The sequence below is a fragment of the Knoellia koreensis genome (genome assembly GCF_013041615.1).
GTDB classification, from domain to species: Bacteria; Actinomycetota; Actinomycetes; order Actinomycetales; family Dermatophilaceae; genus Pedococcus; species Pedococcus koreensis.
In genome coordinates, this window is the sequence record NZ_JABEPQ010000002.1 from 912,237 (window position 1) to 967,471 (window position 55,235).

General features: G+C 71.3%; 59 protein-coding genes, 1 tRNA gene and 1 riboswitch (1 of these 61 only partly in view). Of the genes, 31 read left to right on the forward strand and 29 right to left on the reverse strand.

The window, feature by feature from the left end:
- The 4 genes in view from HJG52_RS12560 to HJG52_RS12575 are tightly spaced (at most 5 nt apart) and all read left to right on the forward strand, a layout consistent with a single transcriptional unit that may run on beyond the window.
- On the forward strand, positions 1-292 hold the 3' portion of the coding sequence (locus HJG52_RS12560; protein WP_171243887.1) for a DUF6069 family protein. 188 nt of this gene lie to the left of the window's left edge; only the last 292 of its 480 coding nucleotides appear in the window; the start codon falls outside the window, past its left edge; it ends in the stop codon at positions 290-292.
- On the forward strand, positions 289-888 hold the full coding sequence (locus HJG52_RS12565) for a methyltransferase domain-containing protein (protein WP_171243888.1): 600 nt from the start codon (positions 289-291) through the stop codon (positions 886-888). Before HJG52_RS12560 ends, HJG52_RS12565 begins: the two co-directional genes overlap by 4 nt.
- A gap of 5 nt (positions 889-893) precedes the next feature.
- Positions 894-2,045 (forward strand): sensor histidine kinase, encoded by a 1,152-nt coding sequence (locus tag HJG52_RS12570; protein WP_171243889.1) that lies wholly within the window; start codon positions 894-896, stop codon positions 2,043-2,045.
- A complete protein-coding gene (locus tag HJG52_RS12575; RefSeq protein ID WP_171243890.1) occupies positions 2,042-2,647 on the forward strand; it encodes a response regulator transcription factor in 606 nt (201 codons plus the stop codon). The genes HJG52_RS12570 and HJG52_RS12575 overlap by 4 nt, the downstream gene beginning before the upstream one ends.
- Positions 2,648-2,845: 198 nt before the next feature.
- Here HJG52_RS12575 and groL read toward each other — a convergent pair whose 3' ends face one another.
- Both groL and HJG52_RS12585 read right to left on the reverse strand, forming a co-directional pair.
- Positions 2,846-4,471 (reverse strand): chaperonin GroEL, encoded by a 1,626-nt coding sequence (gene groL, locus HJG52_RS12580; RefSeq protein ID WP_171243891.1) that lies wholly within the window; start codon positions 4,469-4,471, stop codon positions 2,846-2,848.
- A gap of 360 nt (positions 4,472-4,831) precedes the next feature.
- A complete protein-coding gene (locus HJG52_RS12585; RefSeq protein ID WP_171243892.1) occupies positions 4,832-5,569 on the reverse strand; it encodes a hypothetical protein in 738 nt (245 codons plus the stop codon).
- A 148-nt stretch (positions 5,570-5,717) separates the two neighbouring features.
- Between HJG52_RS12585 and HJG52_RS12590 the strand changes: the two genes are divergently transcribed.
- Complete coding sequence (locus tag HJG52_RS12590; protein WP_171243893.1) at positions 5,718-6,365, forward strand: DUF6226 family protein; 648 nt, start codon at positions 5,718-5,720, stop codon at positions 6,363-6,365.
- A 7-nt stretch (positions 6,366-6,372) separates the two neighbouring features.
- On the opposite strand, the gene HJG52_RS12595 is transcribed toward HJG52_RS12590, so the two are convergent.
- From HJG52_RS12595 to HJG52_RS12610, 4 genes are read right to left on the reverse strand one after another with little or no spacing between them, the layout of a single operon-like run.
- Positions 6,373-6,834, reverse strand: a complete 462-nt coding sequence (locus HJG52_RS12595) for a hypothetical protein (protein ID WP_171243894.1) — start codon at positions 6,832-6,834, stop codon at positions 6,373-6,375.
- Positions 6,831-7,886, reverse strand: a complete 1,056-nt coding sequence (locus tag HJG52_RS12600; protein ID WP_430413343.1) for a P1 family peptidase — start codon at positions 7,884-7,886, stop codon at positions 6,831-6,833. The genes HJG52_RS12595 and HJG52_RS12600 overlap by 4 nt, the downstream gene beginning before the upstream one ends.
- Entirely contained in the window at positions 7,883-8,311 is a 429-nt protein-coding gene (locus HJG52_RS12605; RefSeq protein ID WP_171243895.1) for a VOC family protein, read from the reverse strand. Before HJG52_RS12605 ends, HJG52_RS12600 begins: the two co-directional genes overlap by 4 nt.
- Positions 8,308-8,760, reverse strand: a complete 453-nt coding sequence (locus tag HJG52_RS12610; RefSeq protein WP_171243896.1) for a GNAT family N-acetyltransferase — start codon at positions 8,758-8,760, stop codon at positions 8,308-8,310. Before HJG52_RS12610 ends, HJG52_RS12605 begins: the two co-directional genes overlap by 4 nt.
- A 79-nt stretch (positions 8,761-8,839) precedes the next feature.
- Here HJG52_RS12610 and HJG52_RS12615 point away from each other — a divergent pair, with 79 nt between their 5' ends.
- Complete coding sequence (locus tag HJG52_RS12615; protein WP_171243897.1) at positions 8,840-9,796, forward strand: hypothetical protein; 957 nt, start codon at positions 8,840-8,842, stop codon at positions 9,794-9,796.
- Between the two features lie 95 nt (positions 9,797-9,891).
- Here HJG52_RS12615 and HJG52_RS21680 read toward each other — a convergent pair whose 3' ends face one another.
- From HJG52_RS21680 to HJG52_RS12635, 4 genes are all read right to left on the reverse strand, one after another.
- Positions 9,892-12,279, reverse strand: coding sequence for a PxKF domain-containing protein (locus HJG52_RS21680; RefSeq protein ID WP_171243898.1), 2,388 nt, complete (start codon positions 12,277-12,279; stop codon positions 9,892-9,894).
- Between the two features lie 288 nt (positions 12,280-12,567).
- Positions 12,568-12,876: a nucleoid-associated protein NapA gene (gene napA / locus HJG52_RS12625; protein WP_488153911.1), complete on the reverse strand. Its 309-nt coding sequence runs from the start codon at positions 12,874-12,876 to the stop codon at positions 12,568-12,570.
- A gap of 134 nt (positions 12,877-13,010) precedes the next feature.
- The gene (locus tag HJG52_RS12630) at positions 13,011-14,381 is read right to left on the reverse strand and encodes a pyridoxal-dependent decarboxylase (protein ID WP_171243900.1); all 1,371 of its coding nucleotides are present in this window, start codon (positions 14,379-14,381) and stop codon (positions 13,011-13,013) included.
- Between the two features lie 10 nt (positions 14,382-14,391).
- Entirely contained in the window at positions 14,392-15,105 is a 714-nt protein-coding gene (locus tag HJG52_RS12635; RefSeq protein WP_346767723.1) for an HAD family hydrolase, read from the reverse strand.
- A gap of 15 nt (positions 15,106-15,120) precedes the next feature.
- Between HJG52_RS12635 and HJG52_RS12640 the strand changes: the two genes are divergently transcribed.
- The gene (locus tag HJG52_RS12640) at positions 15,121-16,101 is read left to right on the forward strand and encodes a DUF389 domain-containing protein (RefSeq protein WP_171243901.1); all 981 of its coding nucleotides are present in this window, start codon (positions 15,121-15,123) and stop codon (positions 16,099-16,101) included.
- An 88-nt stretch (positions 16,102-16,189) separates the two neighbouring features.
- Here HJG52_RS12640 and HJG52_RS12645 read toward each other — a convergent pair whose 3' ends face one another.
- From HJG52_RS12645 to HJG52_RS12655, 3 genes are read right to left on the reverse strand one after another with little or no spacing between them, the layout of a single operon-like run.
- Complete coding sequence (locus HJG52_RS12645; protein WP_346767724.1) at positions 16,190-16,606, reverse strand: arsenate reductase ArsC; 417 nt, start codon at positions 16,604-16,606, stop codon at positions 16,190-16,192.
- Positions 16,596-17,297, reverse strand: coding sequence for an aquaporin (locus tag HJG52_RS12650; protein WP_171243170.1), 702 nt, complete (start codon positions 17,295-17,297; stop codon positions 16,596-16,598). The genes HJG52_RS12645 and HJG52_RS12650 overlap by 11 nt, the downstream gene beginning before the upstream one ends.
- Positions 17,285-17,737, reverse strand: a complete 453-nt coding sequence (locus HJG52_RS12655) for an ArsI/CadI family heavy metal resistance metalloenzyme (RefSeq protein ID WP_171243902.1) — start codon at positions 17,735-17,737, stop codon at positions 17,285-17,287. Before HJG52_RS12655 ends, HJG52_RS12650 begins: the two co-directional genes overlap by 13 nt.
- A 76-nt stretch (positions 17,738-17,813) precedes the next feature.
- Here HJG52_RS12655 and HJG52_RS12660 point away from each other — a divergent pair, with 76 nt between their 5' ends.
- Genes HJG52_RS12660 through HJG52_RS12670 form a run of 3 tightly spaced genes read left to right on the forward strand, consistent with a single transcriptional unit; the run spans position 17,814 to position 19,566 of the window.
- Positions 17,814-18,164 (forward strand): ArsR/SmtB family transcription factor, encoded by a 351-nt coding sequence (locus HJG52_RS12660; RefSeq protein WP_171243903.1) that lies wholly within the window; start codon positions 17,814-17,816, stop codon positions 18,162-18,164.
- Between the two features lie 20 nt (positions 18,165-18,184).
- Entirely contained in the window at positions 18,185-18,544 is a 360-nt protein-coding gene (locus tag HJG52_RS12665) for an ArsR/SmtB family transcription factor (RefSeq protein ID WP_171243904.1), read from the forward strand.
- Positions 18,541-19,566, forward strand: a complete 1,026-nt coding sequence (locus HJG52_RS12670) for a cation diffusion facilitator family transporter (RefSeq protein WP_171243905.1) — start codon at positions 18,541-18,543, stop codon at positions 19,564-19,566. Before HJG52_RS12665 ends, HJG52_RS12670 begins: the two co-directional genes overlap by 4 nt.
- Positions 19,567-19,571: 5 nt before the next feature.
- Here the strand turns inward: HJG52_RS12670 and HJG52_RS12675 are convergent, their stop codons facing one another.
- Positions 19,572-20,198: an HNH endonuclease family protein gene (locus tag HJG52_RS12675; protein WP_171243906.1), complete on the reverse strand. Its 627-nt coding sequence runs from the start codon at positions 20,196-20,198 to the stop codon at positions 19,572-19,574.
- Between the two features lie 131 nt (positions 20,199-20,329).
- On the opposite strand from HJG52_RS12675, the gene HJG52_RS12680 reads away from it, so the two are divergent.
- From HJG52_RS12680 to HJG52_RS12705, 6 genes are all read left to right on the forward strand, one after another.
- Positions 20,330-21,007 (forward strand): uracil-DNA glycosylase, encoded by a 678-nt coding sequence (locus tag HJG52_RS12680; RefSeq protein ID WP_171243907.1) that lies wholly within the window; start codon positions 20,330-20,332, stop codon positions 21,005-21,007.
- Positions 21,004-21,834: a GDSL-type esterase/lipase family protein gene (locus tag HJG52_RS12685; protein WP_171243908.1), complete on the forward strand. Its 831-nt coding sequence runs from the start codon at positions 21,004-21,006 to the stop codon at positions 21,832-21,834. Before HJG52_RS12680 ends, HJG52_RS12685 begins: the two co-directional genes overlap by 4 nt.
- Positions 21,827-23,686 carry an arginine--tRNA ligase gene (argS, locus tag HJG52_RS12690; RefSeq protein ID WP_171243909.1) on the forward strand — a complete coding sequence of 620 codons (1,860 nt, stop codon included), beginning with the start codon at positions 21,827-21,829 and terminating at the stop codon, positions 23,684-23,686. Before HJG52_RS12685 ends, argS begins: the two co-directional genes overlap by 8 nt.
- 94 nt (positions 23,687-23,780) lie before the next feature.
- A complete protein-coding gene (locus HJG52_RS12695; protein WP_171243910.1) occupies positions 23,781-24,950 on the forward strand; it encodes an acyl-CoA dehydrogenase family protein in 1,170 nt (389 codons plus the stop codon).
- Positions 24,951-24,956: 6 nt separating this feature from the next.
- Positions 24,957-25,721: a 3-hydroxyacyl-CoA dehydrogenase gene (locus HJG52_RS12700; protein ID WP_171243911.1), complete on the forward strand. Its 765-nt coding sequence runs from the start codon at positions 24,957-24,959 to the stop codon at positions 25,719-25,721.
- Positions 25,722-25,802: 81 nt separating this feature from the next.
- Complete coding sequence (locus HJG52_RS12705; protein ID WP_171243912.1) at positions 25,803-26,666, forward strand: siderophore-interacting protein; 864 nt, start codon at positions 25,803-25,805, stop codon at positions 26,664-26,666.
- A gap of 25 nt (positions 26,667-26,691) precedes the next feature.
- On the opposite strand, the gene HJG52_RS12710 is transcribed toward HJG52_RS12705, so the two are convergent.
- The 3 genes from HJG52_RS12710 to gabT form a co-directional block, all read right to left on the reverse strand.
- Complete coding sequence (locus HJG52_RS12710; protein WP_171243913.1) at positions 26,692-27,408, reverse strand: helix-turn-helix domain-containing protein; 717 nt, start codon at positions 27,406-27,408, stop codon at positions 26,692-26,694.
- Between the two features lie 433 nt (positions 27,409-27,841).
- A complete protein-coding gene (locus HJG52_RS12715) occupies positions 27,842-28,393 on the reverse strand; it encodes a GNAT family N-acetyltransferase (RefSeq protein WP_171243914.1) in 552 nt (183 codons plus the stop codon).
- Between the two features lie 104 nt (positions 28,394-28,497).
- The gene (gene gabT, locus HJG52_RS12720; RefSeq protein WP_171243915.1) at positions 28,498-29,829 is read right to left on the reverse strand and encodes a 4-aminobutyrate--2-oxoglutarate transaminase; all 1,332 of its coding nucleotides are present in this window, start codon (positions 29,827-29,829) and stop codon (positions 28,498-28,500) included.
- A gap of 47 nt (positions 29,830-29,876) precedes the next feature.
- On the opposite strand from gabT, the gene ligD reads away from it, so the two are divergent.
- The 7 genes from ligD (at position 29,877) to HJG52_RS12755 (ending at position 35,661) form a co-directional block, all read left to right on the forward strand.
- On the forward strand, positions 29,877-30,848 hold the full coding sequence (gene ligD / locus HJG52_RS12725; protein WP_171243916.1) for a non-homologous end-joining DNA ligase: 972 nt from the start codon (positions 29,877-29,879) through the stop codon (positions 30,846-30,848).
- Positions 30,849-30,917: 69 nt separating this feature from the next.
- Complete coding sequence (locus HJG52_RS12730; RefSeq protein WP_171243917.1) at positions 30,918-31,322, forward strand: TOBE domain-containing protein; 405 nt, start codon at positions 30,918-30,920, stop codon at positions 31,320-31,322.
- A complete protein-coding gene (gene modA, locus HJG52_RS12735; protein ID WP_171243918.1) occupies positions 31,319-32,137 on the forward strand; it encodes a molybdate ABC transporter substrate-binding protein in 819 nt (272 codons plus the stop codon). The genes HJG52_RS12730 and modA overlap by 4 nt, the downstream gene beginning before the upstream one ends.
- Before the next feature lie 58 nt (positions 32,138-32,195).
- Complete coding sequence (locus HJG52_RS12740; protein WP_240978025.1) at positions 32,196-32,960, forward strand: ABC transporter permease; 765 nt, start codon at positions 32,196-32,198, stop codon at positions 32,958-32,960.
- 20 nt (positions 32,961-32,980) lie between these two features.
- Positions 32,981-34,003 (forward strand): sulfate/molybdate ABC transporter ATP-binding protein, encoded by a 1,023-nt coding sequence (locus HJG52_RS12745; RefSeq protein ID WP_346767726.1) that lies wholly within the window; start codon positions 32,981-32,983, stop codon positions 34,001-34,003.
- Positions 34,004-34,164: 161 nt separating this feature from the next.
- Positions 34,165-34,782, forward strand: a complete 618-nt coding sequence (locus HJG52_RS12750) for a phosphotransferase (protein WP_171243920.1) — start codon at positions 34,165-34,167, stop codon at positions 34,780-34,782.
- 54 nt (positions 34,783-34,836) lie between these two features.
- Positions 34,837-35,661: a fumarylacetoacetate hydrolase family protein gene (locus HJG52_RS12755; protein WP_171243921.1), complete on the forward strand. Its 825-nt coding sequence runs from the start codon at positions 34,837-34,839 to the stop codon at positions 35,659-35,661.
- Between the two features lie 78 nt (positions 35,662-35,739).
- On the opposite strand, the gene HJG52_RS12760 is transcribed toward HJG52_RS12755, so the two are convergent.
- Both HJG52_RS12760 and HJG52_RS12765 read right to left on the reverse strand, forming a co-directional pair.
- Entirely contained in the window at positions 35,740-36,111 is a 372-nt protein-coding gene (locus HJG52_RS12760) for a VOC family protein (RefSeq protein ID WP_171244165.1), read from the reverse strand.
- Positions 36,112-36,218: 107 nt separating this feature from the next.
- Positions 36,219-36,398: a hypothetical protein gene (locus tag HJG52_RS12765; protein ID WP_171243922.1), complete on the reverse strand. Its 180-nt coding sequence runs from the start codon at positions 36,396-36,398 to the stop codon at positions 36,219-36,221.
- A gap of 116 nt (positions 36,399-36,514) precedes the next feature.
- On the opposite strand from HJG52_RS12765, the gene HJG52_RS12770 reads away from it, so the two are divergent.
- Positions 36,515-37,303, forward strand: a complete 789-nt coding sequence (locus tag HJG52_RS12770; protein WP_171243923.1) for a class I SAM-dependent methyltransferase — start codon at positions 36,515-36,517, stop codon at positions 37,301-37,303.
- Positions 37,304-37,310: 7 nt separating this feature from the next.
- On the opposite strand, the gene HJG52_RS12775 is transcribed toward HJG52_RS12770, so the two are convergent.
- The 5 genes from HJG52_RS12775 to HJG52_RS12795 form a co-directional block, all read right to left on the reverse strand.
- A tRNA-Thr gene (locus HJG52_RS12775) sits at positions 37,311-37,383 on the reverse strand.
- A 188-nt stretch (positions 37,384-37,571) separates the two neighbouring features.
- On the reverse strand, positions 37,572-38,309 hold the full coding sequence (locus HJG52_RS12780) for a transglycosylase family protein (RefSeq protein ID WP_171243924.1): 738 nt from the start codon (positions 38,307-38,309) through the stop codon (positions 37,572-37,574).
- A gap of 9 nt (positions 38,310-38,318) precedes the next feature.
- Positions 38,319-38,477, reverse strand: a riboswitch (cyclic di-AMP (ydaO/yuaA leader).
- Positions 38,478-38,724: 247 nt separating this feature from the next.
- Positions 38,725-40,200, reverse strand: coding sequence for a threonine/serine exporter family protein (locus HJG52_RS12785; RefSeq protein WP_171243925.1), 1,476 nt, complete (start codon positions 40,198-40,200; stop codon positions 38,725-38,727).
- Positions 40,200-41,933: a serine/threonine-protein kinase gene (locus tag HJG52_RS12790; RefSeq protein ID WP_346767727.1), complete on the reverse strand. Its 1,734-nt coding sequence runs from the start codon at positions 41,931-41,933 to the stop codon at positions 40,200-40,202. The genes HJG52_RS12785 and HJG52_RS12790 overlap by 1 nt, the downstream gene beginning before the upstream one ends.
- Before the next feature lie 87 nt (positions 41,934-42,020).
- Positions 42,021-42,449 carry a CBS domain-containing protein gene (locus HJG52_RS12795; protein ID WP_171243926.1) on the reverse strand — a complete coding sequence of 143 codons (429 nt, stop codon included), beginning with the start codon at positions 42,447-42,449 and terminating at the stop codon, positions 42,021-42,023.
- Between the two features lie 112 nt (positions 42,450-42,561).
- Here HJG52_RS12795 and HJG52_RS12800 point away from each other — a divergent pair, with 112 nt between their 5' ends.
- On the forward strand, positions 42,562-44,019 hold the full coding sequence (locus HJG52_RS12800; RefSeq protein WP_171243927.1) for a trehalose-6-phosphate synthase: 1,458 nt from the start codon (positions 42,562-42,564) through the stop codon (positions 44,017-44,019).
- Positions 44,016-44,786, forward strand: a complete 771-nt coding sequence (otsB, locus tag HJG52_RS12805; protein ID WP_346767728.1) for a trehalose-phosphatase — start codon at positions 44,016-44,018, stop codon at positions 44,784-44,786. Before HJG52_RS12800 ends, otsB begins: the two co-directional genes overlap by 4 nt.
- A gap of 114 nt (positions 44,787-44,900) precedes the next feature.
- Here the strand turns inward: otsB and HJG52_RS12810 are convergent, their stop codons facing one another.
- Complete coding sequence (locus HJG52_RS12810; RefSeq protein ID WP_171244168.1) at positions 44,901-45,917, reverse strand: LacI family DNA-binding transcriptional regulator; 1,017 nt, start codon at positions 45,915-45,917, stop codon at positions 44,901-44,903.
- A 274-nt stretch (positions 45,918-46,191) separates the two neighbouring features.
- Here HJG52_RS12810 and HJG52_RS12815 point away from each other — a divergent pair, with 274 nt between their 5' ends.
- The 3 genes from HJG52_RS12815 to HJG52_RS21310 all read left to right on the forward strand — a co-directional run bounded on the left by HJG52_RS12815 (position 46,192) and on the right by HJG52_RS21310 (position 49,528).
- Positions 46,192-47,304 carry an ABC transporter ATP-binding protein gene (locus HJG52_RS12815; protein WP_171243928.1) on the forward strand — a complete coding sequence of 371 codons (1,113 nt, stop codon included), beginning with the start codon at positions 46,192-46,194 and terminating at the stop codon, positions 47,302-47,304.
- Between the two features lie 160 nt (positions 47,305-47,464).
- Positions 47,465-48,715: a DUF4032 domain-containing protein gene (locus HJG52_RS12820; protein WP_171243929.1), complete on the forward strand. Its 1,251-nt coding sequence runs from the start codon at positions 47,465-47,467 to the stop codon at positions 48,713-48,715.
- A 72-nt stretch (positions 48,716-48,787) separates the two neighbouring features.
- On the forward strand, positions 48,788-49,528 hold the full coding sequence (locus tag HJG52_RS21310) for an RDD family protein (RefSeq protein WP_171243930.1): 741 nt from the start codon (positions 48,788-48,790) through the stop codon (positions 49,526-49,528).
- 19 nt (positions 49,529-49,547) lie between these two features.
- Here the strand turns inward: HJG52_RS21310 and HJG52_RS21685 are convergent, their stop codons facing one another.
- The 4 genes from HJG52_RS21685 to cysS form a co-directional block, all read right to left on the reverse strand.
- A complete protein-coding gene (locus tag HJG52_RS21685) occupies positions 49,548-49,982 on the reverse strand; it encodes a DUF2752 domain-containing protein (RefSeq protein ID WP_206070551.1) in 435 nt (144 codons plus the stop codon).
- Positions 49,983-50,004: 22 nt separating this feature from the next.
- Positions 50,005-50,367 (reverse strand): CD225/dispanin family protein, encoded by a 363-nt coding sequence (locus tag HJG52_RS12835; RefSeq protein ID WP_171243931.1) that lies wholly within the window; start codon positions 50,365-50,367, stop codon positions 50,005-50,007.
- Between the two features lie 85 nt (positions 50,368-50,452).
- On the reverse strand, positions 50,453-51,445 hold the full coding sequence (gene rlmB, locus HJG52_RS12840) for a 23S rRNA (guanosine(2251)-2'-O)-methyltransferase RlmB (RefSeq protein ID WP_171243932.1): 993 nt from the start codon (positions 51,443-51,445) through the stop codon (positions 50,453-50,455).
- On the reverse strand, positions 51,445-52,893 hold the full coding sequence (cysS, locus tag HJG52_RS12845; RefSeq protein WP_171243933.1) for a cysteine--tRNA ligase: 1,449 nt from the start codon (positions 52,891-52,893) through the stop codon (positions 51,445-51,447). The genes rlmB and cysS overlap by 1 nt, the downstream gene beginning before the upstream one ends.
- Before the next feature lie 204 nt (positions 52,894-53,097).
- On the opposite strand from cysS, the gene acpA reads away from it, so the two are divergent.
- The gene (gene acpA / locus HJG52_RS12850) at positions 53,098-54,723 is read left to right on the forward strand and encodes an acid phosphatase (RefSeq protein ID WP_206070553.1); all 1,626 of its coding nucleotides are present in this window, start codon (positions 53,098-53,100) and stop codon (positions 54,721-54,723) included.
- A 139-nt stretch (positions 54,724-54,862) separates the two neighbouring features.
- Entirely contained in the window at positions 54,863-55,225 is a 363-nt protein-coding gene (locus HJG52_RS12855) for a hypothetical protein (RefSeq protein WP_171243935.1), read from the forward strand.
- The last annotated feature ends 10 nt before the right edge of the window (positions 55,226-55,235 follow it).

A 55,235-nucleotide genomic window follows, 5' to 3' on the forward strand; every position in this document is an offset into this window, starting at 1 on the left:
GGTGGCCGCCGGTGACTCCACACGCATCGTCGGCGGCGCCTCGGTCGGCATCAGCGCGCTTGTCATCGCCCTCGCCGCCCTGGGCTTCGCGACCGTCGTGCGGCGGCGGGCGCGTCGGCCGCGCCGCGTCTTCACCGTCACCGGGGCGGTGGTCCTCGTGCTGTCGCTGGTCAGCCCGCTGGCCCAGGCCGTGACGACGGATGCCGCGCTCTCGCTGCTCACCCTGCACGTGGTGGTCGGCGCTGTCGTGTTGGGCCTGGTGCCGCGGCGACTCCCCAGTCTGCGCCGGTGACCACCACCGCGCCATGCGCCGTGCCGATGGTGCACGACTACACTGGCTGGCGCCGTCGCCTCTCGTCCGGCCTGCACGGCACGATCCTCGAGCTCGGCGCGGGCGACGGCGCCAACACGGCATACCTGTCCCGCGACCTGCACTGGATCGGGCTGGAACCCGACGCCCGACGCGCGGCCGACGCGCGCCGGACCGCGCGAGGGTGGTTCGCCCACAGCAGCGTGCTCGAGTGCCGCGCCGAGGCGATCCCGCTCGCCGACGCGAGCGTCGACGCGGTCCTGGGCACGCTGCTGCTGTGCTCGGTGCGCGACCAGGCCAGGGTGCTGTCCGAGATCCGCCGCGTGCTGCGCCCGGGCGGGGGGTTCCGCTTCCTCGAGCACGTCGCCGCACCGCGCGGCACGTGGATGCGACGTCTCGAGCTGGCCGCGACGCCGTGGTCGGTCCTCACCGACCACGGCTGCCACCCGGCCCGCGACACCGGCTCGGCCCTGGACGCGGCCGGCTTCGCGACGGTCACCGCACTCGCTTTCACCCGCCCTGGGCCGTGGGGCCGCCGCGTCGATCACCTCGCCGGCGAGGCCGTGACGACACAATGACCGGTATGCCGCGCGCCCCCCTGCCGTACGCCTGGCCCCGGCTTCCCTTGTGGGCCGGGGCGCTGTGGGCGTCCTTGTGGGGTGGCGCCCTCCTCCTTCCCTCGTTCGTCGGGCTGGGCGAGGCGCGCCACCCGGGGTGGTGCGCAGTGGGGCTCGTCGTGGCCTTCGGGCTGTTCGTCGTGACCACGGTCGACGCCACGGCAAGGGCGGGCGCCCGCCGCGCAGACCTGTGGCCGGTCGTGCTGTTGCTGGCGGTCGTGTGCGCTGCCCTCGTCGCAGACGGAGGTATGCCGTGGGGCACGCTGCCCATCCTCGTCGCCGTCGCGGTGGGCACCAGCACTCCGTTGCGCTGGGCCCCGTGGCTCGTGGTGGCGCTGGCCGCGGCGGCCGCCCTGGCGGACGGATTCCGTTCTGGCGCATGGGATGGCGCCATCTGGAGCACCGGACTGGTCACACTGCTCGCCGGGCTGCTCACGTGCGCCTTCGGGTGGCTGGCGTCGGTCATCGGCGAGCTGCGGGCCACGCGTCGTGAACTGGCCCGGACCGCGGTCTCGGCCGAGCGGCTGCGGTTCTCGCGCGACCTGCACGACCTGCTCGGCCACAGCCTGTCCGTCATCTCCGTCAAGGCACAGGCCGCCCGCCGGTCGGTGCGCACGGATCCCGAAGCGGCGGAACGGCATTCGGCCGACATCGAGTCGCTCGCGCAGCAGGCGCTGGCCGAGGTGCGCGAAGCCGTCCAGGGCTACCGCCGCACCGACCTCGACCTCGAGGTGACCCGCGCCGCCCAGGCCCTGCGGTCGGCGGGCATCACCACCGAGGTGGTGCGGGACGACGCCGACCTCACCCCCGACCAGCAGGACCTGCTCGCCTGGGTGGTCCGCGAGGGTGCGACCAACGTGCTGCGGCACGCCCACGCCAGCCATGCCGTCATCCGGACCTCGTCGGCCGGTGGCCGGGCCACCCTCGTCATCGAGGACGACGGCTCGGGGTCGACCGACGCCCCGGCGGTGGGTCCCCACGGCGAAGCGATGCCCGGCGGCACCGGCCTCACGGGTCTGCGTGACCGTCTCACCAGGGTCGGCGGCACACTCGCGACCACCGCGGCCGCAAGCGGATTCCGTTTGACCGCAGAGGTTCCCGCGAAGGAGGCACGATGACGACACTCCTCATCGCCGAGGACCAGGTCATGATGCGCGAGGCCCTGGCCACCCTGCTGGACCTCGAGGACGACCTGTCGGTCGTGGGCCAGGTCGGCCGCGGCGACGAGGTCGTGGCCGCGGTGCTCGACCGCAGGCCCGAACTGGTGCTGCTCGACATCGAGCTACCCGGAGCGTCGGGGCTCGATGTCGCGGCGCAGCTGCGCGACCAGACACCGGACACCCTCGTCGTCATCGTCACGACGTTCGGCCGGCCCGGGTACCTGCGGCGCGCCCTCGACGCAGGCGTGCGCGGGTTCGTCGTCAAGGACGGCCCGGTCGAGGGGCTGGCGGCCGCCATCCGCCGCGTCGCCGCGGGCGACCTCGTCATCGACCCGACCCTGGCCGCCGACGCCCTCGCTGCGGGGCCCAACCCGCTCACCGACCGCGAGCGCGACGTCCTCCGGGAGTCCGCCGACGGCGCCACGGTCGCCGACATCGCCGGGTCGCTGCACCTGTCGGAGCAGACGGTCCGCAACTACGCCTCAGCCGCGATCGCCAAGACCGCCACGCGCAACCGCGTCGAGGCCGCTGCTGAGGCCCGCCACCGCGGCTGGCTCTGACCCATCCGCCACAGCTTTTCCGCGTCATGCGGGAAAGCTGGCTTCGCTCGCCTCACCAGAGCGAGCGAACCTGAAGCTTCGCGCGTGAAGTGCCGCCGCGGCATACCTGCGGGCACGCGAAAGGGGCGGCCCACCTTCCGGTGGACCGCCCCTTCGATGGTGCGTATGCCGTGTGGCCAGCAGGTCAGAGGCTTGGCCTCAGAACCCCATGCCACCCATCTCGTCGCCACCCGGAGCAGCCGGAGCGGCCTTCTCGGGCTTGTCGGCGATGACGGCCTCGGTGGTGAGGAACAGCGCGGCGATCGACGCGGCGTTCTGCAGCGCCGAACGCGTGACCTTGGCCGGGTCGATGATGCCGGCCTTGATCATGTCGACGTAGTCACCGGTCGCGGCGTTGAGGCCGTCGCCCGCGGGAAGGTTCGCGACCTTCTCCGCCACGACGCCACCCTCGAGACCGGCGTTGACCGCGATCTGCTTGAGCGGGGCCTCGATGGCCACGCGGACGATGTTGGCGCCAGTGGCCTCGTCGCCCTTGAGGTCGAGCTTGTCGAAGACGTCCTTGCCGGCCTGCAGCAGGGCCACGCCACCACCGGCGACGATGCCCTCCTCGACGGCCGCCTTGGCGTTGCGCACGGCGTCCTCGATGCGGTGCTTGCGCTCCTTGAGCTCGACCTCGGTCGCGGCGCCGGCCTTGATGACCGCAACACCGCCGGCCAGCTTGGCCAGGCGCTCCTGCAGCTTCTCGCGGTCGTAGTCGCTGTCCGACTTCTCGATCTCGGCGCGGATCTGGTTGACGCGGCCCTGGATCTGCTCCGCGTCGCCGGCACCCTCGACGATCGTGGTCTCGTCCTTGGTGACGACGACCTTGCGCGCCTTGCCCAGCAGGTCGAGCTCGGCGGTCTCGAGCTTGAGGCCGACCTCCTCGCTGATGACCTGGCCACCGGTGAGGATGGCGATGTCGGCGAGCATGGCCTTGCGGCGGTCACCGAAGCCGGGGGCCTTGACGGCGACCGACTTGAAGGTGCCACGGATCTTGTTGACCACCAGGGTCGACAGGGCCTCGCCCTCGACGTCCTCGGCGATGATCAGCAGCGGCTTGCCGGACTGCATGACCTTCTCCAGCAGCGGGAGCAGGTCCTTGATGCCGGAGATCTTGGAGTTCACGACGAGGACGTACGGGTCCTCGAGCACGGCCTCCATGCGCTCGGTGTCGGTGACGAAGTAGTGGCTGATGTAGCCCTTGTCGAAGCGCATGCCCTCGGTGAGCTCGAGCTCGAGGCCGAAGGTGTTGCTCTCCTCGACGGTGATGACGCCCTCGTTGCCGACCTTGTCCATGGCCTCGGCGATCATCTCGCCGATCTCGGGGTCAGCCGCGGAGATCGAGGCGGTCGCCGCGATCTGCTCCTTGGTCTCGACCGGCTTGGCCATCTCGAGCAGCTGGCTCGAGACCTTCTCGGTCGCCTGCTCGATGCCGCGCTTGAGCGCCATCGGGTTGGCGCCGGCCGCGACGTTGCGCAGACCCTCCTTGACGAGGGCCTGGGCGAGCACGGTGGCGGTGGTGGTGCCGTCGCCCGCGACGTCGTCGGTCTTCTTGGCGACCTCCTTGACGAGCTCGGCACCGATCTTCTCGTACGGGTCGTCGAGCTCGATCTCCTTGGCGATGGACACACCATCGTTGGTGATCGTGGGGGCTCCCCACTTCTTCTCGAGCACGACGTTGCGGCCCTTCGGGCCGAGGGTCACGCGCACGGCGTCGGCGAGGGTGTTCATGCCCCGCTCGAGCCCGCGACGAGCCTCTTCATCGAAAGCGATGATCTTGGCCATTCGGGTGGTTTCCTCCCACGCGAAACGAGTTGCGGCCAGCGGGCGCCCGCGACGGACGGCACGGCATACCCGGCTCACGTCGCCGAGCACCCCGGACCTCACCTTGGCTGGCCAGGATTGTCACTCTCAGGGTGAGAGTGCTAACGCCATTATTGGCACTCTCGGGGTGGGAGTGCAAACGCGAGGGGTATGCCGCGGACGCCCCTCGCCTTCGCGCGTCGCCACCGCGGCCCCACCCCTCCCGCACTTCGGGCCACCCTGGCTCGGTCCGGCGCGCAGCACCGGCCCTCAGTGGCCCGAAGTCGCACCCCTCCCGCACTTCGGGCCACCCAGGCTTGGTCCCGCCCGCAACACCGGCCCTCAGTGGCCGGAAGTGCGGGCGTCCTCCGCCTCCGGCTGCTGCCGCTGATCGAGCAGGGCGCGCAGGTCTGCAGCCATCCGGGTCTCGAGCTGCGGCCGCGACTGCCCTCGCACCTCGACCCGGCGGGCGTCCTGAGCCTGACGGCGCTTCACCTCGCCCATCGCGACGCCGATGGCGACGAGCACCGGGAGCACGAACCTCGCAGCGTCGAGGACCGGATCGAGCCACCCCGGCAGCGACCAGTCCGGCCACGGGATCGACGGCAGGTCGATGCTCGGCCACGGGATGTCGGGCAGGTCGATGCTGGGCCACGGGATGTCCGGCCACGGGATGTCCGGCAGGTCCCAGTCGGGCAGCAGGTTGACGACGAACCCGACCCCGAACAACGGCGCGAGCACCTTGACCGTCGCCAGGACGCCCTCCACGACGGCGTGCCGGCGTGGGTGCTGGCGGATCCGCTCCTCGCGCCGCGCGGCCCGCGACCCGGGCTCGGGCTCCATGTCGACCGCACCCTGGCCGACGCTCAGCGTGGCCCGGTGCACCCCGGTCATCGACGCCTTGAGCTTGACCCGGCCGTAGCCGTTGGCCTCGAGCACGGCGTTGTCGTCCGTGGTCTTCGTGCGCGCGACCTCGGCGCCGTCGACGGTCCAGACGATCTCGCGCTGCACGCCGAGCTCGGTCGCCGTCACGGTGTGCTCGCGTCCCCGCACGAGCAGGTCGAAGCGTTGCTGTCCCACGCGTCGAGCCTTCCGCACGGACAAGGCATGGCGCTTAGGCCCCCGGTCGGAACCCGGGTCCGACTTTGGTATGCCGTCGCGGGCGCGCCGACCACGTCGCCGGGAAACGTCCACGACGGCGGGTGCGCACGCGGCATACGCTCGGCGCATGGATCGGGCAGACGTCGTCGCGCGTGTCGACGCTGCATTCGAGACGACGGGCGCTGGCATGACGGGGTGGCCCCCGCCGCGCCCCCTCGACGCGGCACCGCGCGACGAGGAGTACTCCCGGGTGCTGGACCCGGGGAAGTACAGGCTGCTCGGGGCCCGCTACGAGGCGTGGGCGCGGACCCTGGTCGACGTGGGAGCCGCCGTGCGTACGGACGGTGAGCCGTGGGCCGAGGGCGTCCCGAACTACGGCGTCACCCGCACCGAGGGCCTGAAGCCGACGGTGAGAGGTGCCCTGCCGATCACGGTGGGGCACACCAGGATCGAGGACAACGCGGATGCAGGGCTCGTTGTCGGGGTAAGCGCCCCCGCCGTGCTCGTCGCGGCGCTGCCCTACTGCGGGTGCGACGCCTGCGACGACGGCTCGGTCCTGCTCCTTCGACAGCTCGACGACACGGTCTGGCTCATCGTGAGCGGCGCGTTCACCAGGGTCGAGGCGAGGCGCGGGCGGTCGGTGCAGACCACCCCCGAGGGCGGCTGGTCCGGTGAGGGGTTCTCCTCGGCGAGCACGGCGGAGCAGGTGCTGGCGGCAGCCGACTCACCGCGCAAGGGATACACGGTGACGCACGGCGCCAGCTGGTTCGGCTGACGCGACGTCAGTCTCCGGGCAGGAGGGTGCGCAGGGTCGCCTCGGCCTCGGACTCGACGGGCGCGTCGAGGTCGCCGACGAAGACGGCGTATGCGGTCCGCGCGGGGTTGGCTTCGAGGTCGCGCAGCACCTGGGCCCAGGCCGCGGTGTTCGGGTGCTCGACGTCCTCGCACGCGAGGGCCGGCTTGAGCGTCTCGACCACCGTGGACAGCTCGGTCTGCGACAGCTCGTACGTCGCCGAACCGGAGGCGTGCCCCACGACCTTGGCGAGGACCACCGCAGCCAGGCCGGCTGGGGCATCCGGCCCGTTGACGTAGGGGAACTCGAGCTCGGGTGAGCTGGACGCGGGCGTGATTCCCACGGCATACGCCACTGGTGGCTCCCAGCCGTCGATCGTCGCGGCCAGCGCCTCCTTGATGGCCCGCAGGCCCTCGGGCGTGCTCCAGTCCGGCTCGTTCGTCGCGGTCATCGGTCCATCCTGACAGCCGAGGGGTAGGCGTCACGGTAGGAGCGCAGGTCGACGGCGCCGTTGCTGACCGACTCGGCCGCGAGGACGGCGTGGGCGACGGCCCTGGTCATGCAGTCACCGGCCGCGACCATGAGCTGGTGCAGTGCCGGCAGCTCGGGCGCCGGTCGCTGCCCGGACGCAAGCGTGAAGACGGTGTCGCCGTCGAGCAGCGTGTGCACCGGATGGATGGCGCGGGCAAGGCCGTCGTGCGCGAGGCCGGAGACCTTCTGGCACTGCGCCTTCGTGAGCGTCGCATCCGTGGCGATGACGCCGATCGTCGTCGCGGCACCGGGTTGCAGGGGCTGGTTGGCGTATGCCGCCTTGGCGCGTTCGCGAGCCTCCTGCGCCTCCTCGGCGGAAGGCGTTGCCACATGGGCGAACTCGTCACCGAGACCGTGCCGGAGCGCCCACAGCTCGCCGGTCGCCGGGTCGACGACGTCACCCAGGGCGTTGACGGCCACTATCGCCGCGACCGAGGTGCCGTCGTCGAGCACAGCACTGGCCGACCCGAGTCCGCCCTTGAGGCCACCGGCCCTGGCACCCGTCCCGGCGCCGACGTTTCCCTGCGTGACGGCCTCGGCGGAGGCTGCGTCGAATGCCGTCACCCCGTCGGAAGCCGTTGGCGCAGAAGCGAACTCGCCGCCACGGTCGAGGTCGAACAACACCGTCGCGGGCACGATCGGGACCACCTTGCCGGGCTGCCCCATCGGCCAGCCCAGCCCCGCGGCATACAGGCGCTGCATCACTCCGTCGGCGCTCGCGAGGCCGAACGCACTGCCCCCGGTGAGCACCACGGCGTTGACGCGGTCGACGAGGTTGCGCGGGTCGAGCAGGTCGGTCTCGCGGGTGCCCGGCGCGCCGCCACGCACGTCCACACCGGCGACAGCTCCGGCGTCGGGCGGCAGGACGACGGTGGTACCGGTGAGCCAGCCCGGCTCGGTGCGGGTGGAGTGGCCGACGCGGAAGCCGGGGACGTCGACCAGGGTGTTGGTGGGTCCGGGGCGCAGGCTCACGAGGGCTGACCGGGCTCCGCGTCGTCGAGCCCCGGCGCCGCGTCGATGACGCAGAACCGGTTGCCGTCCGGGTCCTCGAGCACGACGAAGTCGACCTCCTCGTCCTTCGGGTAGGGCCAGTCCTCGACCCGGCGCGCCCCCAGGCCGACGAGGCGCTCCACCTCAGCGGCCTGGTCGACGGCATACAGGTCGAGGTGGATCTCGGGAAACTTCGGCGGGTTGGCACCGACGCCGTCGAGCGAGAGGTTGGGGCCGGGGCGGCCGTCGCGCGGCTGGAGGATGACCCAGTCGGGCTCCGGGTCGTAGCGCGGCTCGTAGTCCAGGGCCGGCGCCCAGAAAGCCATCGCCCTCGTGGCGTCGTCCACGTGGACCACGATCGAGCCGATGGTCAGCGGCGGCCGGTCGGGCCTTGTGGCGTCGGTCATCTCAGCTCCATCCGGTAGGCGCTCTCGTCGGGGGTGAACCCGACACGTTCCACCATCGCCCGCGTGTGCGGCCCCGCGCTCATGACCGCCGCGGCGAACCCGCCGTCGCGCGCCCACGTCGTGGCCGCCCGGAGTAGATCCTCGCCGACTCCGAGCCCGCGATGGGTGGGCCGCACGAAGAACACCTCGACCACCAGCTCAGGCGCAATCTCGTTGCGGGGCAACGGCAACGGGTCGACCACGCGCGCCTGCAGGAACCCGCCGTGCTCCTCGCCCACCTCGGCGAGCCACACCGGCAGGTGCCGTTGGTCGGCCAGCCAGGCGCGCGCGTAGCGGTCGAGGAAGCCCGGCTCGCCGCTGCCGCCGCGATGGATCGCGCACTGCAGCACGAGCGCCGCGACGACGAGCGCGTCGTCGGCGCCAGCGGGTCGGATCCGCACCTCGGCCACGGCGGAAGTCAAGCACGCGACACGCACCCTGCGCAGCGTGTCCGTCCGGTCGCGAGGCCGCGACGGCACAATGACCGCCATGTCGTCGCCGACCATCGCACCCCACGTTCCGGCCGACGGGGACACCCCACCACCGCGCCGCCGATCGCCCGCGGCGGCCCTCGGCACCGGCCTGCTCGTCGGCATCGCCGCCGGTGTCGTCGGGCTCCTGCCGTGGTTGACGACCGACCGCCGCCTCCCCCTGCAGAACCTCTGGTCCGAGCAGCGCCTGCCCGGCGAGATGCCGGTGTCGTTGCTGCCACTCAGCCAGTACTACGTGGTGCCCGTCCTCGCCATGATGCTCGTCGGCGCCGTGCTGGCGGGACTCGTGGTGCGCGCACTGCCCCGGTCGGGTCCGGCGCTCGGCGGCGCGTTCGTGGGCTGGCTGGTGGTCGCGCTCGCCGCATCCGGGCAGAGCGCGTGGACGGTCGCCGAGGGCATCGAAAGGTCGTCGCGGGGCGAGATCTACCTGTATGCCGTGCTGGGCGCCTTGGCGGCATCGCTGGTCGTGTGCTTCGTGGCCCTGCCGGTCTCGGCCCGTGGCTCGCGCCCGGCCGCCGTGCCGTGGCTCGCCCTGGCCGCGGTCCTCACCGGCTCGTGGCTGGGCGTGTTCGCCACGGGCTTCGGTCACCGGTTCGACGAGAGCTCACGTCTGGCCGCGACGAGCAGCCACTGGGTCGCGGCCGCCCTCGTCGGCGTCACGCTCGCCTGGTGCGCCGCCCGGGGCGGCTGGGGCTCGCTCGCCGCAGCCTGGTTCGTGGGCCTGGCGTTGCTCTGGGTCGTCCCGGCCGCGGTGACCGCCGTGGGTTACGCGGGCGGGTCAGCCCGGTCGGCCCAGCACGCACCCGACCCGATCCGCGACCTGGCCTCCGGCGGGGTGCGCGTCTTCCTGCGAGCACTCGAGCCGAGCAGCCGCACCCTCGGGGACCTCGCCGTCGCCCTCGTGGTCGGAGTGCTCGGCGCCGTCCTCGCCCGCGCGATCACCAAGCGGGCGTAGGGCATCCGGCAGGCCACGCGGCATACCGGAACAGGCGCGAAGCGCCCCCGCCGGCCGAAGCCGACGGGGGCGCCTTGCCCTGCGAGCTCAGGAACTCACTTGAGCTTGAACTGCGCGGTGAGGGTGCTGCCGTCGACGGCGGTCATGGTGACCTTGTAGCAGGAGCCGGCCGCCTTGGGGGTCTGCCAGTTCTGGATGAACTGGCCGCCCGAGGTGTCGTAGCGCAGGCTCGTGCCACCGGTGGTGGTGAGCTCGACGTCATCGACGGTTGCGCCGGTCGCGCAGGTGATCTTGGTCGCCGTGAAGCTGGCGACCGCGCTGGTCGAGGTGATCTCGGTCGAGCCGGAGAACAGCTCGAACTTCAGCGGGACGGTCGAGCCGGCCTTGACCGAGTTCAACACCCCACCCATGTCGACCGGCTGGTAGAAGCCACCGAGGCGGTAGGGGTTGATCGTGAACGAGCCGGTGCCGGTCGACCCGGTGTGGTTGGCGTCGCCCGCGTAGGTGGCGGTGACGGTGGCCGTGCCGGCCTTGGTGTTGTTCGCGTAGGCCAGGTCGGTGACGGCGACGTCGAGCCCGCCGACTCCGGTGGCCCGGGCCGTGCACGGCGTCTGCGCGGCGCCGCTGAACTCCACCGAGGCGGGGCAGGTGACCGCCACGCTCGACGGAGCCTTGGCGATGGCGAAGCTGCCCGTCGCGGTGTCACCGAGGTGGTTGCGGTCGCCGCCGTAGGTGGCCGTGACGCTGGCCGTGCCCGCGTTGACGTTGTCGGCGTAGGTCAGTGTCGTCGCCTTGCTGTCGAAGGTGCCGGCACCGGTGACGGTGGCCGAGCACGGCGTCTGGGCGCTGCCGGTGTAGGTGGCAGCGGCGCAGTCGATGCTGACGGTCGAGGGCGCCTTGGCGATGGTGAAGGTCGCGCTGTCCGAGCTGGCGAGGTAGTCGCCCGAGCCGGCGTAGTCGGCGGTGACGCCGACCTCACCCGCGTTGGTCGTGTCCGCCGTGTATGTCGGGCTGACCGCCTGGTCGAGACCGGCCGGGCCGGTGACCGTCGCCGTGCACGGCTGCTGCGAGCTGCCGTCGTAGGTGACCGACTCGGGGCAGGTCAGCGTGGTGGTCGTCGCCGCCTTGGCGATGGGGAACGTGGCGGTCGCATCGGACGAACCGTGGTTGGCATCGCCCGCGTATGCCGCGGTGGCAGTGGCCGTGCCCGCGTGGACGTTGTTCTCGTAGGAGACCGGGACGCTCTGCTGCAGGCCGCCGACACCGCTGACCTCAGCGGTGCACGGCGTCTGGGCCGTGCCGTCGAACACCGAGTCGTCGCTGCAGGAGAGGGCGATCGTCGAGGTGGCCTTGCCGATCTCGAAGGTGGCCTCGGCACTGCTGCCGACGTGGTTGGCGTCGCCCGCGAAGGTGGCGGTGGCCGTGCCATTGCCCGCGTTGGTGCTGTCGGGGTTGTAGCTGACGCCGACCGCCTGGTCGAGGCCGCCGACACCGGTGACGTTGGCGGAGCAGATGTCCTGGGACCCGCCGGTGTAGACGACGCCGGTCCGGCAGGTCATGGTCGTCGTGGACGCGGCCTTGCCGATGGCGAAGGTGGCGCTCGCCGGCTGCGCGGCCGCGTGGGTGGCGTCACCGGCATACGAGGCACTGGCGCTCGCGGTGCCGGCATTGGTGTTGTCGCCGTAGCCCACGGTGAGGGCCTGGTCGAGGCCGCCGACGCCGGTCACGCGCGCCGAGCAGGGGGTCTGGGCGGTGCCGTCGTAGGTGACGGCGGCCGGACAGTCGAGGTTGATGGTCGACGGCGCCTTGGCGATCGTGAAGCTCACGGACGACGTCGCGGTGAGCCCGCCGCCGTCGGTGTAGGAGCAGGTGGCCGTCTGCGGACCCACGTAGTCGGCGGCGGTGTGCGCGAGGACCGCGGCGGACGTGCTGTTGCCGTCCTCCTTGTCCGTGACCGCGCAGCTCGCGGCGGGGACGGAGCCCCAGGTGTACGTCGCGCCCTCGCTGACGCCGATCACGCTGACGCTCGGCGCGGTGTTGGTGGGGACGGCCTTGGCGACGTTGGCGGTGAACGCCGCGGGCGCGGTGTTGAACGAGCCCTGCGAGCTGTTGGCGGTCTGCCGGAGCGTGACGCTGGAGGTGCCCTCGGCCACGGGCGTCACGGTGAGCGACCGGGTGTCGGAGCACGAGGTGAACGTCACCGAGGCCGGCGACACGGTGGCCACGGCCGGGTTGGACGACGTGACGGCGAAGGTCGCGCTCGTGCCACCGGTGAGGTTGCAGCCGTTCTTGCCGTCACCGCCGGTCGGGGTGACCGACAGGACGGTCGAGCCGGGGGCGCCTCCGGCGGTGAGGCTCATGACCTCGTTCTGCGTGGTGATGTCGTTGACGATGTCGTCGGCGAGGGCGGGTAACGCCCCGGCGAAGAGGGCGAGCAGACAGCTCGCTGCGAGGGCTGGTGCTCGCAGTGCGGTGCGGGTCACGGGGTGCCTCCATGGCGCTGGGTGGGTGGTCCGGGCATGAAGGTAGAGATCGGATCAATTCGGACGCCAGCGGTTCGGGCGAGAATGACTCGAAGATGGCCCGCGCCTGGTCACCCGGTGACTCGGATTACGTACACCAAACGACGTAGACCAGCGTCGGAGGCGGCGGATGGGGCGCGAAACGGGGGCACGCGGCATACGGCCGGAACCTGCGAACCCGGCCGCGGACGCAGCGACGCCCGCCCGGATCGGTCCGGACGGGCGTGCCTTGCTGGGGGTGGGTGCCCGCTAGAGCTGGATGCCGAGGCGGCGGGCGCTGCGGGCGCGCTGGCGTGAGGCGCGCAGCCGGCGCAGCCGCTTGATCAGCATGGGGTCGGCCTCGAGCGCGGCCGGGTTGTCGATGAGGCCGTTGAGCACCTGGTAGTAGCGGGTGGCGCTCATGTCGAAGAGGTCGCGGATCGCCTGCTCCTTAGCACCTGCGTACTTCCACCACTGCCGCTCGAACGCGATGATCTCGCGCTCGCGGTCGGTCAGCTCCCCGGTGTGGACCTGCTCGCGGCTGTGTGCGGCGTTCACTCTCGACTCGCGCCCTTCGATGTTCGACCCGTGCGTTGCAGGCCCACTATACGGAGCGAATCACACGCTTGTCATTCCACTCGCGGAACGCGACGGCGCTGATCGGGCCGCGTGCGGCCCACCAGTCACAGGGGTCACATGGGGCGCACGAGACCTCAGGCCATGGTGTCGAGGATGGCCACGATGTCGTCCTCGCTGGTGCGTGGGTTGACGATCGCGAACCGCGTCAGCGTCTCGCCGGCGTGCGAGGTGGGCACGACGAACGCGAACTCCTCGGCCAGCAACCGGTCCGACCACTCCTGGTACTGACCGGCGCTCCACCCCAGCCGCCGAAACACCACCACGGACAGGTCGGGCTCACGCACCACCTCGAGGTGGTCCCGACGCGCGATCTCGGCCGCTGCGAACCGGGTCACCTCGAGCGTGCGCTCGACCGCCGCCGAGTAGGCGGACGTGCCGTGCGTCGCGAGCGAGAACCAGAACGGCAGGCCCCGGGCGCGACGGGTGAGGCCGACCGAGTAGTCGGTGGGGTTCCAGTCCGGGGCGTCGGTGAGGACGTCGAGGTAGGACGCGTGCTGGGTGTGGGCGGCGCGCGCCAGGGCGGGGTCGCGGTAGAGGAGCGCACAGCAGTCGAACGGTGCGAACAGCCACTTGTGCGGGTCGACGATGAACGAGTCGCAGTGCTCGATGCCCTCGTAGAGGTGACGCACCGACTCGGCGGCGAGCCCGGCACCGCCGTAGGCGCCGTCGACGTGGAACCAGATGCCGAACTCGCGGCACACCTCCGCGACCGACGCGAGGTCGTCGACGATGCCGAAGTTCGTCGTCCCCGACGTGGCGACGACGGCGAAGAAGGTGTCAGGACCGTTCTCCTCCAACACCTTTCGCAGCTCCGCACCCGTCAGGCGCATGTTGTCGTCCACCTCGACGCCGATGAACTCCGCATCCATGACATCGCACGCCGACTGGATCGAGGAGTGCGCGCCGTGCGTCGCGGCAACCCGCCACGGCCGGCCACCGGGACCAGTCACCCCGGCGCGGGCGGCCTTGGCCCGAGCGGTATGCCGCGCAGCCACCAGCGCGGACAGGTTGCCGATCGTGCCACCCGGCACGAAGACGCCACCGGCCTCGGCCGGCAGGCCCACGAGGTCGGCGATCCAGCGCAGCGCCTGGTTCTCGGCATACACCGCTCCCGCACCCTCGAGCCACGACCCGCCGTAGATCGACGACGCGCCGACCACGAGGTCGAACATCGCCGCGGCTTCCGTTGGGGCACAAGGGATGAACGACAGGTAGCGCGGGTGGTCGGTCGAGATGCAGGCCGGCGCCAGCGTCTCGCCGAACAGCTCGAGCGCCTTGAGCCCGCCGATGCCCTCCGCGGTGATCGTGCCGCCCGCGGCGGCCTCGAGCTCGGCCAGCGTGTGCGGCTGGTCCAGCGGCACCGGGTCGAGCTTCAGGCGGTCGGCGGAGTAGGCGAGGATCGCGTCGCCCAGGATCTCGAGCTGCTTGTCCGTGTAGCCGTGCACGGCCGCGAGTCTAGGACCCCGGCAGGAGGGCCTCGGCCAGCTCGGCGGAAGTGCCCACGAGCGCGTCCGGCGCGGTCGCCTCAAGCGCGGACTCGACGCCCGCTCCCCACGTCACGGCAATGGCGCCCATACCCGCTGCGCGTGCGGCCTGAACGTCGACCGTCGCGTCACCCACGTAGACGCACGAGCCCGCGTCGGCGCCCAGTCTCGACGCGGCATACAGGAGGGGCTCGGGGTCCGGCTTGTGCCGCGTCGTCTCCTCCTGGCCGGCCACGACGTCGATGACACCCTCGAGGCCCACGGCGCGCAGGCCGAGGCGCACGGTCTCGGCCTTCTTGCTCGACACGACGCCGGTGCGCGCGCCCGCGTCGTGGAGCCGCCCGAGCAGCTCGGGGATGCCGTCGACAGTGCGGATCAGCTCGTCGTGGTGGGCGAGGTTCCACGTGCGGTAGGTGTCGGTCAGCTCCTGCCCGCGACCTGGGTAGCGCTCCTCGAGCACCGGCTGGAGCGGACGCCCGATCCACGAGCGCACCTCGAGGTCGTCGGCCGCCTCACCGATCGTCCCGATGGCGTGGTGGTAGCTCGCGACGATGAGCGGGATGGTGTCGGCGAGGGTGCCGTCGAAGTCGAACAGCACGACGGGCCAGCGCAAGGTCACGACGAGCAGGGTATGCCGCGTGGCCGCCTCGCCTGCGCGGGGTCCACCGTCGGGGACGGTCGCCACGGCAGACTGTCGGCCATGTTGCAGCTGCGCGTCTCGGCCCCGAGTGCGCTCTCCGCCCAGGTGCGCGAGACGCTCGAGGACGACCCTGCCGTCAGCAGCATCGCGGCCGTCCACGGCGGGTCGATCAAGCCCCCGGGTGACCTCTTCTTCGCCGACGTCGCGCGCGAGGCGGCCAACGACGTCATCGACCGGCTCCGCGAGCTCGGGGTGCAGGAGCTGGGGACGATCCACATCGACCCGGTGCCGTCGTGGCTGTCGCAGCCCGGGCTGGACGCCGAGCGGATCGCGCCCGGCAGTGGTGCCGACTCGGTCGTGTGGTCGGAGGTGACACAGCGGGCGTTCGAGGACACCGAGACCAACTGGACCTTCCTGTCGTTCATGGTGCTCGCGACGCTCATCGCGGCCATCGCGATCGTCCTCGACTCACCCGTCCTCATCGTGGGCGCGATGATCCTGGGCCCGGACTTCGGGCCAGTCGCGGCGCTGGGACTGTCGCTGGTGCGGCGGCGATACTCGTTGCTGCGCAGGGCAATTCGTTCGCTGGTGTTCGGATTTGCGACGGCGATCGCGGTCACGTTCCTCGGCGGCCTGCTCGTGGGTGCACTGGGCTGGGTGACGGCCGACGACCTCGGCAGCCGCAACCGGCCGGACACGTCGTTCATCTACACGCCCGACCGGTGGTCGTTCATCGTGGCCGTCATCGCAGCCTCGGCCGGCGTGCTGTCGATGACGTCGTCGCGAGTGGGCGGCCTCACCGGCGTGTTCGTCTCGGTGACAACCATCCCGGCAGCCGGCAACATCGGCCTCGCACTGGCGTTCGGGGCGTGGCACGAGGTGAAGGGCAGCACCCTGCAGCTGGTCATCAACCTCACTGGCATGGCGTTGGCGGGCTGGGTCTCGCTGGCGTTGCAGCAACGCGTGTGGGCCGACGTCTCGGCCAAACGCGCCCAGCTCGTCAGCCGCATGCGTGGACGCCCAACCCCATCCGACACCTGACCCGACCGCGCCCCGAACTTTGGGCCAAAGTTCGCCAGTGCTGGGAACGTTTCAAGCACGAGCGAACTTTGGGTCAAAGTTCAGCCGGTCACAGGCCCGGGGCCACGCCCAGCTCGCCCAGCAGGACCTCGACTCGCCGCCGGATCTCGTCGCGGATCGGCCGCACCGCCTCGACTCCCTGGCCGGCGGGGTCGTCGAGCACCCAGTCCTCGTACCGTTTCCCGGGGTAGATGGGGCAGGCGTCGCCGCAGCCCATCGTCACCACGACATCGGACGCCTGCACCGCCTCCGCGGTCAGCACCTTCGGACGGGCGGCGGCGAGGTCGAGTCCGACTTCTGCCATCGCGGCGACGACCGCAGGGTTGAGCTGGTGGGCGGGCTGGCTTCCCGCGGAGCGCACCTCGACGGCGCCACCGGAGAGGTGTTCGAGGTATGCCGCGGCCATCTGTGAGCGACCGGCGTTGTGGACGCAGACGAAGAGGACGGAGGGGCGGTCAGACGGCACGGGCGTCCTCCTCGTGTTGCTGTGCTGGTTGGGGTTGGCGTGGTTCGACGACGGCCAGCGCCAGGCTGGCGAGCACCAGACCTGCTGCCTGGGCCGCGACGAACGGGACCACCGAGGCGGGGGCGATGCCCGCGAACGAGTCGCTCAGGGCGCGACCGACGGTCAGTGCCGGGTTGGCGAACGACGTGGAGGAGGTGAAGAAGTAGGCACCGCCGATCCAGGCCGGCACGAGCACGGCGGCCCGGCCGGTCCAGCCGGGCCGTGACACCGCGGCCACGACGACCACCAGACCGGCCGTCGCCACGACCTCGCCGAGCGCGGTACCCAGACCCGCCCGGTCACGCGTCGCCACCGACACGGCGGGCAGCTCGAACATGAGGTTGGCGACGACGACACCGACGCACGCCCCGAGGAGCTGCACCACGGCATACGGGAAGACCTCGCGGCGCGGCAAGAGGCCGCGCACGGCAGCGAAGACCGAGACCACCGGGTTGAGGTGCGCGCCACTCACCGGCCCGAGGACCGCGACGAGGACGCCGAGCGCGGCCACCGTCGCGAGCGCGTTGACCAGCAGCTGGACGGCGACGTCGTCGGTGAGCCGCTGCGCCATGACACCCGAACCGACCACGGCGGCAGCGAGCACGCCGGTGCCGACGGCCTCTGCACCAAGACGACGGGTCAGCGACAACACGCGCCCTCCGCCAGCGGCAGGGCAGACCGATCCCCCACTGCCACAGGGGAACTCGCCGGGTTGTCGTCCTTGACGACGTAGACCTCCCACGGCGCTCCGGCGGGGTCGTGCACCCACACCTTGTCCTGCAGGGCGTAGCAGCAGGTGGTGTCGCGCTCGTCGAAGGTCGCGAGCCCGGCGTCGCTGAGGCGTCCAGTGGCCGCCTCAACGGCCTCGGTGGAATCGACCTCGATACCAAGGTGGTTGAGGGCACCGGTGGTACCGGTGCCGCGCTCGTCCTCGGGCACCTCGATGAGCACGAGCTTGAGGGCCGGGTCGTCGACCGCGAAGTTGGCATAGCCCGGACGGCGCTTGTGCGGCGGGGCGCCGAGGAGGGTCGAGTAGAACGCCACGGACGACTCGAGGTCCGAGACGTTGAGCGCGAGCTGAACCCTGGCCATGACCACTCCTTCATTGACTATCATCGATGCAGCTCAGTGAAGCCACTTCATCGAAGCCTGTCAATATGGAGGTTCCATGCCCGGCCGCGCACTGCCCCTCGCGCCCGCCACGGAGGAGGCCTGCTGCGGAAGCCTCGCCTCCGACGAGGCGATGACGACCGCGGACGCCGAGGCCACGGCATACCTCCTCAAGGCGGTGGCCGACCCGGCGCGGCTGCGCCTCCTGTCCCTCATCCGTTCCTCGAAGGACCAGGAGGCCTGCGTCTGCGACCTCACCCCGGCCGTCGGGCTCTCGCAGCCGACCGTGAGCCACCACCTCAAGGTGCTGACCGAGGCCGGGCTGCTCACCCGCGAGCGCCGCGGCACGTGGGCGTGGTTCCGGCTCGTCCCCGAGCGGCTCGACGACCTCGCCGCGATCTTCCGCTGAGCTCGGCTTACTATTTGCGTATGCACGCAAATACGCAACCACCTGACCTGGACGAGGACTTCGTCACCGTGGCGGTCGAGGTCCTGCGCGTGCTCGCCGACCCGACGCGGCTTCGGCTGGCCGGTGCGCTGCTCGACGAGGAGAAGTCGGTGACCCAGCTCGCCTCCGAGCTGGAGCGTCCCGTGCCGGGCATCTCCCAGCACCTTGCCAAGCTGCGCATGGCCCGCCTCGTGACGACCAGGCGGCAGGGGACCTCGGTTCTCTACCGCGTGGAGAACGGTCACGTGCGCCAGCTCGTCCTCGACACCTTGGGCCACGTGGAGCACCTGCTCGATGCGGTGCCCGCACACCACCGCGGCACCGACGGGACGGCGTCGTGAGTTGCGGCGACCACGGCCGCGCCCACGCGGCATACGACGCGCACGACCACGACCACGACCACGACAGCACCTTCGCGGGGCGGCTGCGACACCTGCTGTCCGAGCTGTTCGGCGCCCACTCCCACGACGCCACCGACCAGGTCGACGCCGCGCTGGAGGCTGACGCGCGCGGTCGACGTGCCCTCTGGATCAGCCTGGGCGTCCTCGCCGTGACGGCTGCCGCCCAGGCCGTCATCGTCGCGTTCACCGGCTCAGTGGCCCTGCTCGGTGACACCCTCCACAACGTCGCCGACGCGCTCACCGCGGTACCGCTGCTGGTCGCCTTCGCCCTGGCGCGCAAGTCGGCCAACGACCGCTACACCTACGGCTACGGGCGCGCCGAGGACCTCGCCGGCCTCTTCGTGGTGGCGATGATCGCGTTGTCGAGCATCCTCGCCGGCTACGAGGCGATCAAGCGTCTGCTCGACCCCCAGGACGTCAGCCACCTCTGGGCGGTGGCGGCGGCCGGAGTCGTCGGCTTCGCTGGCAACGAGGTGGTGGCGCGATACCGCATCAGGGTCGGCCGCCAGATCGGCTCCGCGGCCCTCGTGGCCGACGGCCTGCACGCGCGCACCGACGGCTTCACGTCGTTGGCAGTCGTCCTCGGCGCCGCTGGGGTCGCGGCCGGGCTCCCGTGGGCCGACCCGGTCATCGGGCTGCTGATCGCGATCGCCATCCTCGGCGTGCTCCGGTCTGCGGCTCGGCAGGTCGGGGCGCGACTGATGGATGCCGTCGACCCCGAGCTGGTCGGCACCGCTCGCGAGGCGCTCGGCTCGGCGCGCGGTGTCCAGGCCGTGCGAACGGTGCAGCTGCGCTGGATCGGCCACACCCTGCACGCCGAGGCCGACCTCACCGTCGCAGACGGGCTCACGATCGAGCAGGCCCACGCCATCGCCCACCACGCCGAGTCACACCTCGTCGACCGGTTGCCCAGGCTCGCCGCCGCGAACGTCCACGTCAGCCCGGTGAGCGCCCACCACTGAACCAGTCAGCAGTTCGCATCGAGCATCCCCTCGATCGCGGTCTTCTCGGCCGAGTCGACGGCCAGGTCCCAGAAGTACTTCACGTTGATCCACTCACGCACGTACTCGCACCGCCACGCCGTCCGCGTCGGCTGCCACTGCGCGGGGTCCTTGTCGCCCTTGCTGCGGTTGCTCGACGCCGACACCGCGATGAGCTGGGGCCGGGTGAGGTCGTTGGCGAACGCCTTGCGCTGGTCACTGGTCCACGCGTCGGCGCCCGAGCCCCATGCCTCGGCGAGCGGCACGACGTGGTCGATGTCGAAGGTCGACGGGTCGCTGGTCGAGACACCGTCGTAGACGCTGAACCACGACCCCTTCGTCGCCGCGCAGCTGCTGTCCACCACGACGCCGGTGCCGTCACGCTTGATGACGCTCTCGCGGGTGGTGCAGCCGTTCACGGTGATCCAGTGCGTGAACAGGGTCCGGTCGTAGCCCACGTTGTCCTCCGCACGCACCGCCAGCTGCGTGAGCTGGCTGCGTGAGTCACTCACGCTCGGGGCGGGCGGTGGCAGAGCGGCGGCGGCATCGGCACCAACCGGCACCGCGACGAGGGCGAGGATGGCGACGGCAAGGGCGCGCGGGGTTCTGGCCATGAGCACCGACCCTGCACCTGCGGCGGCGCCCGTGGGCAACCACCGCACCAACGCCGGGTTCGTGTTTGGCACGGGTTGTCCAAGGTGGGGTCAAGTGTGCCGCCAGCGGCGCCCTTGGCTAGTTTTCGGGTATGCCGCCTGCTCCCCTGACCGACCTCGTGCACCCTTCGTGGGTGCCGGCGTTGGAACCGGTCGCGGACACGGTGGCCGAGCTGGGTGAGTTCCTGCGGGCCGAGGTCGCGGCGGGGCGGGGCTACCTGCCGGCGGGCGAGCACGTGCTGCGCGCCTTCGAACGGCCGCTCGACGACGTGCGGGTCCTCATCGTCGGCCAGGACCCCTACCCCACCCCGGGCCACGCGGTGGGACTGTCGTTCTCGGTGGCCCCGGACGTCCGGCCCATCCCCAAGTCGCTCGTCAACATCTACAAGGAGCTCCAGACCGACCTCGGTGTCCCCGCACCCACCAACGGTGACCTCTCACCGTGGGCCGACCACGGCGTGCTCCTGCTCAACCGCGTCCTGACCGTCCGGCCGGGCACGCCGGCCAGCCACCGCGGCAAGGGCTGGGAGCACGTCACCGCCGCCGCCATCAGCGCCCTCGTCGAGCGCGGCGGGCCGCTCGTGGCGATCCTGTGGGGCAGGGACGCGCGCAACCTCGCGCCGCACCTCCACGGCATACCAGCCATCGAAAGTCCCCACCCCTCACCGCTTTCCGCGCACTCGGGATTCTTCGGGTCGCGCCCGTTCAGCCGCGCCAACGAGCTGCTCGCACAGCAGGGCGCCGACCCCGTCGACTGGAGGCTGCCGTGACCGACAACGCCACCCACCTGCCCGAACGCGGCAAGGTCTGGCACCGCTACGTCGCCATTGGCGACTCCTTCACCGAAGGCATGTCCGACGAGGTGCCCGGACAGCCAGGGGTGTATGCCGGGTGGGCCGACCGGCTCGCGGGTCACCTTGCGCAGCTGGCCGGTGGCGACTTCGAGTACGCGAACCTGGCGGTCCGGGGTCGGTTGCTCGCGGATGTCGTTGGGCCGCAGCTGGATGCGGCGATTGCGCTGGGCCCGGACCTGGTCTCGATGGTGGGCGGCGGCAACGACATCCTGCGACCCAAGGCCGACCTCGACGCGATCGCCGGGCAGCTCGAGGCTGCTGTCGTCCGGCTGCGCGAGGCGGGCGCGGACGTGCTGCTCGCGACGCCGACGGACCCGGCCGGCGCACCGGTGCTCAGGCACCTGCGCGGGCGGCACGCGATCCACTCGGCCAACGTGTTCAGCATCGCCCAGCAGCACGGCGCCTACGTCATCAACCAGTGGGGCATGAAGGCGCTGCTCGACTGGCGCATGTGGTCCGAGGACCGCATCCACATGACGAGCGAGGGGCACCGCCGGGTGGCGCTCAACGCGCTGTCGGCGCTGGGTCACGACACCGACCGCGCCGACTGGTCGACGCCGCTGCCGCCTCCGCCGCCGGTGTCGCGACGCGAGTCGGCGGCCGCGAACGCGGAGTGGGCGAAGACGCACCTCGCGCCGTGGGTGCAGCGTCGGCTGCGCGGCGAGTCCTCGGGTGACCGGGTGCAGGCCAAGCGTCCCGCCCTGGCACCGGTCGACCTGCCCGACACGGTGGACCATGACTGACCCGGCATCCGCCCTCGCGCCACGGGTGCAGGCCGCCATCCGGGCCGCTCTGGGTGATGAGTTCGCCGACACCGATCCCGTCATCCGCCCCTTCGCGCTCAAGACCAAGAAGGGGCCTAACACCAAGCAGGACAAGGGTTTCCAGCCCGGTGGGGGCACGGCTGCACCGACGCGGCCAGCAGCCGACCTGCAGGTGAATGCCGCGATGTCGCTGGCCAAGCGGGCGGGGCGTCCGCCACGCGAGGTGGCCGAGGCGATCGTGGCGGCCCTGCGCGAGGCAGGGGTCGACGACCTCGTCGCTGGGCTGGAGGTGGCGGGTCCCGGCTTCGTCAACGTGACGCTGGCCGACGACTGGGTGACCGGCGCGACCCGTGAGCTGCTCGCGGACGACCGGCTCGGCATACCGACCCCGGCCCGTGAGGTCATCCCGATCGACTACTCCTCGCCCAACGTGGCCAAGGAGATGCACGTCGGTCACCTGCGCACGACGGTGGTCGGCGACTCACTCGCGCGCACCCTCGAGCGGCTCGGGCACCACGTCATCCGGCAGAACCACATCGGCGACTGGGGCACGCCGTTCGGCATGCTCGTCGAGCACCTGCTCGAGGTCGGCGAGGACTCGGCCGAGGCGGAGCTGCTCGAGGTCGACCCGAACGCGTTCTACCAGGCGGCCAACGCGAAGTACCGGGCGACGAAGGACGACCCGTCGCCCGACTCGTTTGCCGTGCGGGCGCGACGCCGGGTGACCCTGCTCCAAAGCGGCGACGCCGAGACCTACCGCATCTGGGAGCAGCTGCTCGACCGGTCCAAGGCCTACTTCAACCGGGTCTACGACGAGCTCGACATCACGCTCACCGACGCCGACCTCGACGGTGAGTCCCGTTACAACGACGAGCTGCCCGCCATCGGCGCCGACCTCGAGGAGCGCGGCATCGCCGAGGTCAGCGACGGGGCGTTGTGCGTGTTTCTCGACGGCTACACGGGGCGAGACGGCGCGCGCCTGCCGCTCATCGTCCGCAAGTCCGACGGCGGCTACGGCTACGCCACGACCGACATCGCCACCCTGCGTCACCGGTCGCTCGACCTCGACGCCGACCGCGCCCTCTACGTCGTCGGCGCACCGCAGCACCTGCACTTCGAGATGTCCTGGAAGGCCACCGAGCTCGCCGGCTGGACCCGCGACAAGACCCGCCCGATCCACGTCCAGATCGGCAACGTCCTCGGCACCGACGGCAAGCTCCTGCGCACCCGCTCCGGCGACCTCGTGTCGCTGCAGTCGCTCGTCGACTCCGCGATCGAGCGCGCGGCCCAGGTCGTGGCCGAGTCGCGGCCCGACCTCGACGAGGTGGCCCGCGGCAGCATCGCCCACGCCGTCGGCATCGCCGCCATCAAGTACGCCGACCTGTCGGTCTCGCACGACAGCGAGTACGTCTTCGACCTCGACCGGATGGTCGCGCTGACCGGCAACACCGGCCCCTACCTGCAGTACGCCGCGGCACGCATCCGGTCGATCCTGCGCCGGGCGGCATCGGAGGGCGGCTCCGGCGAGGTGCCGGCAGCCGACCAACCAGTGCTCGAGCTCACCGAGCCGGCCGAACGGGCGCTGGCGCTCCGGCTGCTCGACTACGGACGCGTCGTGGCCGAGGTCGGGGACACGCTCGAGCCGCACCGCCTCGCGGCATACCTCTTCGACCTCGCCTCGGCGTTCACGACCTTCTACGAGCACTGCCCCGTGCTCAAGGCGCCGACCCCGCAGGTGCGGGCCAGCCGGTTGGAGCTGTGCACCCTCACGCTGCGCGTCCTCACCGATGGCCTCGGCCTGCTCGGCATCACCGCCCCCGACGAGATGTGACGCCCTCGGAGCCCCCGCACAAGGCAAGTGAGCGACGCCCCAGCCCCGCCGCGACGATTTAGTTGGACGTCCTAGCAACCTCTACCCTGTGGGCATGCCTGCGACGCGTCTGATGCCCACCGAGGAGGGCCAGGACCTCATCGACCTCACCCGCGAGATCTGCGCCAAGGAGCTCCTGCCGCAGGTCGACGAGGCCGAGCGCCGCGCCGCCACCACCCCCGAACTGCCGGTCGACGCGTTCCGCACCCTCGGCAAGGCCGGCCTGCTGTCGCTCCCCTACCCCGAGGAGTTCGGCGGCGCCGACCAGCCCTACGAGGTCTACCTCCAGGTCGTCGAGGAGATCGCGTGGGCATGGATGTCGGTCGCGGTGGGCGTCTCGGTCCACTCGCTCACCTGCTACCCCGTGGCCCAGTTCGGCACGCGCGCCCAGCAGGAGGCCCTGCTCCCCGCGATGCTCTCCGGCGACCAGCTCGGCGCCTACTGCCTCTCCGAGCGCGCGGCCGGTTCCGACATCGCCTCGATGACCACCAAGGCGACGCCCGACGACCAGGCCGACCCCACGGCATACCGAATCAAGGGCACCAAGGCCTGGATCAGCCACGCTGGTCACGCCGACTTCTACACGAGCTTCGTGCGCACGTCCGACGACGGCGGCCGCGGCCTGTCGTGCTTCGTCGTGCCGGGCGATGCGACCGGGCTGACGTTCGGCACCCCCGAGAAGAAGATGGGACTGCACTGCGACACGGTCAGCGAGGTGCACTTCGACGGGGTCGAGGTCGGCGCCGACCGGCTGGTCGGCGAGCGCGGGCAGGGCATGGCCATCGCACTGTCGGCCCTCGACTCCGGCCGGCTCGGAATCGCCGCTGCCGCAACGGGTCTCGCACAGCGCGCCCTCGACGACGCCGTCGCCTACGCCAAGGAGCGCGAGCAGTTCGGCCGGCCCATTGCCGACAACCAGGGCCTTGCGTTCATCCTCGCCGACATGGAGGCCGCCGTCACGAGCGCCCGCGCGGCCTTCCTCCACGCCGCCCGGCTCCGCGACGCAGGTCGCCCCTTCAGCAAGGAGGCGGCGGTCGCCAAGCTGGTCGCCACCGACAACGCGATGCGCGTGACCACCGACGCCGTCCAGGTGCTTGGCGGAGCCGGGTACACCCAAGACTTCCCGCTCGAGCGCTTCATGCGCGAGGCCAAGGTGACCCAGATCTTCGAGGGCACCAACCAGATCCAGCGGCTCGTCATCGGACGCCACCTCCTGAAAGGCTGAAAACCCTTGCAGCTCAACGACTCCAGCGTCGCGCTCGTCACCGGTGGCGCATCCGGCCTCGGCGAGGCCACGGTCCGCCGCCTCCACGCCGACGGTGCCGCCGTCGTCATCCTCGACCTGCCGTCGTCGCCCGGCGAGGCCCTGGCCGCCGAGCTCGGCGACCGCGTCCGGTTCGCGCCGACCGACGTGCGCGACGAGGCGCAGGTGCAGGCCGCGATCGACACCGCGGCCGAGCTAGGCACGCTGCGCGTCGTCGTCAACTGCGCCGGCATCGGCACCCCCGGTCGCGTCGTCGGCAAGAACGGCCCGCTCGCCCTCGAGAAGTTCCAGTCGGTCATCGACATCAACCTCGTCGGCACCTTCAACGTCCTGCGCCTCGCCGCCGCCGCGATGATCCCGAACGAACCGGTCGACGGCGACCGTGGCGTGAACGTCATGACCGCGTCGATCGCCGCCTATGACGGACAGATCGGACAGGCCGCGTATGCCGCGAGCAAGGGTGGCATCGTCGGCCTCACCCTGAGTGCCGCGCGGGACTTGGCAGACAAGGGAATCCGCGTCGTCACGGTGGCGCCCGGCACCTTCATGACGCCGATGCTGGCTGGCCTGCCCGAGGAGGCCACCAAGGTCCTCGAGACCCAGGTGCCGCACCCGTCGCGACTCGGCCAGCCCGCGGAGTACGCCAACCTGGTGCGCCACATCGTCGACAACGGGATGCTCAACGGCGAGGTCATCCGGCTCGACGGCGCCCTGCGGATGCCCCCGCGCTGACCCCGGCACCGAGTCGTGTGGGTGTGGGTGCCCCATGGCGCACGGAGACCCACACAACTCGTGGGTTAGGCTTACCTAACCATGACTGAAGCAGCCACGCCCGCCCGCGCCAAGCGCACCGTCACCAGCGCCACCGTCGCGCGCACCGAGTGGCTCGCGCCCGACATGGTGCGCCTGGTGCTCACCGGGCCCGAGCTCGCGAACCTGCCCGAGCTCCAGCACACCGACCACTACGTCAAGCTGCTGTTCCCGGCGCCGGGCGCGGCATACCGCTGGCCCTTCGACCCCGACGAGCTGCGCGAGACCCTGCCACGCGAGCAGTGGCCGGTCACGCGGGCCTACACGATCCGGTCCTTCGACCGCGAAACCCTCGAGCTGACAGTCGATTTCGTCGTCCACGGCGACGAGGGCATCGCCGGACCGTGGGCCGCAGCCGCCCAGCCCGGTGACGCGATCGGCTTCTTCGGACCGGGAGGCGCCTGGGGTCCGAGCCCCGTGGCCGACACGTTCCTCCTGGTCGGCGACGCCGCCGCCATCCCCGCCATCGCCGCCGCCCTCGACCGGCTCCCACCGCACGCCGTTGCCCAGGCTTTTCTCGAGGTCGAGGACGCCACGACCCACGTCCCGCTCCCCCAGGGCGACAACATCGCGGTCACCTGGGTGCACCACGCCGACGAGCCCGACCGCCCCGTCGGCGACCAGCTCGCCGAGGTGGTCCGGGCTGCTGGCCTGCCGACCGGTGAGGTCCACGCCTTCGTCCACGGCAACGCGGGCATGGTCAAGGACCTGCGCCGCTGGCTCTTCGTCGAGCGGGGCCTGCCCCGCGACCGGGTGTCGATCTCCGGCTACTGGCGCTCGGGCTTCACCGACGAGGGCTGGCGTTCGGTGAAGAAGGAGTTCACCGCCGAGATGGAGCGCGAGGAGCAGGCCCTCCAGTCCCACTGACGACGCACGGCCGTATGCCGCCCGCTCACCCCCGCGCCGACGCGCCACCGAAGATCGTGGGGGCCACCGCCGCCGCACGCACCTCGCCGGGGGTCATGCCCAGCTCGGTACGGCAGGCCGCCGCGAACGCCGACTGACTCCGAAATCCCACCCGGGCCGACGTCACCGCCACCGAGTCCCCAGCGCGCAGGAACGTCACCGCCGCAGCGAGGCGCACCTTCGTGCGCCACCGCCGGAACGGCATACCCGTCTCGGCGACGAACGCCCGCTGGAGCGTCTTGGGGCTCACGTGCACCGCGCACGACCACTCGACCAGGCTCTCCGGACGGCTCGGGTCGCGCAGCAGTGCGAGTGCGACAGCACGCGCGGGTCCCACCAGCGGGACGGGCGCTCGTCCCTCGTCGCGGAGCAGCACCCCCACCAGCGTGTGCACCCGCGCGTGCGACCTGGTGCGCGCCTCGGCTGAGCCGGCACCCTCCTGGAGCGCCGAACGGACGAGGCGGTCGAGCACGTCGGTGCGCAGGACGGGGGTCGCGACGTCGACCCAGCCGTCGTGGTCCGCGGCCGCGAACCGCAGTGACAGGACCAGGCTGCCGTCGTCGACGTGCACGCGGTGGGCCTCGCCAGCTGGCAGCCACAGGGCCCACTGCGCGTCGACCGGGTGACGGTGTCCGTCGGCCTCGATGAGACCACGCCCGTCAGCGGTCCACGCGAGCTCGTGCTCGGCATGCCTCAGCCACATGCGTCCTCCCACAGGTGCCGGACGACCCGTGACAGCAGCGGCGGCACCCCCGTCGCTGGCTAGCCTAACCACGAGCCGACAGCGGGCGCCTCCACCAGGCGCCGCAGTCGGTGCGGGCGTGAGGGGCAGGCAGGGGACGGCCCGAAACCGCTTGCCGGGCTGTGGTCGGAGGGGACACCGCCCGGCAAGCGGGCGCACGCCGCAGCTGCGCAGAAAGTTCGGACTTCCCCTTGCGCTCGAGCCCGACCTGGGTCAAGATGAGCGGACCTCCTTCGGGAGGCCAGTCTCCTTCGGGAGACAACGAGACCCGGCCAACTCATACTTGGCCGGGTCTCACCTTTTGTAACAGGGCGACCGGGCCCAGCCGGTGACCGACACGCGGCGCGGGCGTGAACAGCGCCCAACGGCTCCTACCCAGTCCTGTGCGCGTCAATCAGGCCGCGACGGCCACCCAGTACCGCAGCTTCCCCGAGCGCTCGTCCTCGAACTTGCCGCCATTCGCCTCGATCACCTTGCGCGAACCCACGTTGTCGGTGTCGCACGTGACGAGCACCCGGTCCAGCGGGTAGTGGGCAGCCACGATGGGCAGCATCGCCGCGAGCATGGCCCTCGCATGACCCCGGCGCCGGTGCTCCGGCGCCACGTCGTAGCCGATGTGCCCACCAAGCTCGCGTAGCCCGTCGGTCAGTGGATACCTCATCTGGATGCGCCCCAGGTACTCGTTCCCGTCGACCCACCAGAGCGTCCACGACGGCACGAAGCCCGTCGGTCTCGGCGTCTCGGGCAGGCGCTCGGCGCGCAACGCGTCGACGTATGCCGCGAAGCCGGGTTGGTCTCGCCAGCGCGGCTCCCACGTCGCGAGGGCCCGTCCGATCGACGACCGGTCATCCGGGCCGCCTCGGCCCTCGGCGCGGAACCCGTCCATCGCCCGAAGGAACGACTCGTGGAACTGGACATCGGGCTCGGCGAGGTGAGCAGGCGGCATACCACCATCCTCACAGCGAAAACGGTTGGCCGCCAATGAGTTTGCACCATCGAGTCGAGTGCCTGAGGCCGGCCTATCGGTAGGTCTCAGGCACTCGACTCGGGTCAGACGGTGGCGGCGAAGGCCTCGTCGAGGATGTCGAGCCCCTCGCCGAGCAGCTCGTCCGAGGCCGACAGCGGCGGCAGGAAGCGGAACACGTTCCCGAACGTGCCGCACGTCAGCGTCACCAAGCCTCGCTCGTGGCAGGCCTTGTTGATTCGGCCGGTGAGCTCGGGGTCGGGCGTCTTGGCCTCGAGGTCAGACACCAGCTCGACCGCCAGCATCGCGCCGCGGCCGCGGATGTCGCCGATGACGCCGTGCTTGGCGGCCAGCGCCTCGAGCCGCGGCCGGAACAGCTCCTCGACCCGCCGCGCCCGCCCGCACAGGTCGTCGGCCTTCATCGTCTCGATCGCGGCGAGCGCCGCGGCACACGCCACCGGGTTGCCACCGTACGTGCCACCGAGGCCACCGGTGTGGATCGAGTCCATGACGTCCGCGCGGCCCGTGAGCCCGGCGAGCGGCATACCACCCGCAATGCCCTTGGCCGTCGTCACAAGGTCGGGCACGACGTCCTCGTGGTCGGACGCGAACCAGTCGCCCGTGCGGCAGAAGCCGCTCTGCACCTCGTCGGCGATGAACAGGATTCCGTGCTCGCGGCACCAGTCGTCGACCAACTTCATGAAGCCCGGCGCCGGCACGATGAACCCGCCCTCACCCTGGATCGGCTCGAGGATGACCGCAGCGGTCTCCTCCTCGCCGACCTGCGCGTGGACCAGCGCCACGAACTCCTCGAACGCCTCCTCGGCGCAGTGCTCCGGACCGGTCGGCCAGCGGTAGGGGTAGGCCATCGGCACGCGGTAGATCTCGGGCGCGAACGGGCCGAACTTCAGCTTGTAGGGGTTGACCTTGGCGGTCAGGCCCATCGTGAGGTTGGTGCGCCCGTGGTAGGCGTGGTCGAACGCGACGACGCCCTGGCGACCGGTGAAGTGGCGCGCGACCTTGACGGCGTTCTCGACGGCCTCGGAGCCGGAATTGAAGAGGGCAGAACGCTTTTCGTGATCTCCAGGGGTGAGCTCGGCCAGCGCCTCGGCGACGAGGACGTACTCCTCGTAGGGGGTCACCATGAAGCAGGTGTGGGTGAAGTCGGCGACCTGGCGCTGCACCGCCTCGACGACGCGCGGGTTGCCGTTGCCGACCGTGGTCACCGCGATGCCCGAGCCGAAGTCGATGAGCTGGTTGCCGTCGACGTCGCGGAGTATGCCGCCCGCGGCCTCCTCGACGTAGACCGGCAGTCCCGTGCCCACACCGGCCGACACGGCGGCCAGCTTGCGCTGCTGGAGGGCCTGCGACCTGGGCCCGGGGATGGAGGTGGCGAGGACGCGCTTCTGCTCGAGCATGCGCCGAGCATAGGACCGCGTCCGTGCGCGCGACTACGGTGGCTGGCATGGCCTCCAAGGCGTCCTCGCCCGCGACCGAGATCGAGGTCGGCGACCGCGACGTGCGGATCAGCAACCCCGACCGCGTCTACTTCCCGGCCCGCGGCGAGACCAAGCTCGACCTCGTCAACTACTACCTGTCCGTGGGGCCGGGCATCCTCAATGCGCTGCGCGAGCGACCCACCATGCTGCACCGGTTCCCCAAGGGCATCGGCGGCGGCGACAAGGTGCACCAGAAGCGCATCCCGCAGGGAGCACCGCCGTGGGTCGAGACGGTGCGCCTCACGTTCCCGCGCTGGAACCGCACCGCCGACGAGCTCTGCCCGACCGAGCTCGCCCAGATCATCTGGGCGGTGCAGATGTCGACTGTCGAGTTCCACCCGTGGAACAGCCGCCGCGCCGACGTGGAGAAGCCCGACGAGTGGCGCATCGACCTCGACCCGGGGCCGGACTGCCCCTGGTCGCGGGTGCAGCGGGTGGTGCCGGTCGTCCACGAGGTGCTCGACGAGCTCGGGGCCACCGGGTGGCCGAAGACCAGTGGTGGCAAGGGAATCCACGTCTACGTGCGCATCAAGCCCGAGTGGGGCTTCAAGGACGTGCGTCGGGCGGCCCTCGCTTTCGCGCGCGAGGTGGAGCGACGTATGCCGGACGACGTCACCACCACGTGGTGGCGCAAGGACCGCGACCCCGCCGACCTGTTCATCGACTACAACCAGAACGCGCGAGACCACACTATTGCGGCGGCATACTCCGTGCGCGGCAACCCGATCGGCACGGTCTCGGCCCCCATCAGGTGGGACGAGGTCGACGACGTCGAGCCCGACGACTTCACCATCGCGACGATGCCGGCGCGCTTCGGCGACCTCGGTGACCTGCACGCCGGCATCGACGACGCGGTCTTCGAGATCGACCAGCTCGTCGAGTGGGCCGAGCGCGACGAACGCGCGGGCGCGGAGGGCCCGGCCGAGCCCGACGACTGACCACCGGCTGACGAGGCGGAACACGCACGGGCCTTCCTGTTCCGCATCTGCGGCTATATGGTCTCATCCATGCCGCTCATGAGGATCAAGGATGCGGCGGCGTTCCTCGGCGTCAGCGACGACACCGTCCGCCGCTGGGTCGACAGTGGCGCTCTCGACGACGAGACCGACGACGCCGGTCGCAAGGTCGTCGACAGCTACCGGGTCGCGCTCCTCGCCCGCGAGCAGGCCCACGCCGTCGCCGACCCGAGCGGTGTCGGTCGCTCCGCCCGCAACCGGTTCGTCGGCCTGGTGACCGACATCAAGCGCGACCCGGTGATGGCGCAGGTCGAGCTCCAGTGCGGGCCGTTCCGGGTCGTGTCCCTGATGAGCAGCGAGGCCGTGGAGGACCTCGGGCTCGAGCTCGGGTCGGTCGCCATCGCGGTGGTCAAGTCGACCACTGTGATCGTCGAGACCCCCGGCGGTGCCTCATGAGGTATGCCGCCCGCGTCCTCGCCGCGGTCGCGGCACCACTGCTGGCCCTCACCCTCGCCGGGTGCGGGTCGGGTGACGAGTCGCCGCGGGGGGGCGGCTCGTCACCCACCAGCTCCGTGACGGCGGGCGGCGGTGAGCCCAAGGGCGACCTCACGGTCTTCGCCGCGGCGTCGCTCAAGAAGACGTTCACGCAGATCGGCTCGCGGTTCGAGCAGGACCACCCCGGCACCAAGGTCACCTTCAACTTCGCCGGCTCCTCCGACCTCGTGGCCCAGCTCCAGCAGGGCGCCCCCGCCGACGTCTTCGCCAGCGCCGACGAGAAGAACATGGCCAAGGCGACGGGCGACTCGCTCACTGCCGCAGCTCCCGTCGACTTCGCCTCCAACACCCTCGAGATCGCCGTGCCACCAGGCAATCCCGCCAAGATCGCCACCCTCGCCGACCTCACCAGACCCGGTGTCAAGGTTGTCGTCTGCGCGCCGGAGGTCCCCTGCGGCTCAGCCGCAACCAAGGTCGAGACCGCCGCCGCGATCGACCTCAAGCCGGTCAGCGAGGAGCAGAACGTCACCGACGTCCTGGGCAAGGTGATCGCGGGCGAGGCCGACGCGGGCCTCGTCTACGTCACCGACGTCAAGGGCGCGGGCGACAAGGTCGAGGGCATCGAGTTCCCGCAGTCGTCCGCTGCGGTGAACGTCTACCCCATCGCCACCCTCAAGGGCGCGCAGAACAAGGCCCTCGCCGACGCCTTCGTCGCGGCCGTCACCAGCGCCTCGGGCCAGGGGGTCCTCGCCGACGCCGGGTTCGGAAAGCCCTGACGGCGCGCCCGTGACCCGCAGCACCCGACCCGGCCACGCGGCATACCCACGCCTCGGCCTGCCCTCGTGGGTGTTCGTGCCAGCGGCGCTCGGGGCGCTCTTCGTGGTGCTGCCGCTCGTCGCGATGCTGACCCAGGTCGAGTGGTCGCAGTTCGGTGCGCTCGTCACGTCCGAGTCGTCACGAGCCGCGCTGGCCCTGAGCCTCAAGACCTCGCTGGCCAGCACCGTGCTGTGCATCGTCTTCGGGGTACCGATGGCGGTGGTGCTGGCGCGCAGCCGGTTTCCGGGGCAGTCGGTGGCGCGCTCGCTGGTGCTGCTGCCGCTCGTGCTGCCGCCGGTCGTCGGTGGCATCGCGCTGCTCTACACGTTCGGGCGGCGCGGGTTGCTGGGGCACGAGCTCGACGTGCTGGGCCTCCAGGTCGCGTTCTCCACGGCGGCCGTGGTGATGGCGCAGACGTTCGTGGCGCTGCCGTTCCTCGTGGTCAGCCTCGAGGGGGCGCTGCGCACGGGCGGGCAGCGGTTCGAGGAGGTCGCGGCGACGCTGGGGGCGCGGCCGACGACGGTCTTCCTGCGGGTGACGCTGCCGCTGGTGCTGCCGGGTCTCGCGTCGGGTGCGGTGCTCGCCTTTGCGCGGGCGCTCGGTGAGTTCGGGGCGACGATCACCTTCGCCGGGTCGCTCCAGGGCGTCACCCGCACCCTGCCGCTCGAGATCTACCTCCAGCGCGAGACCGACCCGCAGGCGGCCGTCGCCCTGTCCTTGGTGCTCGTCGCGGTGGCCACCATCGTCATCACTCTGACCCGACGGTCGCGGACCGCACTGTGAGCCTGCACGCCACCCTTCGGGTGCCCGATCGCGACGTCGACGTCGCGGTCGAGGTCCCCACCGGCCGCACGGTCGCCCTTCTCGGCCCCAACGGCGCAGGCAAGTCGACCACCCTGGCCGCTGTCGCCGGACTCATCCGTCCGGCTGCGGGCGAAGTCCGCTTGGGCGAACGAATCCTGTTCTGCGCCAACGGTTCCTCTCGCTTCATCCCGCCACACTCTCGAGGCATCGGCCTCCTCGCGCAGGACGCCCGGCTCTTCCCGCACCTGTCCGTGCTCGACAACGTGGCCTTCGGGCCACGCAGTGCGGGTATGCCGCGCGGTCGCGCCCGCGACCGCGCGCGGCACTGGCTGGCGCAGGTAGACGCCACCGAGCTGGCCGACCGGCGACCGGGCGCACTGTCGGGGGGTCAGGCCCAAAGGGTGGCAATCGCCCGCGCCCTCGCCACCGAGCCGCACCTGCTGCTGCTCGACGAACCCCTCTCCGCCCTCGACGTCGAGACGGCGCCCTCGGTCCGCCAGCTGCTGCGTCGCGTGCTGGCCGGTCGCACGACCCTCCTGGTCACGCACGACGTGCTCGACGCCGTGCTGCTCGCCGACGACGTCGTGGTCCTCGACGGTGGCCGGGTCGTCGAGCAGGGACCGACGAGCCGGGTGCTCACCCATCCCCGGAGCTCCTTCGCGGCGCGGATCGCCGGCCTCAACCTGGTGCGAGGCGCGCTCGACGGCGATGTCGTCGTAGGGCCCGAGGGGATGCGGGTGGCCGGGCTCGTCGACGACTCCTCGGTGGAGGGCATGGACGCCGTCGCGGTCTTCAGCCCCGCGGCGGTTGGCGTCTATCGCGTTGCGCCACAAGGGAGTCCGCGGACCGAAGTGCGTGCCACGGTGACCGACCTCGAACCCCACGGGCACCAGGTGCGGGTGCACACGGCATACCTGTCGGCCGACATCACCCCCGCGGCCCTCGCCGACCTGGCCCTCACCCCCGGCGACGAGGTGGTCCTCACCGTGAAGGCGAGCGAGGTCGCGATCTACGCCGGCTGAGCGGTGATACTTGTTGCATGGAGGTCGCTCGATGCAGGTGAGCCCTGCCCTGCGCGCCTCCGGACGAGCCCTGGTTGTTCGCGGGTTGGGTCGACCGCCATGGACAACCCGAGGCGGTCGCGCACGGGCTGGACACCCTTCATCGAGCGGATCCGGCCACCGTGCCCCGGTGGGGGCCCCGGCTCGGGGAGGCGCATCGCCTGGCAGGCGCGCAGCCCAAGCTGCGGCAGATCCTCGAGGCGCTGCCGCAGACGCTGTGCCATCACGACGCAGTCGGCGCCAACGTCCTGCGATCTGAGGACCGGACCGTCCTGATCGACTGGGAGTCGGTGGGGCCGGGGCCTGTGGGCGCCGATCTCGCCTCCCTGCTCTTTGCCTCGGCGCGGCGGGGCGATGCGTCCGCGAGGGTGGTGGCCGCCACCGTGGAGGATGCCTTCGAGGCCTACGTCGAGGGACTTCGGGTGGAGCGGCCCGCCGTCGACGTGCCGCTGGCTCGGCGGGCCCTGGATGCGGCGATCGCCCTGCGGTGGAAGCTTGCCGCCGATGTTGCTTCGGCCATCGAGCGCGGTGAGACACCCCGCCGAGGAAGCATGCCGAACGAGTCACCGATGCAGTCCCTCGAGGAGCTCTCGATCCTCGTGCAGGTGCTGCTCGACGCCGCCCACCGCGCGCTCGAGGAGGAGCGCCGGACCGGGCTCGGAGTCGTGGCCGAGGGGCCTCCGCTCGAGGAGTATCCGGACGGTCCGCACTGCGGGCAGGGGCGACGCCCAGCCGCCTGACGAGGCACCCTGAGGGCCACAGGCAGCGTCGCCCGACTCGAAGGACTCAAGACCATGAAGCTCACCGGATTCATCACCGACGGCGAACGGCACATCGGCAGCATCGACGGCGACACGATCCGCGACCTCGGCACCGCGCGCGAGTTCTACGCGGACGTCGTCGCAGGCCTCAAGAAGACCGGCGGGCAGGAGTATGCCGCGGGCGACGTCGAGCTCGCGCCAGCCGTCCCCGAGACGTCCCGCATCTTCTGCGTGGGCATCAACTACGCCAGCCACGCCGCGGAGTCCAAGTCACTCGCCGGCCTCGACCAGCCGCCGGCACCGATGATCTTCGGCCGCTGGGAGCAGTCGCTCGTCGTCGACAGCACGCCAGTTCCCTTGCCTCCCAAGGAGGAGGGCCTCGACTGGGAGGTCGAGCTCGCCGTCGTCATCGGCACCGAGGGTTGGGAGGTCACCCGCGACTCGGCCTACGACCACGTCCTCGGGTATGCCGCGTTCAACGACCTGAGTGCCCGCACCAAGCAGCTCGAGACCGCGCAGTTCACCCTCGGCAAGAATGCCGACAAGACCGGCCCCATCTCCCCGGTCGTGACCGCCGACGAGGTCGGCGACATCTCGCGCGGCCTGCGCGTGACCACCGAGGTCAACGGCGAGGTGATGCAGGACGGCAACACCAAGGACCTCATCAACGACGTGCCGCGGATCATCGAGTACATCACCGACACGGTGACCCTCCTGCCCGGTGACGTCATCGCCACCGGCACACCCGGAGGTGTCGGCGCCGGTCGCAAGCCCCCGGTCTTCCTCAAGGACGGCGACGAGGTCGTCGTGACGGTGGAATCCGTTGGCTCCGTGCGGAATCCGATCGTCCGCCGATGAGGGTGCCGCGCCGAGAACGGATGAGCCGTGTGGGTGGGTCCGCTGCAGGGCGCGGGCCCACCCACACGACGATCGGGGTCAGCTGCGCTGCGGCAGCTGCTGGAGCGACCACTGGTTGCCGTCAGGGTCGCTGAAGTGCGTGAACCGGCCCCACGCCAGGTCCTCGACGGCGGTGGCCTCGACACCGCGCTCCACGAGGTAGTCGTGGGCGGCATCGGCGTCGTCAACGACGATCTGGATGTGCTGGGTCTGCCCCTCGGGCAGCATCTGCAGGTTGGTGCCGAAGCAGAACGACGCGGCCGACCCCGGCGGCGTCACCTGGACGAAGCGCAGGCCCTCGACCGGTGTCTGGTCGTGGTCGATGTTCCAGCCGACCTTCTCGCCGTAGAACTCGCGGGCACGGTCGACGTCGCTGACGTTGATCGGGATGAGCTCGATCCGGAAGTCCATCACTGCCTCTTTCCTCGTGGGGCCGCCACGGTGGCGGCTCTGGGAACGACGCTAGATGGCCTTCCGGCCACTTCCTGACCGGTATCCCGTGCGGTCGCCGGGCGCACTCAGTGGTCGCCGACCGTCGTGGCACGCAGCTCCTCGACGATGCGTCGCTCGCGGATCTGCAGTGCCGGCCGGTCGACCGGTGCACAGACGCGCAGCCGGTCCTCGAGCTCGGACAGCTCGGTCAACAACTGGCGGACGGACCGCCCGGAGACGGGAGCGGTGTCGGTGGACGCAGCCATGGGGACTTCCTCGGTGACGAGTTCGAATGGCCCCACTGCTTGACGCCGGTTCGATCGTCGCCCGACTTGTCCGTCCTGTCAACGCGAGCGCCGCGGCCCGGCCTAGGGTGAACGGCATGGCCGAGGACCTCTGGGCGCGGCTCGCCGGGCCGTTCGCCGACGACGCCTACGCGACGGTGAAGGGGCACGTACGCACCCGGGTGATGCACGCGCACCTGGTCGAGCACCTGCCGGCTCCCCCGGCGCAGGTCCTCGATGTCGGCGGCGGCGCCGGCCACCAGTCGTTCCCCTTGGCCGCGATCGGCTACGACGTCACCCTGCTCGACTCGTCGCCCGCCATGCTCGACAAGGCACGTCAGCGGCTGGAGCTGCTCCCCACCCACGTGCGCGACCGGGTGAGGCTCGTCGAGGGAGACGGGCTCGACGCGGTTGCCGCCGTCGAGGGCGAGCGCTTCGACGCGGTGCTGTGTCACGGGGTGCTGGGTTACCTCGACGCGCCGGAGCCGATGGTCGACCAGCTGTGCCGCTGCGTGGCCGACGCTGGCGTGCTGTCGATCATGACGGGCAACGCCCACGCAGCTGCCGTCCGTCCCGCCATGGAGCAGCGGTGGCAGGACGCCGCGCGGTCCTTCGACGCGCGCACCGAGGTCGGTGTCCTGGGGGTGCAGGGTCGCGCGGACACCGTGGAGGAGCTGAGCGACCTGGTCGCCGAACGGGGCGTGGATCCCGTTGCCTGGTATGGCGTTTGGCTCTTCGTCGACTGGCTCGAGTTCGCCGGGGTCACCCTCGATGCGACCGACGAGGCCACGGTCGCTGCGACCGTCGCGACCGAGCTGGAAGCCAGCCGGCGTGACCCCTACCGCGGGGTCAGCCGGGTCTTCCACCTCGTCGGACGCAAGCCCTAGCCACGAGAGCCGACGAGGGGACTTGAACCCCTAACCCCCTGTTTACAAGACAGGTGCGCTGCCAATTGCGCCACGCCGGCACGACCCCGGCCGAAGCGGCAGGGTCGGCGCACGATGCTACCGGCGCCACGGCATACCGAAAGAACCGGCGGAACGACGTGCAGTCGCCACACCCGGCCGGACGGGCGACGAGGCCCCACGCACGAATGGCGTGGGGCCTCGTCGGCACTGCCAGTCACAGCGCCCGTCAGGCGGGTCCGTGCAGACGTCAGCGAGCGTTGAGGTAGCTCTGCAGCGTGCGGACCGTGGCGCGGTCGAAGGAGTGCGCACCGTTCTGGTGGGCACCGATCTTCTTCTGCAGGGCGCGCATGGTCTTCGGGCCGACGATGCCGTCGGGGGTCGAACCGACCTTGCGCTGCAGCGCCTTGACATCGGTGCGCGACAGCGAACCGTTCGCCGAACCGCCGACCCAGCGCTCGATGGCCGCGTTGGTCTTCGGGCCGCGGATGCCGTCGACCACCAGGTTGACCGGCGTGGCCGTGCGCGACGACGTGGGCGCCGTGCGGACGCTGGAACGCGAGGCGGTCGCCGCGGAGGCGGTCGAACCGGCGTTCACGGCACCACCGTTGGCCTTGGTGAGGCCGGCGCGCTGGCTGCAGACCGGCCACGCGCCGGGGCCCTGCACCTGCAGCACCTTCTGCGCGATGGTGATCTGCTGCGCCTTGCTGGCGAGGTCGGCGCGCGGGGCGTAACGCCCGCCGCCGAAGCCGTTCCAGGTCTGGTTGGTGAACTGCAGGCCGCCGTAGAAGCCGTTTCCGGTGTTGATCGACCAGTTGCCGCCGCTCTCACAGGCGGCGACGCGGTCCCAGACCGTGCCGGCGGCCGAGGAGGACGAGGCGGTGGCCACACCACCGGCGACGGTGGCCGCACCGGCGATGGCGACACCGGCCAGGCGACGTGCGACGGGCTTTCGCTTCCGAGCAGAGTGCTTCGGGGCATAGAACATTGCGGGGGGATTTCCTTCCTGACGGGCGCCTTCGGGGTGAGCTGTCGGGTTCGGGCTGTCAGGTGCCCGGCCGGCCGGAGCCGGCTTCACCCCGAGGCCGCGTGAACGGCCAGAGGTGGGTCCCCCGTCCTCGTCGTGCCCGGAGCGGATCTCCGGCGTGACACTCACCTGACGAGGCTCGGCGCGGTGAGCGTGCAAAAGCGGTTGGGTATGCCGTGTGAACTTGTGAGAGCCGCGCCCCGGGAGAGACGCGACCTCACCACGGTAAGGAGCGAAACCGCAGGTCACAAGCCAATCGGCGAAATCTTCACAAATCACTCGCGTCCCAGGGGTGACGCCTCCCCAGCGCAGACCCAGCCACCGCGCAGCCACCATGGGGCGCCGGTCCAGCCGCCGCCCAGCGGGCGCCACCGGATCAGCGGCTGCGCACCCGCCGTTTCTGCACCATGCGGTGGTCGAACGGGGCGGCGAGGAACTCCCCGAACACGCTCCCCGCCGCGATCGCGAGCAACGTGGCCATCGCGCCGAGCAGGGTGGTGATGCCGCCCTGCTGGGTGAGCGTGCCGGCATCGGCGCCCGACCCGAACAGCTGGTAGAGGCCGCGGAAGATGGCCAACCCGGGCAGCAGCGCATAGCTGGCCGGGACGATGAGCACCATCGCGGGTGCCCCCAACCGCAGCGCCACGAGGCGACCAGCAGCCCCCAGGACGACCGCGGCGACCCCGGCGCTGGCGATGAGGCCCGCCCCCTCCACGCGCGACACGAGCAGCGAGACCACGGTCGCGGCCAGCGACAGCGCACCCGCCGGAAGCACGAGCCGGCGGCGGCTGCGCAGGCTCACCGCCCCCGACACGCCCACGATGGCGGCACCCACCATGGCCAAGGCGAACGGCGCGTCCGCCGCTCGCGACGACAGGATCGACGGCGCGCCCAGCTCCAGGTCGAGCACCCGGCCCAGCTGAAGCGTCACCGCCAGACCCGTGGCGACGCCGAGGATGATCGCGGACGTCGTGAGTAGCACGCCGAAGACTCGCCCCGCCCCCGTCACCGAGTAACCCGAGATCGCGTCCTCGAACGCCGACGCCATGACCCGCCCGGGCAGCAACACGGTGATCCCGCCGGCCACCATGAAGGCGAACTCCGTCGACGACACCGGCAGCCAGCTCTGCGCCCCCACCGCGAAGGCACCCCACGCGAGCACCGTCGCGAGGAAACCGCCGAGGGCCGACTGGTAGAACTCCGGCACCCCGAACCGGCTGAGCTTGCGCACGGCATACCCGATGAGCAGCGACGACACGGCCGACACGACCGCCGCCACGACACCCGCACCGAGCATGAGCGCGATGGCCCCGCTGGTCACCGCTGGTGCGCCACGCACCACCCAGCGCGGCCAGAACCGCGGCGCCCGCCGGATCTCGCGCAGCCGCGCCGAGGCCGCCTCGCGGTCGTACTCGCCGCCCACGAGCTCCTCGACGAACTCGTGCACCGCCACCAACCGGGCGAAGTCGCGTGTCGACGAACGCACCACCCGCAGCATCGTGATGGGCACCCCGGACGGCGTCGTGCACTGCACGAGCAGTGACTGCAGGGTGATGTCGACCTCGAGGTTGTCCAGGCCCGCCGCCGCCGCGACCGCCACGACCGACGCCTCGACCTGGGGCGCGTCGGCACCGCAGCGCAGCATCAGCTCGCCGACCCGTAGCGCGAGGTCCAACGAGGCCCGCGCTTCGCGCTCCTCGGCGACGGCCTGGCGCACCTTCGCGTTGCGGTAGGGCGTGTTCCGCAGCGTCTCGACCATGGGCATGGTCTCGGTCATCTCCTCGCCACGCCAGATGCGGCTCTGGCGCAGGACGGGGCGACGCCGGTGCGGGTGGGAACGGTCCTCGGCCATCAGCCCGCGGTGACCCCAGCCGGCAGCAGGGCGGTGGGCGCCTGGGTGGGCCACCAGTCCGGCGCACCCGCGCGTTGCACGGCCAGCACGACGCAGGCCGCAGCCACGACGAGGAGCAGCCCGACCACGATCCGGGTGGCGGTGGGACCGCCGGCGACACCGCGCACGATGCTGCGCGAGCCACGCCGCAGGCCCGAGCCACCCGGACCCCACCAGGCCATGAGCCCGGCCAGCAGCGCGCCGACCGCGAGGGCCGGGGCTGAGTTCGGGTGCGGCGAACCGCCCGTGAGCGCGACCATGCCGAGGGCGGCGCTGAACACGGCGCACACCCCCACGACGACGGGCAGCAGGGCACTGACGACGGTCGCGAGCGCGCCCACCACGAGGTGCCACGGGCTCGCGACCACCGCGAACGGCACGTCGCTGCGTCGCCTCCCCTTGGCGTACCGCCGCAGCACCAGGGACGTCACGGACCGGTCGGCCGTCCGTGCCGCCCAGCACCACAGCAGCGCGACCGCGGCCGCGACGACCGGGTATGCCGCTGCGGCGGCCACCAGCGCGACGAGCAGCGCGAAGATCGTGCCCGTGCGGTGGGGGCGGCCAATGCGGGGGTCGGGCTGACCGGGGTCGCCGTCCCAGGCAGCCTGCCAGTCGGAGACGTCGCCGCCGTCAGGGCCCTCGCCCGGCCAGGGCTCGAGGTCCTGGCCCGCGGGGTGCTGCCACGGCGGCTCGCCCGTGGGCGCACGCGTCGGTGTGGGCGCCGGCGCGAAGTCGACCAGGGGGGCGGGCGCCGCGACAGCGGGTGCCACCGGCGGCCGGTCGAACCGGTTCGTCGCGGGGTGCTCGATCACCTGGGTGTGGCGTGCGGGCGCGCCGACAACCTGGGTCGCCGGCTTGCCCTGCGCGTATCGCTCCAACGCATCGAGCACCTCGTCGGCGTCGGGGCGCTGGTGCGGCTCGGGTGACAACGCGGCATACAGGAGCGGGGCAAGGCGGGGGTCCACGCCGGTGAGGTTGGGCTCGCCCTTGCTCACACGCGACAGCACGAGGTCCATCGGGCCGCGCCCGAAGGGCGGGGCGCCGCTCGCGGCGAAGGCGAGGGTCGCGGCCCAGCCCCACCAGTCGGTGGCCTCGGTCACCGGGGCGCCCTCGACAACCTCCGGCGACAGGTAGCCGGGGGTGCCCATGACGAGCCCGGTCATCGTGATGCGGACGTCGTCGGCGACGTGGGCGATGCCGAAGTCGATGAGGACCGGGTCGCCGTCGACGAGCAGCACGTTGCCGGGCTTGAGGTCGCGGTGGATGACGTCGGCGGAGTGGATGACGTCGAGTGCCTCGGCCAGCCCGCGGCCCAGCTGGTGCAGCTCCGGTCCGGTGATGGGGCCGTGGTCGCGGACGACGTCGTCCAGGGGCGGGCCGGGCACGTACCGCGTGACGAGGTAGGGCCGGTCGCCGTCGAGGTCGGCGTCGATCACGGTGGCGACGCGCTGGTCCTCGATCCGCTGCAGGACCGTCACCTCGCGCGCCAGCCGGGTGCGGGCGTCCCTGTCGTGGGCCACGTGCGGGCGCAGCAGCTTGAGCGCGACGGCGCGCCCGTTCGGGTCGAGGGCGAGGTGGACGACGCCCATGCCGCCCTCGCCCAGCTCCTGGATCAGGCGGTAGGGACCGACGCTCGGGTGCGAGGGCGCGGCCGTGCCGCCGTCCTCGCTTCCCGCCATCGCCTCGGTCGTCACGTTCCTACGGTAAGCGAGGCGGGGCGTCGCGTCGGTGAGGCGTCCCGGCGGCGGCCGGGTTCACCCTGGGTATGCCGCGTGGCCGGCTTACTGCTGGATGTAGCCGACGAGCTGGTCGCGTTCGGCCTGGAGCTCGTCGATGCGGTGCTTGACGATGTCACCGATGCTGACGATCGCCTCGAGCTTGCCGTCGACGACGACCGGCACGTGCCGGATGCGCATGTCGGTCATGGTGCGGGCGAGCTCCTCGACCGGCACGCCGAGATCGCTCGTGCGCACATCCGAGGTCATGATCGAGGCGATCGAGGCGTCGACGACGGATGGGCCGTCGCTGTGCAGGTGGCGCACGATGTCGCGCTCGCTCACGATGCCGGAGACCCCCTCGCCGTCCTCGCTCACGACGACGGCACCGATGCCGTGGTCGGCCAGCAGCTGCAGCAGCGTCCCGACGGTCTCGTCGGGCTTGACGGTCACGACCCCGCCGCCCTTGCGGCGCACCACGTCCGAGATCTTCATGTTCAGACGGTAGACCGGTCGCCGGGTCACCGCCAGAGGGAGCCGCATAGGGTGGGACGTGACGGCCCCCTGCGCCGGGGCGGAGCCGGAGCACCCGTGGAGTTGATGACCCGTGTCCCCCAGCAAACGTGCCTTCGACCTCGTCGTGGCGGCCAACCGGTTGCCGGTCGACCGGGTCGTGTCCGCCGACGGTGAGGTCTCGTGGCGCACCAGCCCGGGCGGCCTCGTCACCGCGATGGAGTCGGTCATGCGCGACCGCGACGGAGCGTGGGTGGGGTGGGCCGGCGAGGCGGGCGAGGCGCCGGAGCCGTTCGAGGAGCAGGGCATGTGGCTGCGGCCGGTGGCGCTGTCCGAGGACGAGGTGAAGCAGTACTACGAGGGCTTCAGCAACGACACCCTGTGGCCGATCTACCACGACGTCATCGTCGGTGCGTCGTTCCACCGGCAGTGGTTCACCCAGTACGAGAAGGTCAACCGGCGCTTCGCCGAGGCCATCGCCGAGGTCGCCGCCAAGGGCGCCACCGTGTGGGTGCACGACTACCAGCTCCAGCTCGTGCCGGGCATGGTGCGCGAGCTGCGCCCGGACGTGCGGATCGGCTGGTTCGACCACATCCCGTTCCCGCCGGTGGAGCTGTTCGCGCAGCTGCCGTGGCGGCGGGCGATCCTCGAGGGGCTGCTGGGTGCCGACTACCTGGGCTTCCAGCGGGTGGCGGACGCGCAGAACTTCGTGCGCGCCTGCCGCCAGCTGCTCGGGCTGCAGACCCGTGGCGACACGGTCAGCGTCTCCCGCGCGGACGACTCCCGCCGCGTGCGCGCCAGCGCCGTCCCGATCTCGATCGACTTCAAGGGCCTCGAGGCTCTCGCCAAGGAGCCCGAGACCAGGGCCCGGGCCAAGGAGATCCGGGAGTCGCTCGGCGACCCGGAGACGCTGCTCCTCGGGGTGGACCGGCTCGATTACACGAAGGGCATCGGGCACCGCATCAAGGCGTACGGCGAGCTGCTGGCCGAGGACAAGGTGGCCCCGCCCCGGGAGGTCTTCGTCCAGGTCGCGACACCGAGCCGGGAGCGGGTCGAGGCCTACCAGCAGCTGCGCGCCGAGATCGAGGGCGAGGTGGGTCGGCTCAACGGCGAGTTCAGCCGCATCGGCGCCCCCGCCGTCCAGTACCTCCACCACTCCTACCCGCGGCGCGAGATGGCGGCGCTGTTCCTCGCGGCGGACGTCCTGCTCGTGACACCGCTGCGCGACGGCATGAACCTCGTCGCCAAGGAGTACGTCACCTGCCGCTACGACGAGGGCGGCGCGCTGGTGCTGTCCGAGTTCACCGGCGCCTTCCACGAGCTGCACCAGGCGTTCGTCGTCAACCCGCACGACATCGAGGGACTCAAGCAGGGCATCATGCGCGCCATCGAGACGCCCGACAAGGAGAAGCGCCGGCTCATGCGCGCGATGCGTCGACGCGTGGCGGACCACGACGTGCAGCGGTGGGCGGCCCGGTTCCTCGAGAACCTCGCCAGCGCCCCCGAGCGCCCCGCACCCGCCGCGCCGTCGTCCCGTGGCGGCCGCTCGTGACCGTCTCGTCGCTGTTGTCGAGCGCCCTGGCAGAGGCGGCTGAGGCCGGATCCCTGCTGGTGGCAACGGATTTCGACGGCGTCCTCGCCCCGCTCGTGCTCGACCCGTCGACCTCGCGCCCCTTGCCCGGGACCGTCGACTCGCTGCGTGGGCTGGCTGCACAACCCGGCACGTATGCCGCGGTGGTGAGCGGTCGTGACCTCGCCAGCCTCGGTGCGCTCACCGGCCTCGCCGACCAGGGCGAGGTCACGCTGATCGGCAGCCACGGCGCGGAATCCACTGCGGCACAAGGCGGCTCATCGATGACCCCCGAGCAGCGCGACACGCTCGACCGGGTCACCGCCGAGCTCGAGGCGCTGATGCCGGCCCACCCCGGTTTCTGGCTCGAGCACAAGCCGACCGCCGTCGTGGCGCACACCCGGCGCATGTCGCCCGACGCCGCCCCCGCGGCCGAGGCGGCGGCGCTCGAGGTGACCACGCGGCATACCGATGTCCATGTCCTGCACGGGAAACAGGTCGTGGAGGTGTCCGTCGTGCAGGCCGACAAGGGCACGGCACTGACCGGGTTGCGCGAGGCGCTCGGCGCCGACGCGCTCGTCTACTTCGGCGACGACGTCACCGACGAGCACGTCTTCACCCGGCTGGGCGACGGCGATGTCGGTGTCAAGGTCGGGGACGGCGAGACCGCGGCCCGCTGGCGCGTCGACTCCCCCGAGGACGTCGCGCAGGCCCTCACCCTCCTGCTCGAGCGCCGCGCCCACCGCTGACGCCCGTCGGTAAGTCACCCAATTGGACGATGGTTGACGTCAACGATCTTCCAAATGGGTGACTTACCGACGCAACGGGCGCCGCGCCCACCGCTGACCAGGCCGGCGACTCACTCAGCGGCGCACCGGCGCAGCCGCCGTCGAGCCGCGCACGACCAGCTCGGGCCGGAAGACGTACTCGCCGCGGGCCACCTCCTGGCCGTCGATCTCGTCGAGCAGGGTCTGCACCGCCGCCTCGGCCATCGCCTGCACGCTCTGGCGCACCGTCGTCAGCGGCGGGTCGGTGAAGGCGATGAGCGGGCTGTCGTCGTATCCCACGACCGACACGTCGTCGGGCACCCGCCGGCCCGACCGGCGCACCGCCCGGATGGCCCCCAGCGCCATGAGGTCCGACCCGCACACGACTGCCGTGCACCCGCGCTCGATGAGCCGCGCGCCCGCCGTGTCGCCACCCTCCACCGAGAACAGCGTCCGCTCGATGAGCTCCTCGACGTCGTCGCGCCCGAGCAGCTCGCGCATCGACCGGCGAAACCCCTCGATCTTGCGGATCACCGGCACGAACCGCTCGGGCCCGACGGCCAGCCCGATCTGCGTGTGCCCCAGCTGCACGAGGTGCGACAGCGCCAGCTCCATCGAGGCCACGTCGTCGTTGCTGATGAACGGCGCGTCGATCGCCTCGTTGAACCCGTTGACCAGCACCAGCGGCAGCCCGCGCTCGCGCAGCGCGGCATACCGCGACGGGTCGGTCGAGACGTCGGCGTGCTGCCCCGAGATGTTGATGATCCCGGCGACGCCGCGGTCGAGCAGCATCTGCACGTACTCGTCCTCGTGCACCCCACCCGGCGTCTGCGTGCACAGCACCGGCGTGAAGTGGTGCCAGGCCAGCGCCGTCTCGATGATCTGCGCGAACGCCGGGAAGATCGGGTTGGTCAGCTCCGGCACGATGAGGCCGACGAGGTCCGCAGTCTTGCGCTTGAGCCGCGACGGCCGGTCGTAGCCCAGGATGTCGAGCGAGGTCAGCACCGCCTCGCGGGTCGCCTCGGCCACGCCCGGTTTGCCATTGAGCACGCGGCTGACGGTCGCCTCGCTCACCTCGGCGTGGGCGGCAATGTCTGCCAGCCGTGGCTTCATGGCCGCAAAGTTAGCAAGGTGCTGCAAGAACTTGCAGGCGACTCCGCGGCATACCTCGCCCTGGTCGCGTGCCGACGAGTACGCGAGGGTATGCCGCGAGCCCGCCTCCGTGCCCACCGGCACGCCCACCTCCGCATGGTGGGCGTGGCTGGCGCTTTCGCCGCTGGTCAGCGAGGATGAGCACACCCGGGGACACCGATGTCGTCGGGGGCACCACCTTTACAACGGATCGTCCGGCACGTTCCTGCCGGTGAAGGAAGAAGGCAAAGACGCCATGGCAACGGTGAAGTACGACGAGGCAACGCGCCTCTACCCGGGCAACGACAAGCCCTCGGTCGACCGACTCAACATCGACATCGAGGACGGCGAGTTCCTCGTCCTCGTCGGCCCCTCTGGAAGCGGTAAGTCCACCGCGCTGCGCATGCTCGCCGGCCTCGAAGAGGTCAACGGCGGCAAGATCTGGATCGGTGACCGCGACGTCACCAACCTCTCGCCCAAGGACCGCGACGTGGCGATGGTCTTCCAGAACTACGCGCTCTACCCGCACATGAGCGTCGCCGACAACATGGGCTTCGCGCTCAAGATCGCCGGCGTCGACAAGGCCGAGATCCGCAAGCGCGTCGAGGAGGCCGCCAAGATCCTCGACCTCACCCCCTACCTCGAGCGCAAGCCGAAGGCCCTCTCCGGTGGCCAGCGCCAGCGCGTCGCGATGGGCCGCGCGATCGTGCGCAGCCCGCAGGTGTTCCTCATGGACGAGCCGCTGTCGAACCTCGACGCCAAGCTCCGCGTCCAGACGCGCACCCAGATCGCCTCGCTGCAGCGCCGCCTCGGCGTCACCACCGTCTACGTCACCCACGACCAGGTCGAGGCCATGACGATGGGTGACCGCGTGGCGGTCCTCAAGGACGGCATCCTCCAGCAGGTCGACAGCCCGCGGCGCATGTACGACCACCCGAACAACGTCTTCGTCGCCGGCTTCATCGGCTCCCCCGCCATGAACCTGCTCGACGTCGAGGTGGCCGACGGTGGCGTCAAGGTCGGCGGGTCGACCGTGCCGGTCGAGCGCGACCTGCTCAGCGGCGCGTCCGGCAACCAGGTCACCCTGGGCCTGCGCCCCGAGGACCTCGAGCTGTCCAGCGACGGCCAGGGCATCCCGGTCACCGTGGACGTGGTCGAGGAGCTCGGCGCCGACGCCTACATCTACGGCTCGACCAAGGCCTCGCAGCACGTGGACGACGACGAGGATGGCGACGCCCCCGAGAAGCCGTTCATCGCCCGGGTCGACGGTCGCCGGCCGCCGCAGAAGGGTGAGACGGTGCACTTCGCCCCCAAGCAGGGTCACGTGCACGTGTTCGACGCCACCACCGGTGAGCGCCTCGGCGACTGAGGACATCAGCTCGTATGCCGCGTGGCCGGCTCCCGCTCGGGAGCCGGCCACGTCGGTTTCCCACCCAAATGGACGATCGTTGACGTCGGTAACCCACCCAATTGGAAGTTCGTTGACGGTCCGACCGCTCCACCGTCCCTGACTGGAGGCCGAGTTCACCATGGCCCTGTCCATCACGGCTTCGCGTCCCGACCCGGCGCTGCTCGACCTCCCGTGGGACACCCCGCTCGAGGACTGGCCGGAGGAGTACCTCGCGGCTCTCCCCCGCGGCATCTCCCGCCACGTCGTCCGGTTCGTCAAGCTGTCCGGTCGCGTCCTGGCGGTCAAGGAGATCAAGACCGTCCTCGCCGAGCGCGAGTACCAGATGCTGCGCCTGCTGCGTCGCCTCGACCTGCCCACCGTCGAGCCGGTCGGCGTGGTCAGCGGCCGGGTCGACAAGGCCGGGGAGCCGCTCGACGCGTGCCTGCTCACCCGGCACCTGCAGTTCTCCCTGCCCTACCGCGCGCTGTTCAGCCAGAGCCTGCGGCCCGACACCGCGACCAGGCTCATCGACGCCCTCGCCGTGCTCCTCGTCAAGCTCCACCTGGCGGGGTTCTGGTGGGGCGACGTCTCCCTCTCCAACGCTCTGTTCCGCCGCGACGCAGGTGCGTTCGCGGCATACCTCGTCGACGCCGAGACCGGTGAGCTGCACCAGTCACTCACCGACGGCCAACGCGAGCACGACCTCGACATCGCCCGCGTCAACATCGCCGGCGAGCTGATGGACCTCGAGGCCGGCGGCTACCTGCCCGAGGGCGCCGACCCGATCGAGATCTCGACCCAGATCGTCACCCGCTACACCGAGCTGTGGAACGAGCTGACCGGGCCGGAGCGCTTCGAGCAGGGTGACCGGTGGCGGGTCGACGAGCGCATCCGACGGCTCAACGAGCTCGGCTTCGACGTCGACGAGCTGTCCATCTCCACAGACTTCGACGGCACGCAGATCCAGATCCAGCCCAAGGTCGTCGATGCCGGCCACCACTCGCGGCGACTGCTGCGGCTCACCGGCCTCGACGTCGAGGAGAACCAGGCCCGGCGCCTGCTCAACGACCTCGACGCCTACCGCGCGGCGAACGACCGGCAGAACGAGGACGAGGAGATCGTCGCCCACGACTGGCTGGCCAAGGTCTACGAGCCGATCACGCGGGCCGTGCCGCGTGACCTCGCGGGCAAGCTCGAACCCGCCGAGCTGTTCCACGAGGTGCTCGAACACCGTTGGTACATGAGCGAGCACGCCGGCCGGGACGTGCCGCTCGAGGACGCCATCGCCGACTACGTGTCGACCGTGCTGCCCAGCAAACCCGACGAGATGGCGGTGGTCGGTGTCGACACGGTCGAGATGCCGGTCGTGGCGATGTTCGACGACGACTGAGGCAATCCCTGACTCCTCACCCCTCCGGTCGCTAGGGTGGCCCCGGCAACTCACCGACCGAGGGGACGACACGTGAGCACCGACGACGAAGCCACCCGCCGCCGCGCGGACCTGCAGCCGGGCGCGCAGGACGCGTTCGCACCGCCACCGCCTGCCGCGCCTTCCGCCGGCGCCGGGCACGAGCAGGGCGGGTATGCCGCGTCGCCGCCGCCCGCATCGTCGCCGCCGGCGTCGCCGGCAACGGCGCCCGCCTACCAGGGCGCCTACGGAGCCGGCGCCCCGCAGTACCAGCAGGCCTACACGCCGACGACGCCGTACGCGAGCTGGCTCCAGCGCGTGGGCGCCCTCCTCATCGACAGCCTGCTCCAGCTGATCGGGATGCTCCCCTACGGCATCGGGATCGCGCTGCTGGTGGCTGGGTCGCCGACCACCGACTATGACAGCTCCTCCGGGACGTCCACCACGCTCGACGACGGCAACACCGGCCTCATGGTGGCCGGTGGGGTCCTGATCGTGGTCGGCTTCCTCGTGATGTTCGGCATCAACTGGTGGAACCGCTGGCTGAAGATGGGCCGCACCGGGCAGAGCGTCGGCAAGAAGGTCATGGGCATCACCCTGGTCGAGGAGCGCACGGGCCAGCCGATGGGAGCCCTCATGGCGTTCGTCCGCGACCTGGCGCACTTCCTCGACGGCATCTTCTACATCGGCTACCTGTGGCCGCTGTGGGACCCCAAGCGGCAGACCTTCGCCGACAAGGTGTGCAGCACCGTTGTCCTGCAAGGAAATCCGGACCAGGTCGTCCCCCAGCGCTGATCCGAAGGGGCGGCCGGCCTCAGGCCGGTGACAGCCAGGTCCAGCCGGGCACGTTGCGCAGCACCCAGAACGCCAGTACGCCTGCCAGCAGGCTGTAGAGCAACCACGCGGGGGCGACGTAGGTGCGGGGTTGCCCCAGCCACCGGCGCCGCACCCACACGACGAACGCGACCGCGAAGCCGACGACGGTCAGGACGGTGAACGGGTTGCGGGCCAGCGCGGTCGCGACATCCAGGTGGGCGAGGGCGTGGATGGCCCGCAACGACCCACAGCCCGGGCACCAGTAGCCGGTGGCGGCGAGGAACGGGCAGGTCGGGTAGTGGCCGGCCTGGTTGGGGTCGACCGCCCCGACGAACGCCACGGCTGCCACGGCTCCCGCTGCGGTGGCCGCGGGTAGAGCGACGCCGCGCCAGCCCCGTGTCGTGGGGGCCGGCGCGGCGTTGACGATCGTCACTGCGACAGTGTCGCAGACGGGCTCACATGGAGCCGCTGGTGTCCAGGTTGGGCAGGACGAACACGGCGTAGATGATGCCGCCGATGAGGCCGACGACTGCCGAGGCGATCGCGAACTTCTTCGCCTTCTCCGAGGAGGCCACGGCGCCCGCGTGGTCACCGGAGGCCCACTTGCCGTTCACCTGGGCCGCGAAGACGATCGAGGCGACACCCAGCGGGAGGCAGCACAGGATCGTGCTGAGGATGGCCCACACGAGGTAGTTCTTCGGCGGCTGGCCACCACCCATGGGCTGGTTGTAGCCGGGAGCCGGCGGCGGGGTCGCCCCACCGGGCGGGGTGGTGCCACCGCCGGGCGGCGGGGGCGGAGGCGTGCCGTAGTCAGACATGGTGTCGAGTCCCTTCGGTTATCGAGCCGCTCCCCCTCGGGCGCGACGCCGCCGAACCTACCGGATCGAAGGCCTCTGCGTGGTGTTACCCCACCGACCGTTGCCGCGCGATCTCGTAGAGGACGACGCCCGTCGCGACGCCCGCGTTGAGCGACTCGACCGCCGACGACATCGGGATCGACACGACCTGGTCGCACGTCTCGCGCACGAGGCGCGACAGCCCCTTGCCCTCCGAGCCCGTCACGATGACGAGCGGTTCGCCGGCGAGGTCGAGCGCGGGCAGCGCCACGTCGCCGTCCATGTCGAGCCCGAGGATGAAGAACCCTGCCTTGCGGAAGTCCTCCAGGGCACGCGTCAGGTTGCTGGCCATGGCGACCGGCACGCGGGCGGCAGCGCCGGCCGACGTCTTCCAGGCACTCGCGGTCATGCCGACCGAGCGACGCTCCGGCACCACCACACCGTGCCCGCCGAAGGCCGCCACAGACCGCACGATCGCACCGAGGTTGCGCGGGTCGGTGATGCCGTCGAGCGCCACCACGAGCGGGATGCCGGGTGCCTCCGGGTCGATGAGGTCGCGCGGGTGCGCGTACTCGTACGGCGGCACCTGCACCGCAAGCCCTTGGTGCACAGCGCCATCGGTGAGCCGGTCGAGCTCACCGCGCGGCGTCTCCAACACCGGTATGCCGCGTGACGTGGCCGTCGCGAGCGCCTCGCGCACGCGGTCGTCGGCGTCGATCCGCCCGGCCACGTACATCGTGGTCACTGGCACCTCGGCGCGCAGCGCCTCGACGACGGCGTTGCGCCCGGCGACGACCTCGCTCGAGTGCTTGCTCCGCCGGCCGCCGCTGCTGCCGCCACGCCCACCCGAGCCACGCGAGCCAGTACCACTGCCGGACCCCGCGCGCTTGGCCGCGGCCTTCGCCTGCTTGTGCGCCTTGTGGTACGGCCGGTCCTCGGCCCGCGGTGTGGGGCCCTTTCCCTCGAGCCCACGGCGCCGCTGGCCACCGGAGCCGACCGTGGCGCCCTTCTTGCTGGTGCCCTTGCGGACCGCGCCCTTGCGCTGGGAGTTCCCTGCCATCAGCTCGTCTCTCCGTCGCGTCGCGCAAGCGACCAGTTGGCCCCCGAGGGGGTGTCCTCGATCTGGATGCCCGCGGCCGCGAGCCGGTCACGGATCTCGTCGGCCGTGGCGTAGTCGCGGGATGCGCGCGCCTGCGCCCGCGCCTCCAGCTGGGCCTGCACGAGCGCGTCGAGGGCGTCGAGCCCCTCGCCCGCACCCGCGTCGTTGCCGCCGCCCCACTGGGGGTCGAGCGGGTTGATGCCGAGCAGGTCGGTCATCGCGAGCACCGCCCGGTATGCCGTCGCCAGCGCCTCGTCGTCGCGCTCGTCGAGCGCGGTGTTGCCGGCGCGCACCGTGTCGTGGACGACCGCGAGCGCGGAGCTCACGTTGAGGTCGTCGTCCATCGCCGCGGCATACTCCTCGGGCACGTCGGCGGGGTCGGGCGTGGTGGACGTGCCGTCGGGCAGCGCCCGCAGGGCGCGGGTGAGGAAGCCCTCGATCCGCGCCACGGTCGCCTCGGCCTCACGCAGCGATCCCTCGTGGTACTCGATGGTCGAGCGGTAGTGCGCGGCCGTGAGGTAGTAGCGAATCGCCAATGGGCGCGCGACCTTCGTGACCTCGGAGATCAGCAGGCTGTTGCCGAGCGACTTGCTCATCTTCTCGCCGCCGACGGTGACCCAGGCGTTGTGCAGCCAGTAGTTGGCGAAGCCCAGACCCGCCGCGTGCGACTGAGCCTGCTCGTTCTCGTGGTGCGGAAACCGCAGGTCGACGCCGCCGCCGTGGATGTCGAAGGAGTCCCCGAGGTACTTGCGCGCCATCGCCGAGCACTCGAGATGCCAGCCGGGGCGACCATCGCCGAAAGGCGTTGACCACGAAGCGGATTCGGGCTCGGACTCCTTGTGCCCCTTCCACAGGGCGAAGTCGCGAGGGTCGCGCTTGCCCCGCGGGTCGGCGTCCTGCGCGGCCTCCATGTCGTCGATCTTCTGGTGCGTCAGCGAGCCGTACTCGGGGAAGCTCTGCACGTCGAAGTAGACGTCACCGCTGTCGTCGCGCGCCGGGTAGGCGTGGCCCTTCTCGACCAGCGTCTCCATCAGCGTGACCATCTCGGGGATGTGCCCGGTCGCGCGCGGCTCGTAGGTCGGGGGCAGGACACCGAGCGCCCGCAGCGCGGCCGAGGTCGCGACCTCGTTGCGGTAGGACAGCGCCCACCACGGCTCGCCGGCGTCGGCCGACTTGGTGAGGATCTTGTCGTCGATGTCGGTCACGTTGCGCACGAGCGTCACGTCGTAGCCGTAGCGCCCCGCCAGCCACCGGCGCAGCACGTCGAACGCCACCGCGAACCGCACGTGCCCGATGTGCGGCTCGGCCTGGGTCGTGAGCCCGCAGATGTAGATGCCGACCTGGCCCTCGTGCAGTGGCTCGAAGGTGCGCAGCTCGCGCGCGGCGGTGTCATAGAGGCGAAGACTCACGCGCGCAAGGCTACCTGCGCGGGGGCGCCCTCACCGACGGCGCGGGTATGCCGCGTGGCCGGCCGGGCGACCACCCGCGCCACCGGGCGGGTTCGCCGACTGTTCACCTGATCCGTGACACCTGTCATGGCTGAATCCGCAGGTCAGGGCCACGGTGATGCACAGGTGCGCAGCCAGTGCACCCCGACCCAGGAGGACACCCCCGTGACCAGACGCACCACTGCCGTGCTCGGCGCCCTGGTGCTCGCGGCAGCCGGAGCCGCGATCCCCGCCGCAGCCACGGCCGCGACGCCCACGCACGCGATCGACCCCAAGCCGCACGACAAGCCGGGCGCCCTGCCCGGCGGCTACACCAACCTCGTGGTCATCTACGAGGAGAACCACTCCTTCGACAACCTCTACGGCGGCTGGGGCAAGGTCGGCGGCGACCGCGTCGACGGCGCCACGGCACCCGCGGTGACCCAGGTCGCCCAGGACGGCACGGCATACAACTGCCTCCTGCAGGACGACGTGAACCTGACGTCGCCCCCGCAGGCGAACACCTGTCAGGACGCCGGCCACGGCATCGCCGCGAGCGCGTTCACCAACGACGCGTTCACCATCGACGACTACATCACGCCCACCGACACCACGTGCCCGCCCGAGGGTGTCTACGCCCCGAACGGGGTCCCGAAGGGCACCGGCGAGCCCGGCGGCTGCACCCGCGACCAGGTGCACCGCTTCTACCAGGAGCAGTACCAGCTCGATGGCGGCAAGCAGGACCGCTACGTCACCGGCTCCGACGCCGTGGGGCTCACCATGGGCCGCTACGACACGACGGCGCTGCCGATCTGGAAGTACCTCCACTCCCCGCACGCGCCGAACTACGTCCTGGCCGACCGCTTCTTCCAGGGCGCCTTTGGCGGGTCGTTCCTCAACCACCAGTTCCTCATCGCCGCGCGGGCACCGCTCGACACCTCGGCCGGTGCGCTCGGCGCGAAGAACACGGTGCTCGACAGCAACGGCATGCCGACGAGCTACCCGCTCTACCAGGCGACCAGCGCGACCGTCGACGGCCAGCTGACCCGCAAGTGCGCCGACCCGTCAGCCAATGACGCGACCGCCGCCTGCGGCAACTTCGCCGTCAACACCGTGCAGCCGTCGTCGGCGCCCGCCGGCAACGGCGCGAAGATCCCGCTCATCGACGACGCGGCATACCCGAACATCGGCGACCGGCTCTCGGCCAAGGGTGTCTCGTGGAACTGGTACGCCGGCGGCTGGGACGACGCGGCCGCGGGCAACCCGGGCAAGAACTTCCAGTACCACCACCAGCCGTTCAACTACTTCGCCAACTACGCGGTCGGGGCGCCCGGGCGCTCGCACCTGCAGGACGAGACGAAGTTCATCGCCGCCGCCAAGGCCGGCACGCTGCCGCAGGTCAGCTTCGTCAAGCCGTACGGCTCGGAGAACGAGCACCCCGGGTACGCCAGCGAGCACGGCGGCAGCGACCACCTCGTCGACCTGCTCAAGACCATCACGAGCGGCCCGCAGGCCAAGCAGACGCTGGTCGTGGTGACCTACGACGAGTTCGGCGGCTCGTACGACCACGTTGCCCCGCCGAAGACCGATGCCTGGGGTCCGGGCACGCGCATCCCTGCGCTCGTGTTGTCGGCCGGCATGCAGCGCTCGGGTGTCAGCCACACGGCCTACGACACGACCTCGATCCTTGCGACGATCGAGCACGCGTGGGGCCTGGCTCCGCTGTCGCCGCGTGACGCCGTGGTGTCCGACCTCGCCCCCGCGGTGTCGGTCGGGGGTCGCCACGTCGACTCACGTCATTGGAAGCGTTAGGGCCCAGCCCTCGCCCCGGCGGCCGGTCGCCCTTGCGGGTGGCCGGCCGTCGCGCGTCTCTCCCATTTCCCCGGTATGCCGCACGGTTGGGTGCCGCGGACCCCTACAGTGAAGGGCCACACGGGTTCGGGGAGGCGTCATGTGGGGACTGAGCTGGATGTGGGTCGTGCCCGTCGCGGCCAACCTGGGCATCCTGCTGACGGGCATCGTGCTCGTCAGCGTGCGCGGGGCGTCAGCTCGATGGGGTCGGCTGGCCCTGCTGGCGCTCGGGCTCATCACGCTCGCCACGCTCTCCAACGTCGGGCTGACAGGGGCGATGGTCCAGGGCGCGATGCGGCCGTGGTCGGAGAACTACCAGCTGCTGGGCCTGGCCACCACCGTCACCCAGCTGCTGGGTTTCGGGCTGCTCATCGCTGCCCTGGTCGCCGACCGCACCACGCCGCCAACCCCAGCCCTCGAACCGCGTCCCTGGCAGCAGCCCTGGCCCGCTGACGACGAGTAGCCGCCACACT

Bases quoted from the DNA above. Each gene is read 5' to 3' on its own strand.
- HJG52_RS12710 (WP_171243913.1), bottom strand. From the start codon at position 27,408: ATGTGGCTGAGGCATGCCGAGCACGAGCTCGCGTGGACCGCTGACGGG.
- HJG52_RS12665 (WP_171243904.1), top strand. From the start codon at position 18,185: ATGCACGCAAATACGCAACCACCTGACCTGGACGAGGACTTCGTCACC.
- HJG52_RS12595 (WP_171243894.1), bottom strand. From the start codon at position 6,834: ATGACCGCGACGAACGAGCCGGACTGGAGCACGCCCGAGGGCCTGCGG.
- HJG52_RS12785 (WP_171243925.1), bottom strand. From the start codon at position 40,200: ATGGCCGAGGACCGTTCCCACCCGCACCGGCGTCGCCCCGTCCTGCGC.
- HJG52_RS12615 (WP_171243897.1), top strand. From the start codon at position 8,840: ATGTCGTCGCCGACCATCGCACCCCACGTTCCGGCCGACGGGGACACC.
- groL (WP_171243891.1), bottom strand. From the start codon at position 4,471: ATGGCCAAGATCATCGCTTTCGATGAAGAGGCTCGTCGCGGGCTCGAG.
- HJG52_RS12835 (WP_171243931.1), bottom strand. From the start codon at position 50,367: ATGTCTGACTACGGCACGCCTCCGCCCCCGCCGCCCGGCGGTGGCACC.
- HJG52_RS12680 (WP_171243907.1), top strand. From the start codon at position 20,330: ATGCCGCCTGCTCCCCTGACCGACCTCGTGCACCCTTCGTGGGTGCCG.
- rlmB (WP_171243932.1), bottom strand. From the start codon at position 51,445: ATGGCAGGGAACTCCCAGCGCAAGGGCGCGGTCCGCAAGGGCACCAGC.
- HJG52_RS12855 (WP_171243935.1), top strand. From the start codon at position 54,863: ATGTGGGGACTGAGCTGGATGTGGGTCGTGCCCGTCGCGGCCAACCTG.
- HJG52_RS12590 (WP_171243893.1), top strand. From the start codon at position 5,718: ATGGATCGGGCAGACGTCGTCGCGCGTGTCGACGCTGCATTCGAGACG.
- HJG52_RS12705 (WP_171243912.1), top strand. From the start codon at position 25,803: ATGACTGAAGCAGCCACGCCCGCCCGCGCCAAGCGCACCGTCACCAGC.
- HJG52_RS12575 (WP_171243890.1), top strand. From the start codon at position 2,042: ATGACGACACTCCTCATCGCCGAGGACCAGGTCATGATGCGCGAGGCC.
- HJG52_RS12780 (WP_171243924.1), bottom strand. From the start codon at position 38,309: ATGTTCTATGCCCCGAAGCACTCTGCTCGGAAGCGAAAGCCCGTCGCA.
- HJG52_RS12695 (WP_171243910.1), top strand. From the start codon at position 23,781: ATGCCTGCGACGCGTCTGATGCCCACCGAGGAGGGCCAGGACCTCATC.
- HJG52_RS12820 (WP_171243929.1), top strand. From the start codon at position 47,465: ATGGCCCTGTCCATCACGGCTTCGCGTCCCGACCCGGCGCTGCTCGAC.
- gabT (WP_171243915.1), bottom strand. From the start codon at position 29,829: ATGCTCGAGCAGAAGCGCGTCCTCGCCACCTCCATCCCCGGGCCCAGG.
- HJG52_RS12675 (WP_171243906.1), bottom strand. From the start codon at position 20,198: ATGGCCAGAACCCCGCGCGCCCTTGCCGTCGCCATCCTCGCCCTCGTC.
- HJG52_RS12660 (WP_171243903.1), top strand. From the start codon at position 17,814: ATGCCCGGCCGCGCACTGCCCCTCGCGCCCGCCACGGAGGAGGCCTGC.
- HJG52_RS12815 (WP_171243928.1), top strand. From the start codon at position 46,192: ATGGCAACGGTGAAGTACGACGAGGCAACGCGCCTCTACCCGGGCAAC.
- HJG52_RS12640 (WP_171243901.1), top strand. From the start codon at position 15,121: ATGTTGCAGCTGCGCGTCTCGGCCCCGAGTGCGCTCTCCGCCCAGGTG.
- HJG52_RS12730 (WP_171243917.1), top strand. From the start codon at position 30,918: ATGCCGCTCATGAGGATCAAGGATGCGGCGGCGTTCCTCGGCGTCAGC.
- modA (WP_171243918.1), top strand. From the start codon at position 31,319: ATGAGGTATGCCGCCCGCGTCCTCGCCGCGGTCGCGGCACCACTGCTG.
- HJG52_RS12755 (WP_171243921.1), top strand. From the start codon at position 34,837: ATGAAGCTCACCGGATTCATCACCGACGGCGAACGGCACATCGGCAGC.
- HJG52_RS12655 (WP_171243902.1), bottom strand. From the start codon at position 17,737: ATGGCCAGGGTTCAGCTCGCGCTCAACGTCTCGGACCTCGAGTCGTCC.
- HJG52_RS12570 (WP_171243889.1), top strand. From the start codon at position 894: ATGCCGCGCGCCCCCCTGCCGTACGCCTGGCCCCGGCTTCCCTTGTGG.
- ligD (WP_171243916.1), top strand. From the start codon at position 29,877: ATGGCCTCCAAGGCGTCCTCGCCCGCGACCGAGATCGAGGTCGGCGAC.
- HJG52_RS12795 (WP_171243926.1), bottom strand. From the start codon at position 42,449: ATGAAGATCTCGGACGTGGTGCGCCGCAAGGGCGGCGGGGTCGTGACC.
- argS (WP_171243909.1), top strand. From the start codon at position 21,827: ATGACTGACCCGGCATCCGCCCTCGCGCCACGGGTGCAGGCCGCCATC.
- HJG52_RS12770 (WP_171243923.1), top strand. From the start codon at position 36,515: ATGGCCGAGGACCTCTGGGCGCGGCTCGCCGGGCCGTTCGCCGACGAC.
- HJG52_RS12765 (WP_171243922.1), bottom strand. From the start codon at position 36,398: ATGGCTGCGTCCACCGACACCGCTCCCGTCTCCGGGCGGTCCGTCCGC.
- HJG52_RS12605 (WP_171243895.1), bottom strand. From the start codon at position 8,311: ATGACCGACGCCACAAGGCCCGACCGGCCGCCGCTGACCATCGGCTCG.
- HJG52_RS12715 (WP_171243914.1), bottom strand. From the start codon at position 28,393: ATGCCGCCTGCTCACCTCGCCGAGCCCGATGTCCAGTTCCACGAGTCG.
- HJG52_RS12760 (WP_171244165.1), bottom strand. From the start codon at position 36,111: ATGGACTTCCGGATCGAGCTCATCCCGATCAACGTCAGCGACGTCGAC.
- HJG52_RS12810 (WP_171244168.1), bottom strand. From the start codon at position 45,917: ATGAAGCCACGGCTGGCAGACATTGCCGCCCACGCCGAGGTGAGCGAG.